General features: G+C 68.8%; 61 protein-coding genes (2 of these 61 cut by a window edge). 38 read left to right on the top strand and 23 right to left on the bottom strand.

What is annotated here, in order from left to right:
- The 4 genes from cobA to ABZ412_RS16200 all read left to right on the top strand — a co-directional run.
- Window positions 1-1187 carry the 3' portion of a uroporphyrinogen-III C-methyltransferase gene (gene cobA / locus ABZ412_RS16215; protein ID WP_357281644.1) on the top strand. Its footprint begins 22 nt before the window's first position, so the window shows 1187 of its 1209 coding nt (coding positions 23-1209); the start codon falls outside the window, past its left edge; it ends in the stop codon at window positions 1185-1187.
- Window positions 1188-1263: 76 nt separating this feature from the next.
- Complete coding sequence (locus ABZ412_RS16210) at window positions 1264-2727, top strand: MFS transporter (RefSeq protein ID WP_357281643.1); 1464 nt, start codon at window positions 1264-1266, stop codon at window positions 2725-2727.
- Between the two features lie 55 nt (window positions 2728-2782).
- Window positions 2783-3352 carry a TetR family transcriptional regulator gene (locus tag ABZ412_RS16205; RefSeq protein WP_357281429.1) on the top strand — a complete coding sequence of 190 codons (570 nt, stop codon included), beginning with the start codon at window positions 2783-2785 and terminating at the stop codon, window positions 3350-3352.
- A 70-nt stretch (window positions 3353-3422) separates the two neighbouring features.
- Window positions 3423-4052: a metal-dependent phosphohydrolase gene (locus tag ABZ412_RS16200; RefSeq protein ID WP_357281427.1), complete on the top strand. Its 630-nt coding sequence runs from the start codon at window positions 3423-3425 to the stop codon at window positions 4050-4052.
- Window positions 4053-4228: 176 nt separating this feature from the next.
- Here the strand turns inward: ABZ412_RS16200 and ABZ412_RS16195 are convergent, their stop codons facing one another.
- Window positions 4229-4705, bottom strand: coding sequence for an Lrp/AsnC family transcriptional regulator (locus ABZ412_RS16195; protein WP_357281424.1), 477 nt, complete (start codon window positions 4703-4705; stop codon window positions 4229-4231).
- 84 nt (window positions 4706-4789) lie between these two features.
- On the opposite strand from ABZ412_RS16195, the gene ABZ412_RS16190 reads away from it, so the two are divergent.
- A complete protein-coding gene (locus ABZ412_RS16190; RefSeq protein ID WP_357281421.1) occupies window positions 4790-5917 on the top strand; it encodes a metallophosphoesterase in 1128 nt (375 codons plus the stop codon).
- A 1-nt stretch (window position 5918) separates the two neighbouring features.
- On the opposite strand, the gene ABZ412_RS16185 is transcribed toward ABZ412_RS16190, so the two are convergent.
- On the bottom strand, window positions 5919-6749 hold the full coding sequence (locus ABZ412_RS16185) for an alpha/beta hydrolase (RefSeq protein WP_357281418.1): 831 nt from the start codon (window positions 6747-6749) through the stop codon (window positions 5919-5921).
- A 69-nt stretch (window positions 6750-6818) separates the two neighbouring features.
- Between ABZ412_RS16185 and ABZ412_RS16180 the strand changes: the two genes are divergently transcribed.
- Window positions 6819-7259, top strand: a complete 441-nt coding sequence (locus ABZ412_RS16180) for a helix-turn-helix domain-containing protein (RefSeq protein ID WP_357281415.1) — start codon at window positions 6819-6821, stop codon at window positions 7257-7259.
- Here the strand turns inward: ABZ412_RS16180 and ABZ412_RS16175 are convergent.
- The 4 genes from ABZ412_RS16175 to ABZ412_RS16160 form a co-directional block, all read right to left on the bottom strand.
- Window positions 7256-8668: an FAD-dependent oxidoreductase gene (locus ABZ412_RS16175; RefSeq protein ID WP_357281413.1), complete on the bottom strand. Its 1413-nt coding sequence runs from the start codon at window positions 8666-8668 to the stop codon at window positions 7256-7258. The genes ABZ412_RS16180 and ABZ412_RS16175 overlap by 4 nt on opposite strands.
- Window positions 8669-8939: 271 nt before the next feature.
- Window positions 8940-10412: a gamma-aminobutyraldehyde dehydrogenase gene (locus ABZ412_RS16170; protein WP_357281641.1), complete on the bottom strand. Its 1473-nt coding sequence runs from the start codon at window positions 10410-10412 to the stop codon at window positions 8940-8942.
- A gap of 49 nt (window positions 10413-10461) precedes the next feature.
- Window positions 10462-11826 carry an aspartate aminotransferase family protein gene (locus ABZ412_RS16165; protein WP_357281410.1) on the bottom strand — a complete coding sequence of 455 codons (1365 nt, stop codon included), beginning with the start codon at window positions 11824-11826 and terminating at the stop codon, window positions 10462-10464.
- Between the two features lie 26 nt (window positions 11827-11852).
- The gene (locus tag ABZ412_RS16160; RefSeq protein ID WP_357281407.1) at window positions 11853-13343 is read right to left on the bottom strand and encodes a CoA-acylating methylmalonate-semialdehyde dehydrogenase; all 1491 of its coding nucleotides are present in this window, start codon (window positions 13341-13343) and stop codon (window positions 11853-11855) included.
- A 125-nt stretch (window positions 13344-13468) separates the two neighbouring features.
- Between ABZ412_RS16160 and ABZ412_RS16155 the strand changes: the two genes are divergently transcribed.
- From ABZ412_RS16155 to ABZ412_RS16140, 4 genes are all read left to right on the top strand, one after another.
- Window positions 13469-15070 carry a PucR family transcriptional regulator gene (locus ABZ412_RS16155; RefSeq protein ID WP_357281404.1) on the top strand — a complete coding sequence of 534 codons (1602 nt, stop codon included), beginning with the start codon at window positions 13469-13471 and terminating at the stop codon, window positions 15068-15070.
- Between the two features lie 539 nt (window positions 15071-15609).
- The gene (locus ABZ412_RS16150; protein WP_357281401.1) at window positions 15610-17124 is read left to right on the top strand and encodes an APC family permease; all 1515 of its coding nucleotides are present in this window, start codon (window positions 15610-15612) and stop codon (window positions 17122-17124) included.
- A 65-nt stretch (window positions 17125-17189) separates the two neighbouring features.
- Complete coding sequence (locus tag ABZ412_RS16145; RefSeq protein WP_357281640.1) at window positions 17190-17621, top strand: nucleoside deaminase; 432 nt, start codon at window positions 17190-17192, stop codon at window positions 17619-17621.
- Window positions 17618-18577, top strand: a complete 960-nt coding sequence (locus ABZ412_RS16140) for a 2-oxoglutarate and iron-dependent oxygenase domain-containing protein (RefSeq protein ID WP_357281399.1) — start codon at window positions 17618-17620, stop codon at window positions 18575-18577. Before ABZ412_RS16145 ends, ABZ412_RS16140 begins: the two co-directional genes overlap by 4 nt.
- A gap of 62 nt (window positions 18578-18639) precedes the next feature.
- Here ABZ412_RS16140 and ABZ412_RS16135 read toward each other — a convergent pair whose 3' ends face one another.
- A complete protein-coding gene (locus tag ABZ412_RS16135; protein WP_357281396.1) occupies window positions 18640-19122 on the bottom strand; it encodes a nuclear transport factor 2 family protein in 483 nt (160 codons plus the stop codon).
- Window positions 19123-19178: 56 nt separating this feature from the next.
- Here ABZ412_RS16135 and ABZ412_RS16130 point away from each other — a divergent pair, with 56 nt between their 5' ends.
- A complete protein-coding gene (locus ABZ412_RS16130) occupies window positions 19179-20252 on the top strand; it encodes a dihydrodipicolinate reductase (RefSeq protein ID WP_357281394.1) in 1074 nt (357 codons plus the stop codon).
- Entirely contained in the window at window positions 20249-20737 is a 489-nt protein-coding gene (locus tag ABZ412_RS16125) for a carboxymuconolactone decarboxylase family protein (RefSeq protein ID WP_357281392.1), read from the top strand. Before ABZ412_RS16130 ends, ABZ412_RS16125 begins: the two co-directional genes overlap by 4 nt.
- Before the next feature lie 268 nt (window positions 20738-21005).
- Here the strand turns inward: ABZ412_RS16125 and ABZ412_RS16120 are convergent, their stop codons facing one another.
- The 4 genes from ABZ412_RS16120 to yaaA form a co-directional block, all read right to left on the bottom strand.
- Complete coding sequence (locus ABZ412_RS16120) at window positions 21006-21644, bottom strand: maleylpyruvate isomerase family mycothiol-dependent enzyme (RefSeq protein ID WP_357281389.1); 639 nt, start codon at window positions 21642-21644, stop codon at window positions 21006-21008.
- A 172-nt stretch (window positions 21645-21816) separates the two neighbouring features.
- Entirely contained in the window at window positions 21817-22053 is a 237-nt protein-coding gene (locus tag ABZ412_RS16115) for a hypothetical protein (RefSeq protein ID WP_357281388.1), read from the bottom strand.
- Window positions 22054-22143: 90 nt separating this feature from the next.
- Entirely contained in the window at window positions 22144-22536 is a 393-nt protein-coding gene (locus tag ABZ412_RS16110) for an ankyrin repeat domain-containing protein (protein ID WP_357281385.1), read from the bottom strand.
- 24 nt (window positions 22537-22560) lie between these two features.
- Complete coding sequence (yaaA, locus tag ABZ412_RS16105; protein WP_357281383.1) at window positions 22561-23307, bottom strand: peroxide stress protein YaaA; 747 nt, start codon at window positions 23305-23307, stop codon at window positions 22561-22563.
- A 58-nt stretch (window positions 23308-23365) separates the two neighbouring features.
- On the opposite strand from yaaA, the gene ABZ412_RS16100 reads away from it, so the two are divergent.
- Window positions 23366-25123, top strand: coding sequence for a proline--tRNA ligase (locus ABZ412_RS16100; protein WP_357281380.1), 1758 nt, complete (start codon window positions 23366-23368; stop codon window positions 25121-25123).
- Between the two features lie 51 nt (window positions 25124-25174).
- Here the strand turns inward: ABZ412_RS16100 and ABZ412_RS16095 are convergent, their stop codons facing one another.
- The 3 genes from ABZ412_RS16095 to ABZ412_RS16085 form a co-directional block, all read right to left on the bottom strand.
- Entirely contained in the window at window positions 25175-25462 is a 288-nt protein-coding gene (locus ABZ412_RS16095) for a hypothetical protein (protein WP_357281377.1), read from the bottom strand.
- A 286-nt stretch (window positions 25463-25748) separates the two neighbouring features.
- Window positions 25749-26405 (bottom strand): Uma2 family endonuclease, encoded by a 657-nt coding sequence (locus ABZ412_RS16090; protein WP_357281374.1) that lies wholly within the window; start codon window positions 26403-26405, stop codon window positions 25749-25751.
- A gap of 131 nt (window positions 26406-26536) precedes the next feature.
- Window positions 26537-27790, bottom strand: coding sequence for an NADH:flavin oxidoreductase/NADH oxidase family protein (locus ABZ412_RS16085; protein WP_357281372.1), 1254 nt, complete (start codon window positions 27788-27790; stop codon window positions 26537-26539).
- Between the two features lie 63 nt (window positions 27791-27853).
- On the opposite strand from ABZ412_RS16085, the gene ABZ412_RS16080 reads away from it, so the two are divergent.
- The 3 genes from ABZ412_RS16080 (at window position 27854) to ABZ412_RS16070 (ending at window position 30091) form a co-directional block, all read left to right on the top strand.
- The gene (locus tag ABZ412_RS16080) at window positions 27854-28456 is read left to right on the top strand and encodes a TetR/AcrR family transcriptional regulator (protein WP_357281369.1); all 603 of its coding nucleotides are present in this window, start codon (window positions 27854-27856) and stop codon (window positions 28454-28456) included.
- Between the two features lie 25 nt (window positions 28457-28481).
- A complete protein-coding gene (locus tag ABZ412_RS16075; RefSeq protein ID WP_357281367.1) occupies window positions 28482-29165 on the top strand; it encodes a type 1 glutamine amidotransferase domain-containing protein in 684 nt (227 codons plus the stop codon).
- A gap of 191 nt (window positions 29166-29356) precedes the next feature.
- Window positions 29357-30091, top strand: a complete 735-nt coding sequence (locus ABZ412_RS16070) for an alpha/beta hydrolase (protein WP_357281364.1) — start codon at window positions 29357-29359, stop codon at window positions 30089-30091.
- A 45-nt stretch (window positions 30092-30136) separates the two neighbouring features.
- Here ABZ412_RS16070 and sigJ read toward each other — a convergent pair whose 3' ends face one another.
- Window positions 30137-31033, bottom strand: coding sequence for an RNA polymerase sigma factor SigJ (gene sigJ, locus ABZ412_RS16065; protein ID WP_357281361.1), 897 nt, complete (start codon window positions 31031-31033; stop codon window positions 30137-30139).
- A gap of 174 nt (window positions 31034-31207) precedes the next feature.
- On the opposite strand from sigJ, the gene ABZ412_RS16060 reads away from it, so the two are divergent.
- The 4 genes from ABZ412_RS16060 (at window position 31208) to ABZ412_RS16045 (ending at window position 33621) form a co-directional block, all read left to right on the top strand.
- The gene (locus tag ABZ412_RS16060) at window positions 31208-31789 is read left to right on the top strand and encodes an NAD(P)H-dependent oxidoreductase (protein WP_357281358.1); all 582 of its coding nucleotides are present in this window, start codon (window positions 31208-31210) and stop codon (window positions 31787-31789) included.
- 9 nt (window positions 31790-31798) lie between these two features.
- Window positions 31799-32263 carry a nuclear transport factor 2 family protein gene (locus tag ABZ412_RS16055; protein WP_357281357.1) on the top strand — a complete coding sequence of 155 codons (465 nt, stop codon included), beginning with the start codon at window positions 31799-31801 and terminating at the stop codon, window positions 32261-32263.
- 102 nt (window positions 32264-32365) lie between these two features.
- Window positions 32366-32920 carry a dihydrofolate reductase family protein gene (locus ABZ412_RS16050; protein WP_357281354.1) on the top strand — a complete coding sequence of 185 codons (555 nt, stop codon included), beginning with the start codon at window positions 32366-32368 and terminating at the stop codon, window positions 32918-32920.
- 8 nt (window positions 32921-32928) lie between these two features.
- Complete coding sequence (locus ABZ412_RS16045; protein WP_357281352.1) at window positions 32929-33621, top strand: IMP cyclohydrolase; 693 nt, start codon at window positions 32929-32931, stop codon at window positions 33619-33621.
- On the opposite strand, the gene ABZ412_RS16040 is transcribed toward ABZ412_RS16045, so the two are convergent.
- On the bottom strand, window positions 33602-33781 hold the full coding sequence (locus tag ABZ412_RS16040) for a hypothetical protein (RefSeq protein ID WP_357281349.1): 180 nt from the start codon (window positions 33779-33781) through the stop codon (window positions 33602-33604). The two genes, ABZ412_RS16045 and ABZ412_RS16040, sit on opposite strands and share 20 nt — an antisense overlap.
- 475 nt (window positions 33782-34256) lie before the next feature.
- Here ABZ412_RS16040 and ABZ412_RS16035 point away from each other — a divergent pair, with 475 nt between their 5' ends.
- The 6 genes from ABZ412_RS16035 (at window position 34257) to ABZ412_RS16010 (ending at window position 38969) form a co-directional block, all read left to right on the top strand.
- Window positions 34257-35708 (top strand): amidase, encoded by a 1452-nt coding sequence (locus ABZ412_RS16035; protein WP_357281346.1) that lies wholly within the window; start codon window positions 34257-34259, stop codon window positions 35706-35708.
- Between the two features lie 81 nt (window positions 35709-35789).
- Window positions 35790-36689: a virginiamycin B lyase gene (locus ABZ412_RS16030; RefSeq protein WP_357281343.1), complete on the top strand. Its 900-nt coding sequence runs from the start codon at window positions 35790-35792 to the stop codon at window positions 36687-36689.
- 239 nt (window positions 36690-36928) lie between these two features.
- Window positions 36929-37324: a nuclear transport factor 2 family protein gene (locus tag ABZ412_RS16025; protein ID WP_357281639.1), complete on the top strand. Its 396-nt coding sequence runs from the start codon at window positions 36929-36931 to the stop codon at window positions 37322-37324.
- An 80-nt stretch (window positions 37325-37404) separates the two neighbouring features.
- Window positions 37405-37683, top strand: coding sequence for a hypothetical protein (locus ABZ412_RS16020; protein WP_357281341.1), 279 nt, complete (start codon window positions 37405-37407; stop codon window positions 37681-37683).
- A 118-nt stretch (window positions 37684-37801) separates the two neighbouring features.
- Complete coding sequence (locus ABZ412_RS16015; RefSeq protein WP_357281338.1) at window positions 37802-38005, top strand: zinc transporter Slc39a7; 204 nt, start codon at window positions 37802-37804, stop codon at window positions 38003-38005.
- 157 nt (window positions 38006-38162) lie between these two features.
- Entirely contained in the window at window positions 38163-38969 is an 807-nt protein-coding gene (locus ABZ412_RS16010; RefSeq protein ID WP_357281336.1) for an LLM class flavin-dependent oxidoreductase, read from the top strand.
- Window positions 38970-39010: 41 nt separating this feature from the next.
- On the opposite strand, the gene ABZ412_RS16005 is transcribed toward ABZ412_RS16010, so the two are convergent.
- Window positions 39011-39667, bottom strand: a complete 657-nt coding sequence (locus ABZ412_RS16005) for an SDR family oxidoreductase (protein WP_357281333.1) — start codon at window positions 39665-39667, stop codon at window positions 39011-39013.
- 79 nt (window positions 39668-39746) lie between these two features.
- Here ABZ412_RS16005 and ABZ412_RS16000 point away from each other — a divergent pair, with 79 nt between their 5' ends.
- Window positions 39747-40649, top strand: coding sequence for a LysR family transcriptional regulator (locus ABZ412_RS16000; RefSeq protein ID WP_357281331.1), 903 nt, complete (start codon window positions 39747-39749; stop codon window positions 40647-40649).
- A 46-nt stretch (window positions 40650-40695) separates the two neighbouring features.
- On the opposite strand, the gene ABZ412_RS15995 is transcribed toward ABZ412_RS16000, so the two are convergent.
- Entirely contained in the window at window positions 40696-41190 is a 495-nt protein-coding gene (locus tag ABZ412_RS15995) for a hypothetical protein (protein WP_357281328.1), read from the bottom strand.
- A gap of 124 nt (window positions 41191-41314) precedes the next feature.
- Here ABZ412_RS15995 and ABZ412_RS15990 point away from each other — a divergent pair, with 124 nt between their 5' ends.
- Window positions 41315-41827 carry a hypothetical protein gene (locus ABZ412_RS15990; RefSeq protein WP_357281326.1) on the top strand — a complete coding sequence of 171 codons (513 nt, stop codon included), beginning with the start codon at window positions 41315-41317 and terminating at the stop codon, window positions 41825-41827.
- Window positions 41828-41854: 27 nt separating this feature from the next.
- Here the strand turns inward: ABZ412_RS15990 and ABZ412_RS15985 are convergent, their stop codons facing one another.
- Both ABZ412_RS15985 and ABZ412_RS15980 read right to left on the bottom strand, forming a co-directional pair.
- Window positions 41855-42289 (bottom strand): VOC family protein, encoded by a 435-nt coding sequence (locus ABZ412_RS15985; RefSeq protein WP_357281323.1) that lies wholly within the window; start codon window positions 42287-42289, stop codon window positions 41855-41857.
- 239 nt (window positions 42290-42528) lie between these two features.
- A complete protein-coding gene (locus ABZ412_RS15980; RefSeq protein WP_357281321.1) occupies window positions 42529-42765 on the bottom strand; it encodes a hypothetical protein in 237 nt (78 codons plus the stop codon).
- Window positions 42766-43083: 318 nt separating this feature from the next.
- Between ABZ412_RS15980 and ABZ412_RS15975 the strand changes: the two genes are divergently transcribed.
- Together ABZ412_RS15975 and ABZ412_RS15970 are read left to right on the top strand one after the other, a co-directional pair.
- Window positions 43084-43989 (top strand): helix-turn-helix transcriptional regulator, encoded by a 906-nt coding sequence (locus ABZ412_RS15975; protein WP_357281319.1) that lies wholly within the window; start codon window positions 43084-43086, stop codon window positions 43987-43989.
- Window positions 43986-44177: a DUF397 domain-containing protein gene (locus tag ABZ412_RS15970; protein ID WP_357281317.1), complete on the top strand. Its 192-nt coding sequence runs from the start codon at window positions 43986-43988 to the stop codon at window positions 44175-44177. Before ABZ412_RS15975 ends, ABZ412_RS15970 begins: the two co-directional genes overlap by 4 nt.
- Before the next feature lie 68 nt (window positions 44178-44245).
- On the opposite strand, the gene ABZ412_RS15965 is transcribed toward ABZ412_RS15970, so the two are convergent.
- The 3 genes from ABZ412_RS15965 to ABZ412_RS15955 form a co-directional block, all read right to left on the bottom strand.
- Window positions 44246-45709 carry a three-helix bundle dimerization domain-containing protein gene (locus tag ABZ412_RS15965; protein WP_357281314.1) on the bottom strand — a complete coding sequence of 488 codons (1464 nt, stop codon included), beginning with the start codon at window positions 45707-45709 and terminating at the stop codon, window positions 44246-44248.
- A gap of 176 nt (window positions 45710-45885) precedes the next feature.
- Complete coding sequence (locus ABZ412_RS15960; protein WP_357281312.1) at window positions 45886-46320, bottom strand: ferritin-like domain-containing protein; 435 nt, start codon at window positions 46318-46320, stop codon at window positions 45886-45888.
- Window positions 46317-46910, bottom strand: coding sequence for a hypothetical protein (locus tag ABZ412_RS15955; RefSeq protein ID WP_357281309.1), 594 nt, complete (start codon window positions 46908-46910; stop codon window positions 46317-46319). The genes ABZ412_RS15960 and ABZ412_RS15955 overlap by 4 nt, the downstream gene beginning before the upstream one ends.
- 256 nt (window positions 46911-47166) lie before the next feature.
- Between ABZ412_RS15955 and rimP the strand changes: the two genes are divergently transcribed.
- The 8 genes from rimP to ABZ412_RS15915 all read left to right on the top strand — a co-directional run.
- A complete protein-coding gene (gene rimP, locus ABZ412_RS15950; RefSeq protein ID WP_357281307.1) occupies window positions 47167-47799 on the top strand; it encodes a ribosome maturation factor RimP in 633 nt (210 codons plus the stop codon).
- Entirely contained in the window at window positions 47796-48845 is a 1050-nt protein-coding gene (nusA, locus tag ABZ412_RS15945) for a transcription termination factor NusA (protein WP_357281304.1), read from the top strand. The genes rimP and nusA overlap by 4 nt, the downstream gene beginning before the upstream one ends.
- A gap of 230 nt (window positions 48846-49075) precedes the next feature.
- Complete coding sequence (locus tag ABZ412_RS15940) at window positions 49076-49369, top strand: YlxR family protein (RefSeq protein WP_357281637.1); 294 nt, start codon at window positions 49076-49078, stop codon at window positions 49367-49369.
- Window positions 49370-49476: 107 nt separating this feature from the next.
- Entirely contained in the window at window positions 49477-52575 is a 3099-nt protein-coding gene (infB, locus tag ABZ412_RS15935) for a translation initiation factor IF-2 (RefSeq protein WP_357281301.1), read from the top strand.
- 113 nt (window positions 52576-52688) lie between these two features.
- The gene (locus ABZ412_RS15930) at window positions 52689-52979 is read left to right on the top strand and encodes a DUF503 domain-containing protein (RefSeq protein ID WP_357281636.1); all 291 of its coding nucleotides are present in this window, start codon (window positions 52689-52691) and stop codon (window positions 52977-52979) included.
- A gap of 19 nt (window positions 52980-52998) precedes the next feature.
- Window positions 52999-53451 (top strand): 30S ribosome-binding factor RbfA, encoded by a 453-nt coding sequence (gene rbfA / locus ABZ412_RS15925; RefSeq protein ID WP_357281298.1) that lies wholly within the window; start codon window positions 52999-53001, stop codon window positions 53449-53451.
- 6 nt (window positions 53452-53457) lie between these two features.
- Complete coding sequence (locus tag ABZ412_RS15920) at window positions 53458-54447, top strand: bifunctional oligoribonuclease/PAP phosphatase NrnA (protein ID WP_357281295.1); 990 nt, start codon at window positions 53458-53460, stop codon at window positions 54445-54447.
- A gap of 284 nt (window positions 54448-54731) precedes the next feature.
- Window positions 54732-54939 carry the beginning of a nitroreductase family deazaflavin-dependent oxidoreductase gene (locus tag ABZ412_RS15915; RefSeq protein ID WP_357281293.1) on the top strand. The gene runs 401 nt beyond the window's last position, so 208 of the gene's 609 nt are visible here — the first part of the coding sequence; it begins with the start codon at window positions 54732-54734; its stop codon lies beyond the right edge, outside the window.

The raw sequence follows: 54939 nt of genomic DNA, 5'->3' as shown, positions 1-54939 counted from the left end.
GCCGTCGCGTGGTCGTGGTCGGCGGCGGCACGGTCGCGCAGCGGCGGCTCGGACTGCTCATCGCCTCCGGCGCGGACGTGCACGTGATCAGCCGCGAGGTCACTCCGGCGGTCGAGGGCATGGGCACCATGGGGCAGCTGACCATCGAGCTGCGCGCCTACGCCGACGGCGATCTGGACGGCGCCTGGTACGCCATGGCCTGCACCGACGAACCGGACACCAATGCCGCCGTCGTCGCGGAGGCGACCCGCCGCCGCATCTTCTGCGTGCGCGCCGACACCGCCCGCCTGGGCACCGCGGTCACCCCGGCGACCGCCCGCTACGACGGCATGACCCTGGGCGTGCTGGCGGGCGGGCAGCACCGCCGTTCCGCCGCGGTCCGCAACGCGCTGCTCGAGGCCCTGCAATCCGGTGTGGTGACCGATGATTCGGCCCCCGTCACCCCGGGCGTGGCCCTGGTCGGCGGCGGCCCCGGCGACCCGGATCTGATCACCGTGCGCGGCCGCCGCCTGCTGGCCCGCGCGAATCTCGTTGTCGCCGACCGGCTCGCGCCGCCGGAGCTGCTGGCCGAGCTGGGCCCCGATGTCGAGGTCATCGACGCCGCCAAGATCCCCTACGGCCGGGCCATGGCGCAGGAGCACATCAATGCCGCGCTCATCGAGGGCGCGAAGGCGGGCAAGTTCGTGGTCCGGCTCAAGGGCGGCGACAACTATGTCTTCGGCCGCGGCTACGAGGAACTCGAGGCGTGCGTCGACGCGGGCATCCCGGTGACGGTGGTTCCCGGCGTCACCTCCGCCATCTCGGTTCCGGCGCTGGCCGGTATCCCGGTCACCCACCGCGGCGTCACCCACGAGTTCGTGGTGGTCAGCGGCCACGTCGCCCCCGACCACCCGGACTCCCTGGTCGACTGGCCCGCCCTGGCCCGGCTGCGCGGCACCATCGTGCTGCTCATGGCGGTCGAGCGGATCGAGAAGTTCGCCGACGCCCTGATCTCCGGCGGCCGCGCGACCGACACCCCGGTCACCGTCATCCAGGAGGGCAGCCTGCGCACCCAGCGCATCCTGCGCGCCGACCTGGCCACGGTCGCCGAACGGGTCCGGACCCAGGGCATTCGTCCGCCGGCCATCATCGTGATCGGCCCCACCGCGGGGTTCACCGCCGGAGCTCCGGACCTGGCCGACTGCTGACGCGCGTGATGAGGACGGTTGCCCCGGTCACTGCATCCTCTAGAGTGGGCCCGTGCTCGATAACCCCGCTGCGACGATGCAGTATCCGGTGACCAAGCGGGCGTTCGGGCTCGCGATTCTCGTCCTCAGCGGGCTGCAGCTGATGGTCGTGCTCGACGGCACGGTCATGATCCTGGCGCTGCCCCGACTACAGGAGCAGCTGGGCCTGTCCAACGCGGGCAGCGCGTGGACGGTGACCGCGTACGGTCTGCCCTTCGCCGGGCTCATGCTGCTGGGCGGGCGGCTCGGTGACTCGTTCGGGCGCAAGCGCATGCTCATCACGGGTGTCGCGCTGTTCACGGTGGCCTCGGCGCTGTGCGGCACCGCGCAGAACGAGGCGTGGCTGATCGCGGCCCGCGCGCTGCAGGGCACGGGTGCGGCCATCGCCGCGCCGACGGCGTTCGCGTTGGTGGCGAGCACCTACGCGCCCGGTCCGGCCCGCAACCAGGCGGTGGCCATCTTCGGTTCCATGGTGGGTGTCGGGTCGGTCGGCGGTCTGGTGATCGGTGGCGCGCTGACTCAGGTGGACTGGCGCTGGATCTTCTGGATCAATGTGCCGATCGGTCTGCTCATCGTGTGGGGCGCGGTCACCCAGCTGCGTGACACCGTGCACCAGCGCATGTCCATGGATGTGCGTGGCGCGGTGCTGGGCACGCTGGCGTGTGTGGCGATCGTGTTCGGCGCGACCGAGGGGCCCGAGCTGGGCTGGACGAGTCCGGTGATCCTGGGTTCGGTGATCGGCGGTCTGGTGCTGCTGGTGGTGTTCGTGCTGGCCGAGCGTGATGTCGAGAATCCGCTGCTGCCGTGGTCGCTGTTCGACAGCCGCGACCGCGTGATCACGTTCATCGCTATCTTCCTGACCTCCGGCGTGCTCGGCGCGACCACCTTCTTCGTGGCGCAGTTCCTGCAGAACGTGCTGCGCTACAGCCCGTTGCAGGCCGGTCTGGCCAGCATCCCGTTCACCCTGGGCGCGGGTATCGGCACCGCGGTGGCGTCGAAGGCGTGCATGTACGTGAAGGCGCGCTGGCTGCTGCTGGCGGCGGCCGTGGTGCTCTCGGGCGCGCTGTATTTCGGTTCCACTCTGGACAGTTCGGCCGACTACTTCCCGACACTGCTGGTCATGATGTCGATCGTCGGCTTCTGCATCGGTATCGGCATCGTGATCCTGCCGCTGTGTGTGCTGGTCGGGGTGGACATGGCCCACATCGGGCCGCTGTCGGCGGTGGGGCAGATGTTCATGAACATGGGCACGCCGTTCGCGGTCGGCATCCTGAGCCCGGTCGCCCTGTCCCGCACGCTGTCGCTGGACAAGGGCGCGACCGGCAAGGTGAGCGCGATGACCCACCATCAGATCGATGCGCTGGGCAGCGGCTACACCCTGGTGCTGCTGGTGTGCGCCATCGGCACCGCGGTCATGGGCCTGCTGGCGTTGACGCTGCGGTACACGCCCGCGCAGCTGGCGCAGGCGCAGCACGCGCAGGACGAGGCGCAGAAGAACTGAGCCGGGCGCCCGGGGTCGCTTGGGTGTCAACGCGTGTTGGCCTACACTTGTGGGCATGACTGTGGAGACGGGTCCCCGGCGCTCGGACGCCACCCGCGCGGCGATTCTCGAGGCGGCGCGCAAACGGTTCGCCGAGGACGGCTTCCGCAAGGCGACCATCCGGGCCATCGCCGCCGACGCGGGCATCGATCCGTCGATGGTGATGCGGTACTACGGCAACAAGGACGGATTGTTCGATGCCGCGCTCGATGTCGACCTGGCCCTGCCGGATCTCGGTGCGGCCGAGCCGGATTCGGTGGGCGGCCTGCTGGCGGCGCGTTTCCTGGAACTGTGGGAGCAGCCGCCGACCAGCGAGATCCTGCTGACCCTGCTGCGGTCCGCGCTCACCGATGAGGCGGTGGCCGAACGCACCCGGCGCATCTTCGCCCAGCAGTTGATGCCCGCGGTGCTGGGCTTCGGCGACCCGGCCGACGCGCCGCACCGCGCGGGCCTGATCGCCGCGCAGATGCTGGGACTCGCGTTGTGCCGCTACATCTTGCGGCTGCCGCCGGTGGTGGCGCTCACCCAGGAGCAGATCGTGGCCGAGATCGGCCCCACCATCCAGCGCTACCTGTCCCCGACCTGACCCGCCGAGTGGTGAAAGCCACCGTTCTCGAGGGGTTTTCACCGGCCCGGGTTTTCGGCACACTGCCCGGATGGGGATGAGCCTGGACACGGAACTGCTGGACCGCTGGACGACATTGGCCGGGCCGCAGGCGCGGGCGGTGGGGGAGGACCTGGTCCGCCGCTATCGCGAGCCGCACCGCCGCTATCACACCGTCGAACACCTGGCCGCCATGCTCGCGGTCATCGACGACCTGGCCGTGGACGCCGACGACCTGGACGCTGTCCGCTACGCCGCGTTCTTCCACGACGCGGTCTACGCCATGGACGGCACCGACAACGAGGAGGCCAGCGCCCGTCTGGCCGAAACCACCCTGCCCGCACTGGGAGTCGCGCCCGGCCGGGTCGCCGAGGTCGCCCGCCTGGTCCGCCTCACCGGCGGCCATTACCCGGCCCCGGCGGACCGCAATGGCGCGGTCCTCTGCGACGCCGACCTGGCCATCCTCGCCGCCGACCCGGCCGGATACGCCGCCTACACCGCGGCCGTCCGCGCCGAATACGCCCACGTCCCCGATGATCTGTTCCGCCAGGGCCGCGCCGCGGTCCTGGCCGCTCTGGCGGAAGGCCCCGCCCTGTTCCGCACCCCGACCGCACTGCGGCGCTACGAGGCCGCGGCCCGCGCCAACCTCGCCGCCGAAATGGCCTCGCTCACAGTCGAATAGCGGCGTTCGCGGATCGGCCGCCCGAGCCGATGGGTGGACGGGCCGCGCCCGCGGGTCGCGGCGAGGCCCACGAGTCGGCCGGCCGGGTGCGTCCATCGGCTGTGCCAGGCGCGCAGATTCGGGTCGGCCGGCCATGCTGACGGCCCGGCTTGCCGCGCGGGGCTCGGCAGTCGGGCTCAGCGGGTGCCCCACCTGTAGGTCTGTTTGCGGAGTTTCAGGTAGACCATGATCTCCGCGTGGCGGACGCCTGCCAGCGCGCGGATGCGGTGGGAGACCAGGTCGAGCAGTGCTTCGTCGTCGGAGCAGACGGCCTCGCAGAGGATGTCGTAGCGTCCGGCGCAGATCACCACGTAGTTGATCTCGTCGATCAGGGCGAGCGCGTCGGCGACCGGCTGTACCGACCCGTCGACGGTGATGGCGAGCATGGCCTGCCGGAACAGTCCGACCTGCAGCGGGTCGGTGACGGCCACGATCTGGATGACGCCGGCGTCGGCGAGCTTGGTCACCCGCTGCCGCACCGCCGCCTCGGACAGCCCGACCACCTTGCCGATGGTGGCGTAGGCCCGCCGCCCGTCCTCCTGCAGTTCGGTGATGATGCGTTTGGAGATGTCGTCGAGGTGCGGGGCGCCGCGTCCGGAGGTCTGGTCGGTCACGTGTGATCATCCTTCCCGAGAAACCCGGTACGTTGGAGAGCACGCCTTCTCCGGCGGCATTCGGTCCGACAAGGATGATCTCCCGTGAAGTACGTTCCCCGCGCGGTTCTGTTCCTCTGCGTACCCGCGCTGTTGTTCCTGCTCCCGTGGTGGCTGCTGGTCTACACCACCCTCTCCGGTGCGGCGTTCTGGCTCGGCACCGCGGTCTTCCTGCTCGGATACCTGGCGCTGCCCGCGGGCATGCTGCTCGGGCACGGGCCCCGGCAGTCGGATGCGGCGGCCCTGGTGGGCGACACCCTGCTGGGTGTGATGTGGGTGGTGTTCAGCTGGTCGGCGATCGGCGCGGTGGTGCGCGGCGGCCTGGCGGTGGCCGGGGTGGACGATCCGGCCCGCTCCCGGATCGTGGCCGCGGGCGTGCTCGCGGTCGCGGTGGTGCTGACCGCGTACGCGATCTACAGCGCCCGCAAGGTGCCGACGGTGCGGACCGTGGAGGTCGAGATTCCGCGCCTGGGAGCCGGATTGGACGGCTTCCGGCTGGCCGTGGTCACCGACACCCATTTCGCCGCGACGGACCGGCTGCGCTGGTCGGAGAAGGTGGTGGCCGAGGTCAACGCCCTGCGCCCCGACATCGCCTGCCACGCGGGCGATCTCGCGGACGGTTCGGTGGCCAAGCGTGGCGCGCAAGTGGATCCGCTGGGCAAGGTCGAGGCCGAGTACGGGCGCTTCTACATCACCGGCAATCACGAGTACTTCGGTGACGCTCCCGGCTGGATCGAGCACATGGCGGGCCTGGGCTGGCGGCCCATGCGCAATGAGCACGAGGTCATCACCCGCGATGGCGACAGCCTGGTGATCGCGGGCATCGACGACCCGACCGGCACCAGCCTGAGCGGCCACGGCCCCGATCTGCCCGCCGCCCTCGCCGGCGCGGACCCGAATCTGCCGGTGATCCTGCTGGCGCATCAGCCCCGCCAGGTCGCCGACGCGGTGGCTTCGGATGTGGCCCTCCAGATCTCGGGCCACACCCACGGCGGTCAGATCTGGCCGTTCCACTACCTGGTCCGCTTGGAGCAGCCGGTGGTGGCGGGCCTGAGCCGCCACGGCGAACGCACCCAGCTCTACACCAGCCGCGGCACCGGCTTCTGGGGTCCGCAGCTGCGCCTGTTCGCCCCGAGCGAGATCACCCTGCTGATCCTGCGCGCTCCGCGCTGAGCTACCGATCCGCCAGTCGCCGAACGGTTTCGGCGTAGGCGGCCGGGTGGGTCAGGTTGCCGTTGTGGCCGCCAGGGAATTCGGTGGCCTCGACGCCCATCAGTTCGGCCAGTTCGAACGCGCACAGGCGGTCGAAGACCTGCGCCGGGGTGCGGCGTCCGATGGCGGGCAGGATGCGGGTGCTGGTCCGCGCCAGCCGGTCGACATCGAGGCGGTCCTCGCGGATGGCCGTGAAGTCCTGCTCGATGAAATAGGTGAAGTTCGCGGCCCTTTCGGGCGTGATGGGCGGCAGCCGCACACCCTCCTCGATCTCCTGATCGGCGGGGTTGATGCCGAGTGTGCGGGCCATCGGGGCCAGCGCGGCCCGCCACCCCTCGGCACGGCACACCTGCTGGCATTCCTCGAGTTCGCGCTGGTGGTGTGCGCGCTGGGTGGCCGCGAGCAGCCATGGCGAGACCGGTTCGTGCGCGATGAGGGTGTGCACCTGCTCGGGATGCGTTGCGGCCAGGTGCAATCCGAGGGACGCGCCCATGCTGCACCCGAGCATCAGTACGGGCTGGTCGGTAATGGCGGTCAGCAGCCGGTGCACGTCGTCGGCGTGGGCGGCGACGCTCGGCCGTGGGCTCGGCTCGTGAATCCGGCTGCGCGACAGCCCCCGTCGGTCGTAGGTGACGACGGTGAACTCGTTCTCCAGGTTCCGCACCAGGCCCTCGCTGCGGCGCGCGTCGCCTTCGCCGCTCTGGGAGATGAGCAGCATCGGCCCGGTGCCGCGGATTTCGTAGTACAGCTCGGCGCCGTCGACGGGGAGGGTGGCGGTCTCGATCGTGGTCATGCCATCACCATAATCCATCCTTTCTGATGTATCAAGAGTGATGTATCTGAATTGATGTATCGTCGCCGTATGAATGGAGTCGAGCTGTTCCTGCTGGGTCGCGCCCTGATGAAGATGGGGGAGCAGGCCCTGCCCGGCGCGGGCGAGCGCACGGGAAGCCGGGCGGTCCTGGTCGTCATCGGTGACGTGCTCGAACACCCGGGCACCACCATCAGCGAGGTGACCGCCCGCACCGGGCTCCCGCAGAGCGCGGTCTCGGGTGCGGTGGCCCGGCTGCGGGAGACGGGTTCACTGGTGGCCCGGACCGATCCGCACGACCGCCGCCGCTCACTGCTCGAGCCCGCCCGCGAGTTGTCCGAGCGGGTGTCGCGGGTCCGGGCGACCAGCGTCGACGACACCGTCGCCGCGGCCCTGGGCGACGCCGATCCGGCCGCCCTCGCCGACGTGCTCGCGGCCCTGGAACTGCTGTCGACTCGCCTGGGCATCCGCCCGGGCGCCACCGCCGGCTAACTGTCGAACCCCAGCCCCGTGTAGTCGAGGGTCTTCAGCCACAGATTGCGCCGCCCCTGCCGCGCGTCCGCGCGGGCCAGGGACCAGCGGGTGAGGTGAATTCCCGCGGAGCGCAACGGTTCCGGCGGCAGCGGCAACGGCCGCGAACGCACCATCCGCAGCCGGGTGCGTTCGGTGTCGAGGCCCCACAACTGATCGAGCATGACCTCCGCGCCGAAGCGGGTCGCGCCGACGCCGAGCCCGGTGTACCCGGCCGCGTACACCAACCGGCCCTTGTGGGCCGAGCCGAAGAAGGCGCAGAACCGGCCGCAGGTGTCGATGACCCCGCCCCAGCGATGGGTGAACCGCACCCGCTCGAGCTGCGGAAAGGTCTGGAAGAAGTGCCGGGCCAGCGTCTCGAAGGTGGCCTCGTTGTACTCCAGTCCGGGCGCGATGCGGTTGCCGAAGTGGTAGATCGCGTCGTAGCCGCCGAACAGGATGCGGTTGTCGCTGGTCAGTCGGTAGTAGTGGAAGCGGTAGGAGGCGTCGCCGACGCCGGTGCGGGTGCCCCAGCCGATGCTGTCGAGCTGGTCGGCGGTGAGCGGCTCGGTCATCAGCGCGTAGTCGTAGACCGGCACCACGTGCCGGGTCACCTTGGGCAGCGGTCCCGCGAATGCGCTGGTGCACAGGGCGACCCGTGGGGCGCGCACCTCGCCGTGCGGTGTGTGCAGGGTCAGTCCGCCGCATGATTTCGACAGGCGTTGCACGGGAGTGCCTTCGAAGATTCGCACCCCCGATTCCAGGCAGGCGCGCCGTAATCCCCACGCCAGCCGCGCGGGATCGAGCATGGCGACGCCGTCGCGGTCCCACCATCCGCCGAGATAGGTGGGGGAGTGCACCATGCCCCGGACCTGTCCGGCGTCGAGGAGCTGGGTGCGGTGGCCGAGCGCCTCGGCGGCGTCGTGGCTCTCGCGCAGCCACGCGAGTTCGTGTGGCGCGGTGGCGACTTCGAGTTCCCCGGTGCGTTCGAAGTCGCAGTCGATGCCGTACTGGACGAGGGCTTTCTCGATGTCGTCGAGGTTGGCGCGTCCCAGTCGTTCCAGCTGCCCGATCTCGTCGGGGAAGCGTTCGAGCCCGTTGGCCAGGCCGTGGGTGAGGCTGGCGGAGCAGAAGCCGCCGTTGCGCCCGGAAGCCGCGTGTCCGCACAGCCCCGACTCCACCAGCACCACATCGGTTTCCGGATCGCGTTCCTTGGCCAGCAGTGCCGTCCACAACCCGCTGTAGCCGCCGCCGATGACGGCCAGCCCCCCGTCGACGGCGGTGGTGAGGGGATCGGTGGGGGTCGGCCGTTCGGGCCGGTCGGTCCAGTACGGCGTCGGCGCCGCATCCGCCAGCGCCGACGCCCACGGTTTGCTCTCCTTGGCCGACATGGCCGATCAACTCCTTCTCTCCTACCGCGCGGCACGCATCGGGGTACGTGAAAGGCCACCGATGGTCCCGGACGGGACCAGTCGGCGGCTTGCGGGAGAGTCAGCTGGTGGCGGCGCGATCCTCGGAGCGGCGGGGCATGCGCAGGGTGGACCGCAACACCTGGGTCGGCATCATCGGCAGGTCCATTTCCGCCTCCTCTTGATGCCTCGAGGATAGCTCAGGAATGCGGAGAAAATCCTGATCGAAGCCTTTCCGCGACCTCGTGGAGAGTTATTCGGCCTGGAAAACCACGTCGTGCCAGGGTTTGCGGGCGGCCCCGGTGATATCGGACATGACGTGCTTGATATTCGTGTACTCCTCGAATGCGTAGGCGGACATGTCCTTTCCGAATCCGGAAGATTTGTACCCGCCGTGCGGCATTTCGCTGACGATCGGAATATGGTCGTTGATCCACACGCAGCCGGCCCGGATTTCCCGGCTCGCCCGCTGGGTGCGGAACACGTCGCGCGACCAGGCCGAGGCCGCCAGGCCGTAGTCGGTGTCATTGGCCAGCGCGATGGCCTCGTCATCGGTGTCGAACGGCAATACCACCAGGACCGGGCCGAAGATCTCCCGTTGCACGATCTCGGAATCCTGGGCCGCGCCGGTGATCAGGGTCGGCTCGTAATACGCGCCCCCGGCGGGCGTCCGCGCTGGGATTCGGCCGCCCCGAACGACTTTCGCGCCGGATTCGCGGGCCCGCTCGACCATGCCGTGCACCTTCTCGCGGTGTGCGCGGGAAATGAGCGGTCCCATATCGGTGCCGGGGTCCTCGACGGGACCGAGGGTGACCCGGTCCATGAGCTCGGCGACCCGGCCCACGAATTCCTCGAACAAGGGCCGCTGCACGTAGGCGCGGGTGGCCGCGGTGCAGTCCTGTCCGGCATTGATGAGCGCGCCCGCCACCGCGCCGCGCGCGGCGGCCTCGGGGTCGGCGTCGTCGAACACGACGAAGGGCGCCTTGCCGCCGAGTTCGAGATGCACCCGTTTGACCGCGCCCGCGGCGGCGGCCGCCACCCGCCGGCCGACGGCGGTGGAGCCGGTGAACGACACCATCGCCACCGCGGGATGCTCCACCAGCGGCTGCCCGGCCGCGCCGCCGGTGCCGGTGAGGACATTGATCACCCCGGGCGGCAGGCCCGCCGCCGTGCCCGCCTCCGCGAACAGCAGAGTCGACAACGGGGTCAGCTCGGACGGCTTGAGCACCACCGTGTTCCCGGCGGCGACGGCGGGCAGGATCTTCCAGGCCGCCATCTGCAGCGGATAGTTCCACGGCGCGATGGACCCGATGACACCCAGCGGTTCGCGCCGGATCGAGGAGGTGTGATCGCCGGAGTACTCCGCGGCCGCCTTGCCCTCCAGCTGCCGGGCGGCCCCGGCGAAGAACGCGGTGTTGTCGATGGTGCCGGGCACGTCGAACTCGCTCGCCAGGCGAATCGGCTTGCCCGCGTTGACGCTTTCGACGGCGGCGAGTTCCCCGGCGCGTTCCCGCAGCACCCGCGCCCACTCGTGCATGAGATCCGATCGCGCGCCGGGCGTGCGAGCGGCCCAGTCCCCGAAGGCGTCCCGGGCCGCCGCCACCGCCGCCGCGGCGTCCGCGACGTTCGCGCCCGCACCCGTCGCGATCACCGCGCCGGTGGCCGGCGCGGTGATCGACAGCGGCGCTCCGGACCCGGATCGCCGTGCGCCGCCGATGAATTGCAGGTCCTGCTGATTCACTGCGCTCCTGAAGAATCGAATCCGCGGATGGGGGTCACACAGTATGGCCGTCGGCGACGGTCAGTGCCTGGTCGAGAATCGCGAGTCCCTCCTTGGCCTCGGGCTCGCCGATGATGCAGGGCGGGACCACGTGCAGCCGGTTGAAGTTCACGAACAGCAGCAGTCCGGCGGCCCGGGCGGCGGCGACGGCCTCGGTCATGGCCGGGCTGGTGCCGCCGTAGGGTGCGAGGGGCTCGCGGGTGGCGCGATCGCGGACGAGTTCGATGGCCCAGAACACGCCCAGGCCGCGGACCTCGCCGACGCTCGGGTGCCGTTCGGCCAGTTCGCGCAGTCCCGGTCCGAGGACTCGCTCACCCATGTCGGCGGCGTTCTCCACGATGCGCTCCTCGGTCATCGCGGTGATGGTCGCGACGGCCGCGGCCGTGGCCAGCGGATGCCCGGAGTAGGTGAGCCCGCCCGGATACGGCCGGTCGTCGAAGGTGGCGGCGATGTGCGGCGCGATGGCGACTCCGCCCAGCGGCACGTACCCGGAGTTGACGCCCTTGGCGAAGGTGATCAGGTCGGGCACCACGTCGAAATGGTCGATGGCGAACCAGCGTCCGGTGCGGCCGAAGCCCGCCATCACCTCGTCGGCGATGAACACGATGCCGTAGCGGTCGCACAGTTCCCGCACGCCCGCCAGGTAACCCGGCGGCGGAACCATGATTCCGGCGGTGCCGGGCACCGATTCGAGAATGACGGCCGCGATGGTGCCCGGCCCCTCGAGTTCGATGGTCTGCTCGAGATGCCGCAGCGCGCGTTCGCACTCCTCGGCCTCGGTGCCGGCGTGGAACTGTGAGCGGTACAGGAACGGCCCGAAGAAGTGCACGACGCCGGCGTTGCCGTGATCGTTGGGCCAGCGGCGCGGGTCCCCGGTGAGGTTGATCGCGGTCTCGGTGCCGCCGTGATAGGAGCGGTAGCGCGCGAGCACCTTGTACCGCCCGGTGTGCAGGCGCGCCATGCGCACCGCGTGTTCGACGGCGTCCGCGCCGCCGTTGGTGAAGAAGATCCGGTTCAGCTCCCCGGGGGTGCGTTCGGCGATGAGCCGCGCCGCCTCCGAGCGCGCGTCGTTGACGTAGGCCGGGCCGATGGTGCACAGCGTGGCCGCCTGTTCCTGGATGGCGGCCACCACCTTCGGATGCTGGTGTCCGATATTGGTGTTCACCATCTGCGAGGAGAAGTCGAGCAGCCGGTTGCCCTCGCCGTCCCACACGTAGCAGCCCTGGGCGGCGGTGATCACCATGGGGTTCAACGACTTCTGCGCGGACCAGGAATGGAAGACGTGCTTGCGATCCAGTTCGTAGGCGCGGGCGGCCCGTTCGCGCGCCGCCTCGGGGGTCAGGCCATGGGGCAGGGTCATCGCAGGTCCTTCGATCGTGTCAGCCGTCAGTGGTTCTGGGGGAAGCCGAGATTCAGGCCGCCGTGGCTGGGGTCGAGCCAGCGGGTGGTGACGGCCTTGGTGCGGGTGAAGAAGTGCACGCCGTCGGCGCCGTGCGCGTGCGAATCGCCGAACAGGGAGTTCTTCCAGCCTCCGAAACTGTAGTAGGCCATGGGGACCGGGATGGGGACATTGATGCCGACCATGCCGACCTCGACCTCGTTGTGGAACCGGCGCGCCGCGCCGCCGTCATTGGTGAACAGGGCGGTGCCGTTGCCGTAGGGGTTGGCGTTGATCAGGGCCAGCGCCTCGTCGTAGCTGTCCACCCGGACCACCGACAGCACCGGTCCGAAGATCTCGTCGGTGTAGACGCTCATCTCGGGGGTGACGTGGTCGAGAATGGTGGGGCCCAGCCAGAATCCGTCGGCGCCGCCCTGCGGGGACACCGTGCGTCCGTCGAGAACCACTGTCGCGCCGGAGGATTCGCCCGCTGCGACGTAGGCCGCCACCTTGTCGCGGTGCGCGGCGGTGACCAGCGGGCCCATGTCGGTGCCGCGGGTGCCGTCGCCGGTGCGAATGGTCTCGGCGCGCTTGGTGATTCGTGCCACCAGGTCGTCGGCGATATCGCCGACCGCGACCAGCGCGCTGATGGCCATGCATCGTTCCCCGGCCGACCCGAAGCCCGCGTTGACCGCCGCGTCGGCCGCCAGGTCCAGGTCGGCGTCGGGCAGCACCACCATGTGGTTCTTGGCGCCGCCGAGCGCCTGCACCCGTTTGCCCGCGGCGGTGCCGTGCTCGTAGACATAGCGGGCGATGGGGGTGGAGCCGACGAACGACACCGCCTTGATCGCGGGGTTGGCCAGCAGTTCGTCGACGGCGACCTTGTCGCCCTGGACCACGTTGAACACCCCGCCGGGCAGCCCGGCCTCCTGCCAGAGTTCGGCCATCCACAACGAGGCCGAGGGATCCTTCTCGCTCGGCTTGAGCACCACGGTGTTCCCGGCCCCGATGGCGACCGGGAAGAACCACATGGGCACCATGGCCGGGAAATTGAACGGCGAGATGATCGCCACCGGGCCCAGCGGCTGGCGCACCGAGAAGATGTCGACCTTGGTGGAGGCGTTCTCGGTGTAGCCGCCCTTGAGCAGATGCGGTATGCCGCAGGCGAATTCGACGATCTCCAGACCACGCGACACCTCGCCGAGGGCGTCGGCGAGCACCTTGCCGTGTTCGGCGGTGATGATCGCGGCCAGCTCCTCCTTGCGCTCGTTGAGCAGTTCGCGGAACCGGAACAGCACCTGGGTGCGTTTGGCCAGGGAGGCGTCGCGCCAGGCGGGGAAGGCGGCGACGGCGGCGTCGATCACCGTGCGTACGTCGGCCGCGGACGCCAGGGCGACCCGTGCGGTCACCGCGCCGGTGGCGGGATTGGTGACGGGCGCGGTCGTCTCGGCGGAACCGGTGAAGGGCTTGCCGTCGAGCCAGTGTGCGATGGTCTGCATATCTCCTCGATTCCGTGATTCCACCGGTCGGGCCGGGGTTCGTCCGTCCCTACTCTGCGTCATTACCGGCTGATTGATTCCCGACATTGTGTATCCATTTTCCGTCTTCGTATTACGATTCGTCGGTGCTCCTCTCTGTTGCTGACGTGCTGGCCATGCCGGTCGTGCGCGCCGGGCTGCCGGAGGTCGCGGGCGGCGGCCCGCTGGATCGGCCGGTGCGGTGGGTGCACGTCAGCGAGCTGGCCGATGTCGCGAAGCTGCTGGTCGGCCGGGAACTCATTCTCACCACCGGGCAGGCGCTGACCGGTAGCGACGCCGAGACCGTGGCCTATCTGGAATCCCTGGCCGCGGCGGGGGTGTCGGGGCTGGTGGTGGAATTGGGCACCTCGGTGCGGGAGTTCACGCCCGTGGTGGCGCGGACCGCGAACCGGCTGGGTCTGCCGGTGGTGGCGCTGCGCCGGGTGGTGCGGTTCGTGGAGATCACCGAGGCGGTGCACCGGGTGATCGTGGCCGACCAGTACGAGGAGCTGGAGTTCGCGCGCACCGTGCACGAGACCTTCACCGCGCTCAGCGTGCGGCGGGCGTCGCTGGCCGAGATCGTGAAGACCGCCGCCGGGATGCTGGACGCCTCGGTCGTGCTCGAGGATCTGGCGCACCGGGTGCTGGCGCTGACCGCGCGCCACACCGGCACCTCGGCGCTGCTCGACCGCTGGGAGGCCACCTCCCGGCTGCTGTCGGACATCGATCCGAATGTGGTTCCGGTGGGCCCGCATACGCAGCGCTGGGGCCGGCTCATCCTGCGTTCGAACCGCGTGACCAGCGCCCGTGCCCGCATGGTGCTCGAACGCGCGGCCCAGACCCTCACCCTGCACCGCATGATCGAGCGCGATCGTTTCGGTCTGCACCGGCAGGCGCAGACCGGGCTCATCGACGACATGGTCAACGGCCGCCTCACCGACGAACGCGACGCGGTCGCGCTGGCCGCCGCGCTGGGGCTGGCCCGCCGGGTCCGCTACGTGCCCCTGGCGTTGGAGGTCGCCGCCGCCGCCGAGTCGGATCCGGTCGCGCAGCAACGGCGTACGGCCGCCTTGCTGGACGCGGCGCTGCACGGGGTGGCGCTGGCCAAGGCGACCGCGCTGGCCGCGCCCGATCACGGCAACCGGGTCACCTTCGTGCTGGGCGTGCCGCGCGGCGGTGACGTCGATTCCGCGCTCACCGCGATCTGCGTGGCCATGCTCGCCGAGGTTCGCCGGGTGCCCGGCGTGGGACGCGCGGTGATCGGCGTCGGCGGTGAATCGGATTCGCTGCTCGACACCGCGCGCGAACTGGCCCAGGCCGCGCATGTCGCGGAAGTGGCGCTCTCCCTGGACGCTTCGACTCCGCGCCCGTTCTATCGCAGCGGCGACGTCCGGCTGCGCGGCCTGCTCTCGCTCATCCGGGACGAGCCCGGGGTCCAGCGGTTCGCCGAGACCGAACTGAGCGCCCTGCTGCGCCACGACATCCGCAATGCCACCGACCTGACCCGCACCCTGCGCCAGTTCCTGGACCTGGCGGGCAACAAGACCGAACTCGCGAAGCGGCTCAATATCAGCCGGCCCACCCTCTATGACCGGCTGTCGCGGATCGAGCGCATCCTCGACGTCGATCTGGACAATGGCGAGACCCGGACCTCCCTGCACGCCGCGCTGCTGATCCGCGACCTGGCCACCGCGGGCGATGCCCGGTGAGCCCGGCTCGGGCCGGGTCGGCGCCCATCGGATTCGGGTAGGGGATCTCGCCGCCGCGGGCCACGGCGCGGGCGGCGGGCGTCAGCACCGCGAGGGTCTCGACGATGCCGGGAACCACGCGGTAGGCGGTCATGGCGAGGGTGTCGGTGCGGGGCCGGCCGTGCCGAACGTGGGCCGAGCGGGCGGCGAAGTAGCCCATCCAGAAGCCGCGCAGGCCAACGGCTTTGTTGGCGGCGATGCAGTCCGCGGCGAAGTAGGTGACGGCGTGCATCGGTTCCAGCACCCGCCACAGGCCGCGGGCGAAGGCGTTGTCCATGGGCCCACTTGTATCGGCTGAATACAGCAAACTGAAGTCAAGTCGGTGTGCGGTATCCGCCTGACGATTTGTAAAGGGCTGGACGGTCTTTCAATCCGACTGTAAGAGTCGTGATCTGAGTCACACCATTGGTCGGTTGTAGTAACTCCGTTTCATATCCGTGCAACATTCCCGTCCGCACAATTCCTCGCAGGTCATCGACCAGAGATAGAGGAGTTGCACCATGGAACCGAGTACACCGGTAGCGATTTCGGGAGAATCCGGCGAACCCGAACCCGCCGTGTCGCGGCTCAAACCCAATGTGGTGGGCCTGCTCGGCGTGGTGTTCATGGCCGTCGCGACCGCCGCGCCCATCACCGCCATGACCGGCAACGTGCCGTTCATGATGTCGTCGGGCAGCGGAATCGGCACGCCCGCGGCCTTTCTGATCGCCATGGCGGTGCTCGCGGTGTTCACCGTGGGATTCACCACCATGGCCAAGCACATCACCGCCACCGGCGCCTTCTACGGATTCATCTCCTTCGGGCTGGGGCGCAGCGCGGGGCTGGCGGCCGGGCTGCTGGCGGCCTTCGCCTACATGGTGTTCGAGCCGTCGCTGATCGGCATCTTCTCCAGCTTCGCCCACAACACGGTGCTCGATCAGCTCGGAAAAGACGTGCCCTGGTGGGTTTTCGCGATCCTCATGCTGGCGATCAACGCGGTGGGCACCTGGTTCGGCGTCGCGTTGGCCGAACGACTGCTGGTGGTCCTGCTGGCCACCGAGGTCACGGTGCTGTTCGTCATGGCCGTGTCGGTGCTGCTGCACGGCGGCGGCCCCGACGGCCTGTCACTGGCGCCCATCAACCCCGCCAACGCCTTCCACGGGCCGTCGGCGGGCCTGGGACTGTTCTTCGCGTTCTGGTCGTGGGTCGGATTCGAGTCGACCGCCATGTACGGCGAGGAATCCAAGGATCCGAAGCGAATCATCCCGCGCGCCACCATGATCGCGGTACTCGGCGTCGGCGTCTTCTACCTGTTCGTGTCCTGGATGGCCATCTCGGGCAGCGGCGGCGACAAGGCTCTGGAACTGGCCTCCTCCGACAATCCGATGAATGTGTTCTTCGGGCCCACCGAACGCTATGTCGGGCACTGGGCGGTCGAGGTCATGCAGTGGCTGATGGTCACCGGTTCGCTGGCCTGCGGCATGGCCTTCCACAACTGCGCCGCCCGCTACCTGTTCGCGCTCGGCCGCGAAGGCGTGGTGCCGGTGCTCCAGCGCACCATCGGCACGGCTCATCCCGGGCACGGTTCGCCGCATATCGCGGGCCTGGTGCAGACCGCCGTGGCGGCGCTGCTGGTGCTGGCGTTCGGCCTCGCGGGCAAGGATCCGTACGCGGGCCTGTACACCCTGCTCGCGGTGCTGGGCACCATGGCGATCCTGATCGTCCAGGCCACCTGCTCGTTCGCGGTGATCGCCTATTTCCGCGCCAACCATCCCGAGAGCCGCCACTGGTTCCGCACGTTGGTGGCCCCGCTGATCGGCGGCGTGGCCATGCTCGGCGTGGTGCTGCTGCTGGTCCTCAATATGGATACCGCCGCCGGAACCGAGGCCGGGTCGATGATTCTGAAGGCGACGCCGTACCTGGTCGCCGCCGTCGCCCTCGCGGGTCTCGGCTACGCCGCCCGTCTGCGCCGCACCGACCCGGCACGGTACGCGCTGCTGGGCCGGACGGTGCTCGAGGAATCGCACGAGCGCTGAGCGCGGATACCCGGCTTCGAGGCATGGGCGGTGGCAGCATGGTCGGCATGATCACTGCGCGGGATCTGCTGGCCACCGCCTACGAAGAGGCGCAACTCGGCCTGCGGGAGGGCGGAATCCCCATCGGGGCCGCCCTTTTCGACAGTACCGGGACGCTGCTCGGCCGCGGCCGCAACCGCCGCGTCCAGCACGACGACCCGAGCGTGCACGCCGAGACCGACGCCTTCCGCCATGCCGGTCGCCGTCGCGACTACCGCGACACCATCATGGTCACCACGCTGTCCCCGTGCTGGTACTGCAGCGGCCTGGTCCGGCAGTTCGGCATCGGCGCGGTCATCGTGGGGGAGTCGCGGACCTTCACCGGCGGCCACGACTGGCTCGCCGAGCACGGGGTGGAGGTCACCGTGCTCGACGACCCGGCCTGCGTCGACATGATGACCCGGTTCATCGCCGAACGCCCCGAACTCTGGAACGAGGACATCGGGGTGCCGCGATGACCCCCATCGCGACCGTCGATCTGGACCGCTGGCGCGCGGGCGGCGAGTCCGCGGCGCGGGTGCTGCGCGAGGTGGACGCGGGCCTGCGTCGCGCCGGATTCCTGCTGGTGCGCGGACACGGTGTGCCGCAAGGACTTCCGGGCGACGTGCGCGCCGCCGCCCGCCGCTTCTTCGCACTGCCGCCGGCCGTGAAGCAGCGCTACGCGGTGTCGGTCGGCGGCCGCGGGTGGATCGGTCCGGGCCTCGAGGCCAATGGGTACTCCGAGGGCACCGCGACACCGCCGGATCTGAAGGAGACCTTCGCCGTCGGCGCGGACACCCGGACCGGCGACCCGCGCGTGGACCGGGTCTGGTTCCTCGACAATGTGTGGCCCGGTGAAGTGGGTGAACTGCGGGAGCCGCTGCTCGCCTACACCGCCGCCGTGCGCGTGCTCTCCGACGAGCTGCTGGCGCTGTTCGCGGCGGCACTCGGTCTGTCGCGCAACCCCTTCGAGAGCCTGGCCGCTCGGCCCACCTGGACCTGCAACATCAATCACTACCCGCCGCTGACCGCGATCGGCCCGCCCGAACCCGGACAGTTCCGCATCGGGCCGCACACCGACTTCGGCACCGTCACCGTCCTGGACCGCGAACCCGGCGCGGGCGGCCTGCAGGTGTACACCGACGACGGCGGCTGGGCCGACGCGCCCTACGACCCCGAGGCCCTCACCGTGAACATCGGTGACCTGCTGGCGTATTGGAGCGGCCACCGCTGGCCCGCGGGGCGTCACCGCGTGCTGCCGCCCCAGGCCGCCGCGCCCGAGGAGGACCTGGTCTCACTGATCTACTTCTACGAACTCGACCACGACGCCCGGGTGACGCCCTTGGATCCGCCCATCGGCCGCGTCGCGGGCCTGGCGCCGGTGGTCTCGGCCGAGTTCCTGCGCACCCGATTGGACGCGATCACGCTGGGTTGACGCCTGCCGTCGACGGCGGAAACCGCCGGTGTGACAGCGGAACTCCGCGTCGGTCGGTGGTGTCAGCGCGACTCTTCGGCCGGAGCCCAGCGGTTGGCGGTGAGCGCGTAGCCCGGCAGCTCGGCGGTCGACATCTTGGACTCGTAGATGCGCTGGTAGCCGGTGCTGGCGATGCGCCACACGCCGTCCTCCCGACGGTAGGTGTCGTGGTAGTAGGCCGCGCCGCGGATCAGCAGGCCGTAGTCGGCGGCGATGACCGTGTCCTCCAGGCACCAGCTGCCCGAGGCGGTGTCGCCGTCCACGGTGATCTCTGGGTGGTTGGCGACGTGCACGGTGATGATGTTGCCGCTGAGCGCGCCCCGCATGTAGTCGACGATCTGGTCGCGGCTGGTGAACTGCGCGGGCAGCCCGCCCGAGGGCGAACCGTAGGAGCCGACGATGTCGGCGCACAGCGTGTCCGCGAACTCGTCCCACTGCTTGAGGTCGAGGGTGCGGAGGTAGCGGTACTTGAGTGCGCGAATCGATTCGAGTGCTGCGATATCCATACCGCAATGTAGCCGAATCGGACACCAACCTACCAAGCGTTTGCTACGTTTCGGACATGATTTCCACCCTGGTCTGGGGCACGGGCAATGTCGGCCGTGCGGCCATCCGGGCCGTCGCGGCGCATCCTGAACTGGAGCTGACCGGCGTTCTGGTCCACAATCCGGACAAGGTCGGCCGCGACGCCGGCGCGCTCGCCGGATTGGACGTCGAACTGGGGGTCGCGGCCGTCGACGACATCGACGCCGCGCTGGCCGCGGGCCCGCGGGCCGTGGTGTACGCCGCCTCCGGTGATATCCGCCCCGACGACGCCGTCGCCGATATCGAACGCGCGCTGCGCGCCGGGGCCGTCGTGGTCACCCCCGCCCTGTACGCGCTCTACGACCACCGCAGCGCCCCCGCCGAACTGCGCGACCGGGTCAGCGCGGCCGCCGCGGAAGGCGGTGGCACGCTGTTCGTCTCGGGCATCGACCCGGGCTGGGGCAACGACATCCTGCCGCTGCTGATGAGCGGCCTGGGCAGCACCGTGGACGTGCTGCGCTGCCAGGAGATCTTCGACTACACCACCTACGACCAGCCCGATTCGGTGCGCTACCTGGTCGGCATGGGGCAGCCCATGGACTATCAGCCGCCGATGCTGGCCCCGACCATCCCGACCATGGTGTGGGGCGGGCAGATTCGGCTCATCGCGCGCGGACTCGGCGTGGCGCTCACCGACATTCGCGAGGTGGTGGAGCGCCGCCCCCTCGTGGACACCGTGGAGACCGAGCTGATGGGCAAGTTCGACGCCGGCACCCAGGGCGCGGTGCGCTTCGAGGTGCAGGGCATCGTCGACGGCAGCCCGCGCATCGTCATCGAGCACGTCACCCGCATCCACGCCAGTTGCGCCCCGGACTGGCCGCAGCCGCCCAGCGGCGCGGGCGCGCACCGCGTCATCATCGAGGGCCGTCCCCGCATCGAGATCACCGTGCAGGCCACCGATGAGGACGGCAATCACTCCGCGGGCGGAAACGCCACCGCGGTGGGCAGATTGGTCAACGCGCTCCCGTGGCTGGCCACCGCGGAACCCGGTTTGTACGACGCACTCGATGTGCCCCTGCCGTTCGGCACTCTCGGAAGGAATCCCGCATGATCATCGACATTCCCGAGGGCAAGGACCCCATCGGCTACGTCTGGGGCGAGATGGTCCCCGGCATCGGTGTGGCGGCCTCCAACTTCTCCCTCGCCGTGTACTCGCACAGCACCCTGGGCCTGCGCGAGTTCGAGGCCGCGCGGCTGCGCATCGCGCAGATCAACGGCTGCCTGTTCTGCCTGGACTGGCGCACCGATCGCGATGGCGAGAAGGTCGAGGAGTCCTTCGCCGACGACGTCACCAACTGGCGCACCACCGAGAACTTCGACGACCGCGTCCGCATGGCCGCCGAATACGCCGAGGTCTACACCCTCGACCACCACTCGCTCGACGACGAGTTCTTCGAGCGCATGAAGAAGCACTACACCGACGCCGAGATCGTGGAACTGTCCATGTGCCTGGGCTCCTGGCTGGCCTTCGGCCGCCTCAACCACGTGCTCGGCCTGGACGCGGTCTGCGTGCTGCCCGGTCACTCCGCGCAGTAGGTCACAGGCTCCACCCCGCCGTCGCGGCCAGTTTGCGCAGGATGTTCCACTGCTCGAAGTCGGCCGCGACGGGTCCGCAGGTGCCGGGCGTCACGGGCGGGACATTCCATTGCGGGGCATCCGGATTCGGTGCCCCGGTGAAGTCGAGCACGAGGGCCCCGCCGGCACGGTCCGCCGTTCGGCGGTCCCCCGAACGATTCCCAGCACGAATTTTGAATCGCCCGGACCGCCCCCAATGCGTAACCGCCGAACCGGCATTGGACTCGATTCAGATCCGACCGCGCAGTACGTCCACCCCGGGCCCGGCGAGATCGTCGCAATAGACCGACCGCCCCGCCATGGCCATGATCAACGCGATCGTCGTCCCACCGACCACCGGACCGTCGCCCACGGCGAACGGCCCGTCACTGGCCTCCAACCGCAGCCCCTCGATCGCGCTGCGCCCCGCGACGGTGAAGTCCCGGCTCGCGAAGAATCGAGCCACCTCGCTCACCGCCTCGATCGACGGTTCCCGCGTCAGCCCCAACGGCCGCCGAATGTCCTGCCCATGGACAACCACCTCCCCGAGCCACGCCGCCGTATGCCCCGACGGCGCGACCGTACTGTCCACGACCGCCCGAAACCGCTCCAGCGTCTCCTCCGGCGTGCTCCCGAGATGCCCGGCCAACTGCCGATCATTGTGCCGACCGAAGTCGAACCGATTCCGCACCACACTGACCATCCACCGCAATCGCCCCGTACTGGCCCCCGCCGTGAGGTGCGCGACAACCTCCTCGACCGTCCATTCCCCACACAGTGACCGCTCACCCCACTGCGCGGAACTCAACCCCGCGAGTTCCTCGGCCAGCGCTCCACGCTCGGCCCGCACCATCGCCCACAACTCGTCACGAGAAGACGTCTTCGACACTCGGAATACCTCCCAGCTCGGCTCACATTCCCCTCTGTGGACGCCATCACCCACCCGAATTCATCGGCGCTCCGCAGAACCCGGACATCCGGCTCGTCGCACACCCCCGTCGGCATCGGGCTCAACCGGCGTCGAGAGATCGGTTGGTGGATCTTGGCCGGGTGGATCCAGCTCAGCCGCTTCGCAGGTCCACGATTGTTTCGGTGATGCCGGCGGCGTTCTCATCACCGAAGGCCTTGCTCATCTCGTAGAAGAACGCGGCGAGCAGGGCCAGGAAGACGAGCAGGCCGATCAGCATGCCGAGTGCTACCGCCAGGACGTCGCCGATCCTCGAGGGTGTATCGGCCGTGTCGTCGGCCTCGGGTGGTTCGGCGGATTGTTCGAAATCAGTTCTGCCGCTTCGTATCACCGGATCGACATTATCGGCAGGGCGTGCCGGGATCACCCCGTCGAAACTGTGGGGATGTGGTGTCGATCCGGTGGGCTCGGGGCGTCGAACTCAGGCGTCGAACAGCTTCAGGTACTTGGTCTGGCCGAACATTTCGGCGGCGTCGCGGGCGGACGGGCTGCCCGCGTCCGGGTCGGCTCCGGCGGCGAGGAGGGCGTTCACGATCTCGTCGGAGCCCTTGAAAACGGCTCCGGAGAGCGGGGTTTGGCCCTTGTCGTTGCCGAAGTTGGGGTCGGCTTCGCGGTCGAGGAGGGCGGTGACCGCGTCGGGGTGGGAATAGTAGGCGGCGAGCATGAGCAGGGTGTCGCCATTGTCGTTGGTGAGGTTCACCGGGACGCCGGCGTCGAGGTAGGCGGCCAGGGTGGCGGCGTCGCCGGTGCGGGCGAGGTCGAAGATCTTGCTCGCGAGTTCGAGGACCTCGGGGGAGAGCTCGTTGGGTTCCACCCGGCCACTCTATCGAGGCCCGGATCAGTTGGTGATGATGAGCAGCTCGGTCGGGGACGCGATCTCGGTGCGCAGCCCGGCCTTCTCGGCGACCTTGGCCAGGGCGTCGATGGTGGACGGCTCGGTGCGGGTCAGCACCAGGGCGCGGGCCAGCAGGCCCTTGTGGTGTTTGTTGAAGTGGCTCACGACGGTTCGGGAGCCGTCGGGGCGTTCGGTGAGGACGGTCGCGGTGACCGCGCCGGGGATGCGGCCCAGGTTCTGGTAGGTGCCCGAGCGCAGGTCCACGACCAGCTGTCCGGCCGCCTCGGCGCGCAACGCCCCCGGCAGCACCGGCTTCCACAGCGATGGCAGCGTCGGCAGTCCCGGCAGTTTGGAGCCGCCCGAGAGCCGGTAGGCGGGGATCGGGTCGCCCGCCCGCACCACGCCGAACAGTGCCGAGCCGATGCCGAGGCGGGCTTCGGCCTTGGCGCGCTGCGCCTTCGTGAAGCCCGCGGCGTCCAGCGCGTCGTAGAGGACGCCGGTGTACCGGTCCAGGGCCGGGCGGGTGGCGGAGGTGCGCAGGGCGGCATTGCGGGCGATCTCCGCGTCAGCCCCCTTGCCGAGCCCGAGCGCGGCCCGGGAGGCGTCGGCGTCGGCGGCCAATCCGATCACCTCGGTGACCAGTTTGTCGCGCACCGCCGTGAGCTGCGGCATCGCGAGGGAATCCAGGTCCAGGGGACCGCCCGAACCACCGTCGGACTTGGTTTCTGAGGGAGGCAGCAGCACCAGCACGAGCCAACACGGTAATGCCTTGGGAACTGTTCGCTAGCAGCGGCTACTGTGTTCATCCGTGATCACCCGCCTCTCCCACCTGTTCCTGCGCACCCTGCGCGACGATCCCGCCGACGCCGAGGTGCCCAGCCACAAGCTGCTGGTGCGTGCCGGATACGTGCGTCGCATCGCGCCCGGCGTCTACTCGTGGCTGCCGCTCGGCCTGCGCACGCTGCGCAAGGTCGAGGACGTGGTCCGGGCGGAGATGAACGCCATCGGCGCGCAGGAGATCTCGCTGCCGGCTCTGCTGCCGCGCGAGCCGTACGAGACCACCAACCGCTGGACCGAGTACGGCGACGGCCTGTTCCGGCTCAAGGACCGCAAGGGTCAGGACTACCTGCTCGGCCCCACCCACGAGGAGCTGTTCGCGCTCACCGTGAAGGGTGAGTACAACTCGTACAAGGATCTGCCGGTCACGCTGTACCAGATCCAGACCAAGTACCGCGACGAAGGCCGTCCGCGCGCGGGCATCCTGCGTGGCCGCGAGTTCGTCATGAAGGACTCGTACTCCTTCGACCTCGACGAGGACGGGCTGAAGAACAGCTATAGCGCCCACCGCGAGGCCTACCAGAAGATCTTCGACCGCCTCGGCGTGAAGTACGTGATCGTGGCCGCCACCTCCGGCGCCATGGGCGGTTCGGCGTCGGAGGAGTTCCTGGCCGACAGCCCGGTCGGTGAGGACACCTACGTCATCTGCCGCGAGTCCGGGTACGCCGCGAACGTGGAGGCCGTGGTCACCGCCGCGCCGCCCGCGATCGCCATCGAGGGCCAGGCCGGCGCGGTCGTCCACGACACCCCCGACACCCCGACCATCGCCACCCTGGTGGACTGGGCCAACGGCGCGGGCATCGACAAGGTGCTGGGCCGCGAGGTCACCGCCGCCGACACCCTCAAGAACGTCATGGTCAAGCTGGTCTACCCCGACGGCAAGACCGAGCTGCTCGGCATCGGCGTCCCCGGTGACCGTGAGGTCGACGAGAAGCGTCTCGAGGCGTCGGTCGAGCCCGCCGCCGTCGAACTGCTCGACGAGGCCGACTTCAAGGCCAACCCGTTCCTGGTGAAGGGCTACATCGGCCCGAAGGCCCTGCTCGACAACGGCATCCGCTACCTGGTCGACCCCCGCGTGGTGTCCGGAACCAGCTGGATCACCGGCGCCGACGAGCCCGGCAAGCATTATGTCGGCCTGGTCGCCGGTCGTGACTTCACCACCGACGGCACCATCGAGGCCGCCGAGGTTCGTGACGGCGACCCGTCGCCCGACGGCCGCGGCGTGCTCGAGGCCGCCCGCGGCATCGAGATCGGCCACATCTTCCAGCTGGGCCAGAAGTACACCGACGCCTTCCAGGTGGACGTCCTGGGCGAGAACGGCAAGCCGGTCCGCCTCACCATGGGCTCCTACGGTGTCGGCGTCTCCCGCATGGTCGCGGTGCTCGCCGAGCAGAAGCACGATGACAAGGGCCTGCGCTGGCCCCGCGAGGTCGCCCCGTTCGACGTCCACGTCGTCATCGCCAACAAGGACGACGCCGCCCGCGCGGGCGCCGAACAGGTTGCCGCCGAACTGGATTCCCTCGGCTTCGAGGTCCTCCTCGACGACCGCACCGCGTCTCCCGGCGTGAAGTTCAAGGACGCCGAACTCCTCGGCATGCCCTACATCGTCGTGGTCGGCCGAGGCTGGGCCGAAGGCAAGATCGAACTCCGCGACCGCTTCGCCGGCACCGCCGAGGAACTCCCCGCCGACTCCGCCGTCGCGACGGTGGCGGCGAAGATCCGCGGCTGACCCAACCAACTCGAGTGGCGCATCACCTCCCGGTGATGCGCCACTTTTGTGTCACCCCTGCCCGCGCGTCGTGTCCCCGCGCAGTGCCGACACCGAGATGACCACCAGCATGGCGGGCAGCAGGAACAATTGGAGAATCACCAGGTAGGTCCCGGAGTGGTAGAAGAATGCGAGATACACTCCATATCCGGCGCACAGGCTGCCGCAGGCCGCGTTGGCCAGCCGCCACCACCAGTCCAGCCGCGGCGGGATCACCAGGATCCACAGGACGATCCCGCTCACCAGTAGTAGTACGACGTACCACGAAAACAGCGGGTGCACACCGAAATCCAGATTCACGAACGTCCTCCCCCGGTCGACAGTGGGCCCCATTGTCGACGCAAACCCCAAGGCGGGCAACGGAATAAGATCGCCACGAACGCCCGCCCCGCTCTATGCACTCCCGATAGCGTCAGGTTCGATCCCGAATCCCTGAAGGGGGCCCGATGCGGCGCAAACTCGGAGACGCGGCCTGGGTACTGCTGGGCGCGATCCTCGGCCTCCTGATCGCCCTGGTCGCCGCCATCCTGGTCCTGCGCGTCATGGCCGAGGGCTCAGCCGACATGAACGGCATGGCCCCACCGGATCAGAATTCGATGTCGTCCCAAGCGATGTGGATGGGGAATGGGTGGTCGAAGGCGATGACAGCCGACGCGCCGGAATTCCACTCGCCCGCGACGATGTAGTTGGCGGGCCGCGGCGAATAAACCCCTTCCGGCAGGCTCGCGTGCCCGGTCTCGAGGCCGTACACGCGAATGGTGGAGATCCGCCGCGGGTCTCGGCCGAGGATCACTTCCCAGTACCAGGGGATGCCCGCTCCCGCGTATCGCGCTTTCTTCGCCTCGATGTCGCGGTCTGTGTTCGACGACGGTGACAGCACCTCACCGGCAATGAGCACGGCGGTCGCGCGGATGTCCTGGTAGTCCTGCTCGGGGCACCGATAGACGAGGAAATCCGGCGTGACGAAATCGGACTTCCCGGTCGCGCCGAAGAAGATGTTCGTCTCGGTCGAGGCCCGCCAGCAGTGCTGAGGCTGTGCCGCCATGGATTCCCGGGCGCATCGTCGCAGCGCATTGCGCAGTTCCACCGAATAGTCCTGATGCTCGGCCGGGCCCCTGCGGACCCACACCACGCGGCCCTCCCACAACTCGATCTGCCCGGCGATCTCATCGGGCAGCTTCTCGAGTTCCTCCCACGTCATGAACTGTGGAAGGTCGGGTCGCTCGACGGGCGGGGTCGGCATATCGGCCATGCTACCGAGGCCCGGCCCCGATCCAACGCGTCGCTCGCCGCTCGTCATGAACCCCCCCGATGGCCACTGTCATACGAGGATTCGGTGCCGTGCGGGTCGCCGGATGGCCGCGTTGGCGCGGGTCAGTGCGCCGAATTCGCCAGGGCGGCACGGGTGGTGAGCCAGGTGCGGTAGCGGCGGAGGGCTCGGCGTTGGAGGGCGGTTTCCTGGAGGAGGGCGAGGGTGGGGTTGAGGGTGGGGCGGGTGGGGCGGCCTGCGCCGAGGCGGCGGAGTTGCTGGCGGACACGGGCCATGGAGGCGGCGGAGGCTATGGCTTTGTTCTTCATGCGGACGGGGGTGAGTTCGACGGCGGCTTCGGGTTCGTGGCGCCAGGTGGTGGGGAGGTCGGGGTCGACGGCGAGGGCGGTGCCCATGCCGACCAGGTCGACGCCGCCCGCCAGGACTTCCTCGGCCACTCGTCGCCGGACGATGCCGCCGGTCAGCATGAGGGGGAGTGGGCTGGTGGTGGCGAGTTCGGCGGCGAGGGTGAGGAAGTAGGCCTCGCGGGCTCGGGTGCGGTCGTCGCCGGCCTGGCCGGTCATGGCGGGCGCCTCGTAGCTGCCGCCGGAGAGTTCGACGACGTCGACGCCGAGGGGAGCGAGCATGGCGATCACTGCGGCCGCGTCGTCGGCGTCGAATCCGCCGCGCTGGAAGTCGGCGGAGTTGAGTTTGACGGCGACGGCGAACTCGGGAGCGTCCGTGGCCCGGACCGCGCGCACGATGTCGAGGAGCAGCCGGGCCCGGTTCTGCAGGCTGCCGCCCCACTGATCGGTGCGCCGGTTGGCCAACGGCGAGAGGAACTGCGACAGCAGGTAGCCGTGCGCGGCATGGATTTCGACGCCGTCGAACCCGGCTTCGGCTGCGCGGCGGGCGGTTTCGGCGAATCGCCGCACCGTTTCCGTGATCTGCGCCGCGCTCATCGCGACCGGCTCGGCGAACATCTTGCTGGTCTTGCCGGTATCGACCCGGACCGCGGAAGGGGCCCACGCGACGCCGGGCATATCCGCCCGCACCTGCCGCCCCGGGTGATTGATCTGCATCCACACCCGCGCCCCGCCGCTCTTGGCCGCGGTGGCCCACTGCCGGAACGGTTCCAGCGGCGAATCCTGGTCGAGGACCACGCCGCCCGGCCCGGTGAGGGCGTCCGCGTGCACCATGACGTTGCCGGTGATGATCAGCCCGACGCCGCCGCGGCTCCAGCGCCGGTACAGCTCGAACAGGGCGTGGTCGGGCAGTTGCCCGGCGGCGGCCATGTTCTCTTCCATCGCGGCCTTGACCAGCCGGTTCGGCAGCGTGACGCCGTTGGGTAGCGTGAACGGATCGAAGACCGGTGTCATCAGCTTTCTCCTGAACGCGGTATGTTTACATTGCTAACATGAGGCTAGGAGGGAGTGTAAGCAGTGTCAACATCAGTGAAGAGTGGCTACCATCACGGCGACCTGCGTGCCTCGCTGCTGGCGGCGGCGATGCGCGGCCTCGAGGCCGGTGAACCGTTCTCGCTGCGGGCCCTGGCCCGCGAGCTGGGCGTCTCGCCGACCGCCCCCTACCGGCACTTCGCCGACCGCGAAACCCTGGAATCCGCGTTGGCCGCCCACGGTCTGCGCGACCTGAAGGCCGACCTGACCCAGGGCCGCCAGCTCCCGGAATCACGCGCCGACCTCGCCGAACTCGCGGTCGTCTACGTCGAGTTCGCCCTGCGCCGCCCCGCCCTGTTCCGCCTGATGTTCAGCACCGCCTGCGACGCGGGCAGTGAGGAGCGGGTCGCGGCGGCGGAGGAGATCCACGATCTCCTGCGTCTCGCGATGGCCTGCGTCTTCCCGGACGGCGGCTCGGACGCGCTGTCCTCGGCGGGCTGGGCGCTGGCCCACGGGCTGGCGTTCCTGCACCTGGACGGCAAGCTCCCGGCGGAGTCGAGCCGAGAGGTGGCCGATCACGTGCGGGCCGCGTTCGCCGCCGTCCTCTCCCTGCCCGCCGCCGGGAGCCCCTCCCGCGTAACCGAATAGTCTACGACCAGAAGGAGTTTCGAGCATGTCCAAGCGCATCTTGAATGTCGTGACCAATGTCGGCCATTACGACGATCCGTCCCATCCGACCGGCCTGTGGTTGTCCGAACTCACTCACGCCTGGCACGTCTTCGAGCAGCACGGCTTCGATCAGACCCTGGTCAGCCCCGCGGGCGGGCCGTCCCCACTGGAACCGCGGTCGCTGAAGTTCCCCAACTACGACCGCACCGCGAAGGCGTGGCGCGCCGACCCGGCCCGGATGACCCTGCTGGAGAACACCGCCGCCCCCGGCGAGATCGATTCGGCCGACTACGACGCCATCTACTTCGCCGGCGGCCACGCGGTCATGTACGACTTCCCCGACAGCGAAGGCCTGCAACGCATCACCCGCGAGATCTTCGAACGCGGCGGCATCGTCGCCTCGGTCTGCCACGGCTACTGCGGCCTGCTCAACACCCGGCTCTCCGACGGCTCCTACCTGGTGGCGGGTCGCAAACTCACCGGATTCGCCTGGCAGGAGGAGGTTCTCGCGCGCGTCGACGAGCTGGTGCCCTACAACGCGGAGGAGGAGATGAAGAAGCGGGGCGCCCGCTATGAGAAGGCCATGCTGCCGTTCGTCTCCTACGCCGTTGTCGACGGCAATCTGGTGACCGGCCAGAATCCCGGGTCGGCGAAGGCGACGGCGAAGAAGGTCGCCGCCCTGCTCTGACCGCCTCGGAGTCCTCGGGAAAACCCTTTGCACGACCCGGGCGACCATTGCTACGTTTCCGGGGACCGTGCCGGAGGACGAGGAGGTGATACCCGTGAACGCAGTATCGACATGGGTGCTCCCCTCCGGAGTCATGGTCGGGCGATAGGTCGTCCGGGAGCGCCGTTCTGTGCACTCCGAAAGGCACGACCATGCAGTTCATTTCCGAAAAGCGTCTCGACGACACCATCCTCGAGCGTGAATTCACTCTCGGCGATATCCCCGGCATCCTGTGGACGCCCACGACCGTCGCCGCCCCGACTCCGCTGATCCTGGTCGGCCATTCCGCCGCCGGGCTGCCGACGATGTACCCGCGATTGCTGGGCAGGGCCCGATGCGCCGTGGCGGCGGGCTACGCGGCGGCCGCCCTCGAACTCCCCGGCAGTGGTGTGCGGCCCCGTTCCGCCGGCGTCGATCAGGCTCGCGCCGATCTGCAGCGGGCGCTGCGGTCCGGTGAGCCCGTCACCGACGACATCGTCGACCGGCTGATCCTCCCGCTGGTCGATCAGGCGGTCCCGGAATGGCAGGCCGCCCTGGACGCCCTGCTGGACCTGCCCGAGATCGGCGGCCCGGTCGGGTATTCGGGCGGGGTGATCTCCATCGGCACCCGCCTGGCGGTGGTCGAGCCGCGCATCGCGGCCGCGGTCCTGTTCGCCGGGAGTTTCGTGCCCCGGGCCATCCTGGAGGAGGCTCGGCAGGTCACCATTCCGCTGCACGTCCTGCTGCAGTGGGACGACGAGGGGAACGACCGGCAGATGGCCTTGAACCTGTTCGACGCCTTCGGTTCGAAGGAGAAGACGTTGAACGCGAATATGGGCGGTCACACCGGTGTCCCGCAGCATGCGGGCGAAGCGGCGAACCGCTTCTTCGACCGGCATCTGAAGTAGAGGATGGTCGCCGGGCCGACACCAGCGGTCCGGCCCGGCGACGTCTCAGGCGTGCCCGGATGTCCAGGGCCGCAGCTTCTCCGGATTCCGGATCACCCAGATGCGGGTGATCCGCCCGTCGGCGATGTCGAAGGCGTAGACCGAGACGACGGCGCCGTCGAGCTCGGCGACCAGACCGGGCTGTCCGTTGACGGTCCGTTCGATCAACGTCATCGGGAGCCCGCGTGCGGCGATCTCCATCCAGGCCTGGGCGATCCGTTCGCGCCCGATGATCGGCTCGAGGAACGCGAGCACGCGGCCGCCGCCGTCCGCCGTGGCGGTCGCGCGCGGGTCGAGCAGCCCGATGAGCGCTTCGATATCCTGTGTCTCCCAAGCCCGTTTGAAGTCCCGGACCACGTCGGCGCGTTCGCTGCTGGACGGCGCGCGGGAGGTGTCGATGCGGCGTCGGGCACTGGAGGCGAGCTGGCGGCAGGCGGCGGGGGAGCGGCCGACGATATCGGCGACCTCGGCGAACGAGTACCGGAACACGTCGTGCAGTACGAAGGCGACCCGTTCGGCGGGCGTCATGGAGTCCAGGACGACGAGAAACGCCATGCTGATCGACTCGTCGAGCGTGACCCGGTCGGCGGGATCGGCGGGCGAGAGCCCGTCCAGCCAGTCGGTCCGGCCGGGCAGCGGCTCCGGAATCCATTCGCCAACATACCGTTCCCGCCGGGCGCGCGCCGACCCGAGCAGGTCGAGGCAGATCCGGCTGGCGACGGTGGTCATCCACGCCCCGGGCGTCTCGATCTGCTGCCGCTGGGGTTCGGTCAGCGCGTACCAGCGCGCGTAGGTCTCCTGCACCACGTCCTCCGCCTCGGCCAGCGACCCGAGCAGCCGGTAGGCGAGGTTGATCAGCTGACGGCGTTCGTTCATCACCGCGGGCAGCTGCGGGTCGGTCATGGTCGGCTCCTTCGGTCTGCGTGCCATTACCGATATCGACGATGCGGCGACAAAGAATGTGAGCGACGCGAAGCGTCTCGGTCAGGGGGCGACGGGCGGGCGGCGGGGCCTGACATTCCGCACGGCTGCTTCGTCGGTAGGGCAAGCAACGTTCAGTAGAGCAGGAGTTCGGTCATGACCAGAATCGGCATCATCCTCGGCAGTACCCGGCCCAACCGCAAAGGCTCGCAGATCGCCCGCTGGGTCCGGGACCAGGCCGCGACGCGCGGCGACGCCGACTACGACCTCATCGACCTGCGTGAGCACCCCCTCCCGCACTTCGACGAGCCCGTCCCGCCGATGTTCGGCCCTTCCGCGAACGAGCCCACCCGCGCATGGGCCGAACGCATCGCCGCCTGCGACGGGTTCGTGATCGTGACCCCCGAGTACAACGGCGGATACCCCGGGGTCGTGAAGAACGCCCTGGACCACCTGTTCGCGGAATGGAACAACAAGGCGGTCGGATTCGTCTCGTACGGCGTCAACGGCGGCGCCCGCGCCGTGGTGCAGCTGCGCGCCGTGTGCAGCACCCTCGGTATGGCGGATGTCGGCTACCAGGTGGGGATCTCGGTCCTCACCGACTTCGAGAACCACACCACCTTCGTCCCGGCCGCCGCTCATACCGCCGCCCTCGGCAAAACCCTCGACCAGCTCATCGCCTGGACCGGCGCTCTCGCATCCTTGCGGTCAACCGACCCCACCCTCGTCAACTCCTAGGAGCGAATCATGAACGCACCCACCAACGTTCAGTCCGACCACACCGCCTCCGAAGCAGCCGCGATCCGCGCGCAGATCGACGGCGTGATGAAGGCCCTGCACGCCAGGGACCTCGAATCCATCCGCCACGCCTACACCCCCGACGTCATCTCCTTCGACGTCGAACCCCCACTCCAGCACGTCGGCATCGAAGCCAAACTCGCGAACTGGTCAAAGGTCTTCCAGTTCTTCGACACCGTGAACTACGAACTCCGCGACCTGACCCTCACCATCGGCGCCGACGTCGCCTACGGCCACGCCTTCGCCCGCCTCTCCGGCACAACGAATTCCGGCGACCGAATCCCCGGTATGTGGGTCCGCGTCACCTACGGCCTCCGCAAACTCGGCAACACCTGGCTCATCGCCCACGACCAGGTCTCCGTCCCCTACGACGTCACCACCGGCGCCAGCGCCATCGACCTCCAACCCGAGTGATTCCACCTGCTGTGTATCCCGGGCCATGGCCTCCGGGTGCGATGATGGCCGGGATACGCAGCGCACCGATGAGTTTCGAGTGTCGAGGAGGTCTACTCAGCTATGAGGAAACTGAGCTATGGCATCAGCGTGTCCCTGGACGGGTACATCAATGATCGCGACGGCAATATCGACTGGACCGATCCGGATGAGGAACTCCATCAGTTCCACAACGATCGGTACCGCGAGATCGACATTTCCCTGCACGGTCGTCGCCTCTATGAATTGATGGCGGACTTCTGGCCCCACGTTCCCGCGGACGAAGGGCCGATCATGCGCGAGTTCGGGGAGCTCTGGACCGCCAAGCCCAAGTACGTGTTCTCCCGCACCCTCTCCGAGGTCGAGTGGAACAGCACTGTGGTCAGTGAGAACGCGGTCGACGTGGTCCGCAGGCTCAAGTCCGAGGGCGACGGCGTCATGGAGGTCGGCGGCGCGAACCTGGCCGCCTCCCTCATCCCCCACGACCTCATCGACGAGTACCAACTCTTCGTAGCGCCCATCATCCTCGGCGGCGGCACCCCCATGTTCCCCGAGCTGGACAAACGCATCCCTCTCCGCCTGGTCGAGACCCGACCCTTCAACACCGTCCTGATGCAGCGCTACGTCGTCGACCGATAGGGAGTGCGATGCCGATCGATATCCGGGAGTTCATGCGCCGAAACCCGTACCCGGGGAGGGTGATCGGCTTCCGATCCGACGGGCGGGGGCGTCTGGAGGGGCTCGTCGTGCTGACCGGCCGCAGCCGGGCGTCCAAGGCTCGGGTGCTCGATCCCACCCGGGACGGCGATGTCGCGCTGCGGGCACGCTCCACCGAGGACGGCCCGCACGACGAGTTGCGGCATTACCCGGCGGTGATCGCCGACCACCACGGGATCGTCATCGCGAACGGCGACCATTCGGTCCCGCTGCACGGCGCGCTGTCAGCCGCCGAGCTCGACTCCCGAATCGCCGCAATCCGATACGAGCCCGACCCGCCGATCAACACACCCCGGATATCGGTCGCCCTCGAACTCCACACCCAGCGGATCGTCGCGTCGATCAACGCGGCGGCCACCACCGACCGTGATGCGCCGACGCTGAACGTTCGCCTCGATGTTCAGGCGGGGGACGTGAACGACTGGATCATGTTCTCCACCTACCGGTCCGACGGCGTCACCATCGAGCCGAACCACCACTTCACCCCGGTCGCGTTCACCACGCCCGATCCCCCCGTCGAGGCATGGGAAGCCGTCGACCCGCGCTATCGGGTCGCCGCGGCGGGGATCACCTTCGACAACGGCGTCGCGGTCGCGAGGGAGGTCAGCGGCCGCGTCGGCTGAGGACGCCGGAGAGCCAGCCGACGCCGAAGGTCACCAGGAGGACCAGCCACATGGGGGAGCGAATGGTGAGCAGCAGGAATTCGATGTCGACGCGGTGCCGGTTCTCGGCGATGAACACCAGGGCCAGGATGGCCAGCGCGATGGCGAACCATTGCTTCATCGAAATACGGGAAAGCATTGATGGCTTGGTGTTTTCGGCCATGACCGGCCTCCTGATGGGGTTGTCGCGCGTCCGGGCTCGCCCTCGCGTGAGTGGCCAATAGGTGACTTCGGTGCAACGCGGTGTGCAGCGGCGATCCTGCCGGGGCAGGGTCCAGGAAACTCTCGGCTATCTATTTGTCGGTTCAGCGTAGCCGCTCGCGGACTTTTTACGCATGTATTTCCCGGATCGATCCGGCGACTGACGGCCCGCACCCGCGGATGGAGGGGCCGCCGGGTCCGGCTGTGACATCTATCCCGTTGTGCCGAAAGGCACTTCATGGCTCGGCCCCATGTATTCGGCCCGGCCGACGCCGTGACCTGGGATATGGCAGAACGAATCCGACAGTTCGCGCCGAAGGACAGCCGTTCGGCATTTCTCGTTTGCGAGAACCGGCATTTTATGGCTGTTGTGGCAGGCCAATAGCGTCGTATTCATGCAATGGAATCTTCGATCGGCGGAAGAACTCGCGGCCGCTTTGCGGGTCGGCGCGGTGACCTCGGTGGAACTGACCGACGAAGCGATCGCCGCCATCGAGCGTGACGACGAGGCGATCAACGCGATCTGTGTACCCGACTTCGATCGTGCGCGGGCCGCCGCACGCCACGCCGACGAGGCGCGCGCCCGCGGCGAGGATCGGCCGCTGCTCGGCATCCCGATGACGGTCAAGGAGTCCTACGACATGGCGGGGCTGCCCACGACCTGGGGCATCCCGCAGCACGCGAACCATGTTCCGACCGAGGACGCGGTCCAGGTGTCGCGGTTGAAGGCCGCCGGCGCGGTCCTGCTCGGTAAGACGAATGTGCCGCTGATGCTGCGAGATATCCAGACTTTCAACGACATCTACGGCACCACCAACAATCCGTGGGATCACAGCCGCACGTCGGGTGGGTCGTCCGGCGGTTCGGCGGCGGCCCTGGCGTCCGGATTCGGCGCGCTGTCCATCGGCTCCGACCTCGCCGGTTCGCTGCGCACCCCCGCGCATTTCTGTGGCATCTACGCGCACAAGCCGTCGCTGGGACTGGCGCCGACCCGCGGCATGGTCGCGCCGCCCGCGCCGGCCCTGCCGATCGACCTCGACCTCGCTGTCGTCGGTCCGATGGCCCGTACCGCCCGCGACCTCACGCTCCTGCTCGACGTGATGGCCGGACCGGACCCGCTGACCCACGGCATCGCCTACGACCTCGCCCTGCCGCCGGCGCGTCACGAGCGGATGGCCGACTTCCGGGTCCTGATCCTCGAGGACCACCCGCTCATTCCCACCGGATCGGCGGTGCGGGCGGGCGTGAACCGGGTCGCCGAGGCGCTCGCCGACGCGGGCGCCCGCGTCGAACGGCACAGTCCGCTGCTGCCCGACCCGACCGAGGCGGCGACGGTCTACCTGCAGCTCATGTTGTCGAACGCCGCCGCGAATCTGCCCGTCGACGTGTACGAACAGCTGCGGACCCGTGCCGCCACCCTGGGCGCGGACGACCGGAGTCTCGATGCCGCGCGGGTGCGCGGCATGGTGCTCAGCCACCGCGAGTGGGTCGAGACGAACAACCGGCGCGAACTCCACCGCCACGCCTGGCGTCGATTCTTCACCGAATTCGATGCCGTGGTCTGCCCCGTCACGCCCACTCCCGCCTTCCCGCACAACCACACCGGCGGGCTGGAGAACCGGCACATCGACATCGACGGCGTCGAGTACCCGTACTTCGACCAGCTCGTCTGGGCCGGTATGGCCACGATGCCCGGCCTGCCCGCCACCGCCATCCCGACGGGCCGGTCCCCCGAGGGCCTGCCGGTGGGAGTGCAGCTCATCGGCCCGATGTTCGAGGACCGCACCCCGCTGCGACTGGCCGAACTGCTCGAGGAGAAGATCGGCGGCTTCCAGGCGCCGTACTGAGCGCACCGGATCAGCCTGCGGCCGGACCACCTGCTGCCATCGAACACGCTGTCGCCCAGCACGATTTGTGAGGAGCCTCCTTTGACCCGGGTAACCATCGAAGAGCACACGGTGGCCGACCGCGCGGCCGGACCGTACGCCATCACGACCGGACCGGACGGCGCATTATGGTTCACCCTGGTCCACGACGGCCGGATCGGCCGACTCGTCCCCGGTGAGCAGCCGACGACCCACCCGCTGGACCCCGGCTGTGGGCCGACCATCATCACGCCCGGACCCGACGGCGCATTGTGGTTCACCGAATACAAGGCAGACCGGATCGGGCGAATCACCACCGACGGCATCATCGATGAATTCGGTCTGCCCACACTAGATTCCGGTCCCTTCGGCATAGCGGCGGGACCCGATGGCGCGCTGTGGTTCACCGAGACCGCCGCCGGCCGCATCGGCCGCATCACCGTCGACGGCCGAATCACCGAGTTCCAACTCCCTGTCACGGGAGCCTTCCCGTCCGCGATCACCGCCGGCGGCGACGGCGGAATGTGGTTCACTCTCAACCAGGCCGACGCCATCGGCCGGATCGGCATGGACGGGTCGATCACCCTGCACCGGTTGCCGACCGAGGCGGCCGCGCCGGTGGGGATCGCAGCGGGCCGCGACGGTGCGCTGTGGTTCGTCGAGATCGCCGCCGGTCAGATCGGACGGCTCACCCCCGACGGGCAGATCACCGAGTTCCCGCTGCCCGACCGCACCGCCCGGCCGCACGCGATCACCGTCGACGGAGATGGCAGCGTCTGGTTCACCGAATGCGGTGGCAATCGCGTCGGCACGATCACCCCCGACGGGTCCGTCACCGTCCACGACTTGCCCACCCCTCACTCCGAGCCGCACGGCATCTCCGTCGGTCCTGACGGCGCCGTATGGACCGCATTGGAGATCGGCGCCCTGGCCCGAATCGACCCGGCGCGCAATGCTTTCTGACCAGGTCGTTTGCGTCCTACCAACCGCGAGGAGGCCCGCGAACTCCACATGCGCATGCCGGTGGATGGGCGCGCCGCGCTGACCCTGGCTGGTGCTGACACCGGCCAGGGTCGAAAGGTCCCTCAGCCGTCCCGTCGCCCGGTGCTAACGTGGCCGCAGAGGGGCGCGTGCTTCACCTGCAGTCATCGTGTGAAACAAGACAGGCGAGGAGTGCTGTTGTGACTGGCTCGAACGATCCCATGGCGACAGTGCGCCGCTACGTCGACGCGTTCAACAGCGGCGATGAGAAGGCGATGGTTGCGGCGTGTGCCGACCCGATGCAGATTCTGGACGGGATGTCGCCGCACGTGTGGCAGGGCCCCACGGCCGCGGCGGACTGGTGGCGGGATGCGCTCGCGGAGGGCGAGCACCTCGGCGTTTCCGACTACCGCATCGAACTCGGTGAACCCGATCATGTCGAGGTCACCGACACCACCGGATATGTCGTTGTCCCGGTGACATTCAGCTACAACGTTCGTGGCGAGCCGGTCACACAAACCGGCGCGGTCTTCACTCTGGCATTGCGCAAGGTCGGCACCGACTGGCTCCTGACGGCCTGGGCGTGGGCGAAAGGCCAAGTGCAGCAACCACACTGAATCGCTGCTCGCGTCAAGGGCCGCAAGATCTCAGGTCGGCGGGTTCCCGATTGTCGGTGCCCGTCCCTATCGTTGGGCGTATGACCGACATCGGGCCCCTGGCCGCCTCCACCCGGGCCACCTTCGGCGCGCCGGGTGTGCACGCGGTCGTCCGGCGGGGGCGCACCGTGCACGCCGTCAGTCTCGGCCAATGGGTCGCCGGCGAGGAAGTCCCAGAACTGTTGTGCCACACCGGTATCGCCGGATGGGACCCGACCGCGCTGGAACCGACCCGCGCGGACGTCACCTGCGCGAGGTGTCTGCGCCGACTCGGCGGCGCCGCGCCCTCGCGGCAGATCCCGCTGTTCGGCGAGGGCTGAGTTCTCTTCCGGTCGCCGGTGCACCCGCCGACCACACGGGCATCCCGGATATCACGGCGGCGTACTGGTAAGCATGCATTGCCGTAGAGCCCACTCGATACAGAAAAGGACCCGGGATATGTCCGACGAACACGCTCACGTCGAGCCCCATACCCACTCGCACAGTCACGGCGCCCTCACCCATACCCACGCCCACAGCACGCACGACCATGACCACGACGAACACGAACACACCCATACCCATGAGGATGGGACCGTGCATTCGCATCCCCATGTGCATCAGAGCGATCTCCTCGACGACCACTCGCACACCCACGACTGAGCCGAAGCGCAAGAAGCCGGAATTCCAAGAAGCCGGAATTCATAGCGTCACCGCTTCGGGCGCGAAGCCTTCTCGCCCGCAGCTGAATCCTGGGCGATGAATTTCGGTGGGATGCGACGTCGAATCCTGTGGGCATACCTACTGACAGGAGTTCGAGATGACGAGGCCGTTTCGATTCGGGGTTGTGGCGCCGCTCAGGAGTGATGTGGCGCGGTGGCGGGAGCAGGCGCGGCGGGTGGCGGGACACGGGTACTCGACGTTGCTGATGCCGGACTTTCCGCAGCTGCAGCCGGCGCCCGCGCCGATGCTGGCCACGGTCGCCGCGGAGACCGACTTGCGGGTCGGGACTTGGGTTTACGCGTCGCCGCTGCGGCCCGCGTGGTTGACGGCGTGGGAGGCGCATTCGCTGTCGATGGTGACCGAGGGGCGCTTCGAGATGGGGATCGGCGTGGGCAGGCCGGGCATCGTGGAGGAGTTGGCGGGGAAGGGCGTCGATGGGGTGCCGCCGCCCGGGCAGCGGCTGGGGGAGATGCGCGAGGCCGTGCGGATGCTGCGGGAATGGGATGGGCCCGAGCGGCATACGCCCGTGGCGATGGCTGTGTTCGGTCCGAAGGCTCGGGCATTGGCGGCGGAGATGGCGGATACCGTCACCTTGGCGCTGGGCGATCAGCCTCGGGCGGAGGTCGAGAAGCTGGCGCAGGAGTTTCGCACCAGCGACGGACCCGAGCTCGCGCTGGCCGTGCCGGTGGTCGGCGATACGGTCGCGCCGCATATGGCCCCGCCCACCACCGACATCGCCGCGCTGCGTGCGGCCGACGCGATGACCGTGCTACCGGACGACCCGGCGGCCGCGATCGACGAGATCCAGCGGCGACGAGAGGAGATCGGATTCTCCTACTTCGTCTTCGGCGCGCACGTAGCGGACCGGTTCGCACCGGTCGTCGCCGCGCTCGCGGGTCGTTGACCGATACGCCGCCATCCTCGGCCCGCATGCCGCGCTGAGCCTCACACCAGTCGGCCGCCGCCGTCCACGTGCAGGGTGGTGCCGGTGAGGAACGGGTTGGTGAGGGCGAGGAGCGCGGCGGAGGCGATGTCGGCGGGGGTGCCGACGCGGCGGGCCGGGTTGCGGTCGGCGATGGTTCGGAAGAAGGCTTCCTTGCCGGGCCCGTCCCATGCGCCCGAATCGATGATGCCGGGGGAGATCGCGTTGACGCGCAGCGGCGCCAGTTCGACGGCGAGTGCCTCGGCGAGGGTGGCGGCGGCCGCGTTCGTGGTGGCCATGACGGTGCGGCCGGGTGCCGGTCGCCAGGCGGCGACGCCGGAGAACAGCAGCATCGCGCCGCCTTTGCGGAAGCGGGGCGCGAAGTGCTTGGCCAGCAGGATCGGGCCGATCACCTTGGCGTCGAAGGCGCGGTGCACGGCGTCGCGGTCCAGGTCGGTGACCGGGCCGTTGGCGTGGTCGGCGGCCAAGGACACCAGGTAGTCCAGTTCGCCGACGCGCTCGGCCAGGGCGCGGATGGTGTCCTCGTCGGTCAGGTCCAGCTCCGGTCGACCGACCGAAATCACCTGGGCTCCTTGGTGTGTCGCATCCTCGGCGATCCGGCGGGCGATGCCCGAGCCCGCGCCGACGATGACCATCTTCGTGTTCTGCAGTGTTGTCATGCCCGGTTCAGCAGCGCGCCGGACCCGAATCATCCCTTCGCGATCTGAATCTTTTCGATTCCTGCCATAGAATTCTCGAATGCCTACGCTGCGCTCGCTGGAATGTCTGATCGCGGTCCTGGATGCCGGGTCGATCACCGATGCCGCAGCGGCACTGCACATGTCCCAGCCGGCGCTGTCGCATCAACTCGCGGCGCTCGAACGGGAGATCGGCGCCCCGGTCGTCGAGCGGCTGCCGCGTGGGGTGCGGGCCACGGCGATCGGGCGGGCCATCGAATCCGATGCTCGCGCGGCCTTGACGGCCGCCGCCCGGGTCGTCGACAGCGGTCGATCGGCGGCCAGGGGAGAGGCCGGCCGATTGCGGCTGGCCTGCGCCGAAAGTCTCACCGCGAGCCTGCTCGCCCCGGTCCTGCGCACCTGGATCCGCCGCCACCCCGCGGTGCGCATCCACCTCACCGAGGCCGCCAGCGCCGACGACCTCGTCCACCACCTCGAATCCGGCGCCGCCGACCTGGCGTTCGGCCCGCGGCCCACCCGCTGGAACGGCGCGGAGGAACTCATCGGCTCCGAGGAGGTCATCGCGGTCCTGCCCGCCGACCACCCCCTGTGCGAGCGTGATCGCCTCACCTTCAACGACTTACGCGATCAACCCCTGGTCCACTATCACCCCGACAACGGCCTGTCCGCCTGGCTGGACGCCGAGGCCGCCCGCCACGGCGTCGCGCTCGCCCCCGTCGTCCGCGTCCGCCAAGCCGCCACCGCCGCCCACCTGGCCGCCTCCGGCCTCGGCATCGCCCTGGTCCCCACCACCGCTGTCGCCACGTCCGCGCCCGGCACCCTCAAACACCTGGACCCGACGCTGTCCCGCGACCTCCTCTGCCTCATCGCCACCCCCGCCGACCCGCTGCTCCGCCGCTTCACCGCCGACATCCTCGAGCGCGGAATCCCCATCACCGCTTCGGTCAGAACGAAACTCGCCTGAGGGCGGCGAGGCGGTGCCGAGATCGTCGGCCCGGCCCGGGTGGCGATCAGGCGGATTCGTCCAGCAGGTGAGCGTTCCACACGGCCGCGGCTTGCTCGTGCGAGTCCACGCCCGCGTAGAACGCCGCGCCCAAGGTCTCGTAGTCCGGGTCGGTAAAACCGCTGGTCTCCAGGAATTTCGGTCGGTACACCGCAAAGCCTTGCGCTGTGTTGCGCGGCCGGTACGGGACCGCGATCCGGATCGACCGGCGCCGCGGGGCATATTCGACAGCGTCGATGATCAGCGCATCGGTCCGCCCTCTCGGCAGGTGCAGGAAGGCATCGACGACGAACGCGGCGCGCACCCAGCCCGGCCGCCCCTCCCGCAACCTCTCGCCCCCGACCCGGACGGCATCGGCGACATCGTCGAAAGCGAACCGCTCCAGACCTTCGGTTCCGTCGTCCTCGACACAGCCGAGCAACGGCGTCAACCCCTCGGAATCGGACACGCTCCAGATCGCGTGCACCCCATAGAAACCCGCCGTCTCGGCAATCTCGTACACGACGGCAGAGCGTATCGTCGCGTGCCGACACTTCTCTGTCGGTGCGGATGGGATCGTGATGGGCGAGTACAGTCTCGTCCTGCTCGGCCGCGGTGGCTGTGTATGAAGGTATGACGGGGGAAGTGTGCGGACGAAGTTGATCGGCGTGATCGTCGCTGGTCTCGCGGTCGGGGTGGTCGGTGGTTGTTCGAAATCGGAGAGTGCGCCGGCGGGGATGTTCGATCCGTGCAAGGAGATCCGGAAGAGCGCGATTCGCAGCGCCGGATACGACCCGGAATCCAAGAAGGACGTTCCGACCATCGGCGACTATTCGGTGAAGTGCAGGTTCACCTCGTACAGCGGCCATGAGAGCTTGTATCTCGAGCATCCCAGTGCCGCGGCTCCCATCCGGTCCTACGAGGGATACCTGGCCTCGGCCCAGTCCGCGGTCAACAGTCCGGGCGGGCAGGCGCCGACCGTCACCAAGATCAATGGTCGCGATGCGTATGTCGGGCCGCAGACCATCTTGGGGTGCACGGTCATCCTCCGCACCGCCACGGCCGTCATGAGCGTCGAGGTCTCCTACGCCGATGGGAACACCTGCGTCAGCGCGCAAAACGCCGCTACCGTCTTCGAACCGGCCATCGGCACCCGCTGACTTTGTCGCCGACGGCTGCCTACGCGGTCAGAGGAGTTCCTCGACCAGGCCGAGGATGATGTCGGCGGGGCCGCGGATGTAGCAGTAGCGGTAGATGTCTTCGTAGTGGGAGATCGTGCCGACCAGTTCGGCGCCGTGGGGGCGGAGGCGGGCGAGGACGTCGGCGACGCTGTCGACGACGAAGGTCAGGCGGGGGATGCCGGCGGTATTGACCGGGGCGTTCGGTGCCGGGCCGGTGGGTGGGGAGTGGAAGGTCGAGAGTTCGATGCGGCTGTGGCCGTCGGGGGTTCGGACGACGGCGATGTCGGCTTCGACGCCGGTCAAGCCGAGCAGCTCGTCGGCCCATCGGCCGCCGACACTGGCTTCGCCCTCCAATTCCAGGCCCAGCTCGACGAAGAACGCGATGGCGGCCTCGAGATCCTCGACCACGATGCCGACGTGATCCATGCGGTGAATCGTCATGATGTCCCCTCGGTTTCGTTGCGGCCCATTCTGGCCCGGGCCGGTCGGTTCACGCGCGCCCTGACGCACGGCGCGCTACCCAGATATTCCAGCCCGGGGATCGACCGCGAACCATGTCGCGGACGGCGGCCGCGTAGTGCTGTCGCGCGGCGCAGTCCTCGGCGCAGGGGCGGTGGCGGTCGAGACCGGCCTTCGCTTCGGTGAGAGTGGCGGGCGGTCGGTGCGGTGCGCGGTGGCGGTCAGTGGTCGCGCGGGGCATGGGGGTGGTCCGTTCGGTGGGTGGGGAACCGGATGACTTTCGCGGTGGAGTGCCGGCCGGGGGAGATACGGACGGTCTGGGTCGCCGCCAGCTTCCGTTCGCAGAGCGCGGTGAGGCAGTCGCGGTGGAGGACAAGGGATTCCATCGCCTCGGTAGGCGTCATCGGCGGTTCGGTGTCTGGGACGTCGCAGCTTTCCAGGCGGTCGTAGTCGTCCATGACGAATTCACCTCCCGGCGGATGAGGGGCGCGTTTCGCGGGCGGCGGTGGCGGCCGCGCGGCTTCTTTTCGTACCGACCGGAATTTCTCAAATCCTCGATGAGGCAGATGATGAAGACTATCGCGCCGGTCGCCGTCAAGAACATCAAAGCCCAAGAATCCCAAGGCATTACGCCTCCAAGTCTCTGAATGTCAACTCGCTGTGCGCATCTAGTCTTGCGCGTTTGGAACGCGCAGAATAGGCGCATCGCGAACACCGTTGGAAGCTCAATTTGTGCAGGCCCAAAAAGTGCCAACCCGAATAGCGAGGCTAACGAAATGAACGGAGCTACGGTCTCCCGCAGGGCGTTCGGTAGATTTCTTCGCCAGATTCGTGAACAAGCAGGAAAGACCGCTCTGGCGGCGGGTTTGGAGATCGAGGTGTCGCGGCAGACGCTGCTACGGATGGAGGACGGCCTCGCAACCAAGATCGCGACATCCCAGCTCAGGGACCTACTGGCGTACTACGATGCGCCGGAAGAGATTAGAGTGCAGGCGCTCTCGCTCTGGGACGAGGTTCGGGAGCAGGCGAAGTCGGCACAGCAACAGGGCAATTCGAAAGGCTTCTGGCGACCTTATTCCGACCAGTATGAAGCCCACTTTCCGCACTATCTTCGACTCGAGACATCCGCCCGGCGGATCACGGTCCACCAAATGATCCTCGTGCCGGGTCTGCTGCAGACCGCCGACTACCGCAGAGGGGTGATCCGGATCGATGAACCGGACCTGTCGGCTGTCGATCTGGAACGCCGAATCGAGCTCACCGCCCGGCGGCAAGCCAGAATTGACGAAGATCGATTCCAGCTCGATGTCATTCTGTCGGAAGCGGTTCTGTGCTATCGGCCTGCGGGCCCGTCGGCCATGTCGGCACAACTGAGCTGGCTGGCGGAGGTGGGGAACCGCTCCAACGTCAGTATTCGGGTCGTCACCTTCGAGGTCGGCGCGCATCGAGGGTTGACCGCGCAGTCGTTCACGATGCTCGAATTTCCGAAGCTGCAGAACGGTTTTGTGGATCCACCGGTCGTGTACGTCGAGGGTGCTCACGGCTTGGGCGGCGTTTATCACGAGCGGGAGGACGTGGTTCGCAAATATGGGCGGACCATCGTGGCCCTCCGCGAGGTAGCGTTGACTGAGCAGAAGACCAGGGACCTGGTAATGCGGTACGCGAAGGAGTATGCGGCGTGACGGGACCGGCAGTCGGCGCGTGGTACAAGTCGAGCAGATCCGAGCACGGGTCGGCGTGTGTAGAGGTCCGTCACGATCCGGACGCCACTCTCGTCCGCGATACGAAGGACAATGGTCGGGGACCGGTTCTGTCCTTCCCTGCCCCGATGTGGTCGAGCTTTATCGACAGCGGGATCTGGCGGCACTGACTACGAACTTCGAAAACGTCGAAGCCCCCGTCCGGAACTCTCCGGGCGGGGGCTTCGTGGTGTCGAAATCAGTTGTAGGACTTGGCGACCCCGTCGAGGAGGTGTTCGAGGGTGTCGTAGTCGGGAGGGCTGACCTGGTTCACCAGATTCGGGTCGACCGGGACCTGATGGGCGGCGGTGGCTTTCGTGAACAGGTTCACGTCGGTCGGGCGGAAGCCGTGATCGGCGGCCAGGCGCTGCAGGTCGGGGTCGGTGGTGAGGAGTTTGCCGAGGCGGTCGCCCTTGTCGTTGAACGGGACGACGGTGTGCTGGGACATCACCGTGGGCTTGGGGTACATCAGCACCATGTCGGGCTTGAGCTGGTCGTGCACCGCGGCGTCGACGTACTGGGCCTCGTAGATCCAGGCCATCGGGACGGTGCCCATGCCATTGGCCAGGTAGTCCTTGAAGGGGCCGTCACTGGAGGACTCGGTGTATCCCTGGCGGGTGAACAGGCGCGAAACCCGTGACACCGCATAGTCTTCGGCCTTCGCGCCGCGCACGATGGTGTTGTCATTGGCCACGTAGGCGGTCACCGCCAGATACATGGCGGCCGAGTTGGAGGTGCGCGGGTCGGTGGTGGAGACCAGCACGTTCTTGGGCACCGAGTAGGTGGTGTTGCCGTCCAGCTGCGCCCACTGCACCCCCTTCTCGGCCAGTGACAGGTACTTTTCGACGTCGAAAGTCGTTGTCGCGCCAGGCTGTACGATCCCGGCCTGGTTCAGCAGGTCCGCGATCGGCTTGAAGGTGGCGATGGCCATGGGGGAGGAGAACGGCACGTACTTGCCGCTCACCCCGCGCTGCCGCTGGATCCGCTCGGCCGCTGCCGAGCTCGACGGGAACGCGAAGTCGTATTTCGCCAGATCCACCGACGTCGCGATCTGCCGCGACCCCGCGGGCTCGACGTCCACCGCGAGCCCGTGCCTGCGCAAGACGTCGACCACCTTCGGATCGTCGAAGAACGCCGACTTCTCCGACCCGACGATCCCGCGCACCGTGGTCGGCGCGGGCGCGGCGGTGCCGCCGTCGGACGGCGAATCCGATTGCTGCACAGCCAGAATCACGCCCAGCGCGGTGACCGCCGCCACGCCCGCCGCCGCGACCCCCAGCACCCGCTTGTTCTCGACCAGCCGGGCTGGAACGAACCGGCCGGCGACGGCCGCGAACACACTCGTGGTGTCCGCCGCATGGCCGTCGGGCGAAGTGCTCTCGCCATTCTCCGCGACCGGCTCGGACTTGCTCAGCTCGACCTGGCCCGCGCTGTTCTTGGAACGTTTGGGATCCAGCTCCCGACGCGCAATCCGTTCGACGAGAATCGGAACGAAATCCCGCACCGCATGCCCCTCGAACCGCTTGCGCACCGCACCCACCACGGCCTCGACCCGCTCCGGCGGATGCGCCTCGCCATAGTCGTCGACCAGGCGATTCGTCATCTCGCGTAGCGCCTTCTCCTCCCGCGCAGCCTTCTCTTCCCGCGCAGTGCCGACCGCCACGGTATCTCCCTCCAACCTCGCACCGAATGTCGTTGCACGGCAGGAAAAATGCGAAAAGAGCCGCGCCGCACAGACCCTATCGATCCAGGGTTGTGCCCGGTGATCGAGAACGGAAACGGAAGGTGCGGACGCGGCGAATTCCCGGTAACCCCGTGGACCGGTTTCCCGGTATCCGATCAGGCCTTACCGGGGAAGGGCACGGTCACCGGGCTCGCACCCAGGATGGACTGCCAAGTGGCAAGGCGCACAGCGCATTCGGTGAGCGCCTCGATCCCGGTGCGGCGCACGCCGGGATCGGTGGCGCGTTCGACCACCGCCCGCCAGGAGGCCGCGGCGTCGGATTCCACGGTCATCGCCAGCTTCGCCGCCGGGATCGGATCGTTCACCGGGAACGGCGCGGTATAGGCGGCCGCCGGTTCGGGAACCGTCGCGCCGTCGGCGTTCAGCGCGTCGATGGTGGCGTCACGCCGGGCCCGGTGCGCCGCGGTGTACTCCGCCACCAGCTTGTCCCGGTCGTGGTTGGCGTAGGCGGCGATCACGCCGTAGGCGTAGACCGCCGCGTACTCGGCGCTCAGGGCATCGATGAGCGCCTGCTGATCGAGGGTGGTCATGCGAGAAGGACTCCTGCGTGGGTGCCGCAGCAGGCGCTGATCGAGGCCAGCAGCCCGGCGCGGTATCCGGAGAGGGAGGTGGACAGGTCGGCGGCCGAACGCTGCGAGGCGCTCAGCTGGGTGCGCAGCGCCGCCACCGAGGACGGGGTGTTGACGGCGATCGCGGTGGGCGGCGGGGTGCGGCGGCTGGGGGTGGTGCCGTCGCCGTAAACGCCGATGGCGCGGTCGATCTCGGTGCGCAGCGCCTGCGCGTGCGCGGTGCGCTGATCGGTGATGGTCTGGAGCGCGCCCGCGCGATCGGGGGTGGTCGCGATGGCCGCCTTGGCGGCGGCGGCATCGGTGAGCGCCGCGGTCTCCTGCGCCAGCAGCGGATCCGGCGCGGCGGGCGGCTCGTTCTTCGTACACGCGGCCGACGCGCCCGCGGCGGCCGCCACCAGCAGGCCGCCCCCGGCCAGCCGCAGCGCGGAGCGCCGATTCACCGCGGCATCGGACCGGGGCGACGAGATCGGGGTGGGGGTGGAGCCGGTTCGGTCCGGCGGGACCGTGAGACCGACGACATCGGCCACGAGGCCGCTCTGACTGCTGGGCACGGATACATGGTGCCAGCCGTCGCGGACAGCTTGCTGCGCGAGGGCGGTCGGATAGGCTGTGATCAGCGACGACGGGCAACCGTCTTGGGCGCGTCGCTCTCGACGCGCCATCGGTACCGCACGGCCGACCATGCCGAACTCGGGCGGGTCGGCTGGTCCTTTACACTCTTTCCGCGCGTTACGCTAGACCTTCGGCCCGGTATTTCGCCGAAACAGACAACTCAACCCGTGACAACTGAACCAGGAGCCGCCCCATATGCCGATGCCGACCGAGGAAAGGGTGAGCCAGCTAGTTGCTGAGCTCGTCGAACGCCGAGGATTCGACCTCGAAGGCGTCGCGATCTCGGCTGCCGGTCCAGCGAGCAAGGTCAAGGTGACCGTCGACAGCGACGGATCCCCGGACCTGGACGCGGTCGCGGAACTGAGCTCGGAGATCTCGCAGACCCTCGACGACGCCGGTGACTTCGGCGAGACCCCGTATCTGCTGGAGATCACCACCCCCGGCATCGACCGGCCCCTCACCACCCCGCGGCACTGGCAGCGCGCGCAGGGGCGCAAGGTCAAGATCACCCTGGCTCCCGGCGCCGAATCGCCGGAGGAGAAGGGCAAATCCACGTTCGAGGCCAGGGTCGGCGTCCTCTCCGGCGCCGACATCGCCCTGGTCCTCGGCGGCAAGCGGAAGCCACACCGGGTGACGGTGCCGCTCGCCGACATCCGATCGGCCGTCGTGCAGGTGGAGTTCAATCCGCCCGGCGTGGCCGAGTTGGAGCTCGCGGGGGGAGTATCGCCGGGCCGTCCTCAACCGGGCGCCCGGGAGGACAACGAAACCGAAACAAACGAAACCGAAACAACAGAATCCGATTCACTGACCGAAGGGATCGTGGAATGAACATCGAAATCGAAGCCCTGCGCGCGATTGTCGCCGACAAGGGGATCTCGATGGAGACGGTGATCTCCGCGATCGAGTCCGCGCTGCTCACCGCCTACCGGCATACCGAGGGCCACCAGCCCAACGCCCGCATCGACATCAACCAGAAGACCGGTGTCGTGCGCGTGATGGCCCGCGAGATCGACGCCGACGGCAACGTCATCTCCGAATGGGACGACACCCCCGAGGGCTTCGGCCGCATCGCCGCCACCACCGCCCGCCAGGTGGTGTTGCAGCGGCTGCGCGACGCCGAGAACGAGAAATCCTTCGGTGAGTTCTCCACCCACGAGGGCGACATCGTCGGCGGCGTGGTGCAGCGCGACGCGCGCATGAACGCCCGCGGCACCGTCGTGGTCCGCATCGGCTCGGAAGCCCACGGGGCCGAGGGCGTCATCCCGCCCGCGGAGCAGGTGCCGGGCGAGACCTACGAGCACGGCGACCGCATCAAGTGCTACGTGGTCGGCGTCTCCCGCGGTCCGCGCGGCCCCCAGATCACCCTCTCGCGCACCCACCCGAACCTGGTGCGTCGCCTGTTCGCCCTCGAGGTCCCCGAGATCGCCGACGGCTCGGTCGAGATCGTGGCCGTGGCCCGCGAGGCCGGGCACCGCTCCAAGATCGCGGTCCGCTCGACCGTCCCGGGCGTCAACGCCAAGGGCGCGTGCATCGGCCCGATGGGTCAGCGTGTGCGCAACGTCATGAGCGAGCTGGCGGGCGAGAAGATCGACATCATCGACTACGCCGAGGACCCGGCCGCCTTCGTCGGGAATGCGCTGTCCCCGTCCAAGGTTGTGTCGGTGACGATCGTGGACCCCGACGCCCGCGCCGCGCGCGTGGTGGTCCCGGACTTCCAGCTCTCCCTCGCCATCGGCAAGGAGGGCCAGAACGCCCGCCTGGCGGCCCGGCTCACCGGCTGGCGGATCGACATCCGCTCGGACGCGGCGGCCGACCCGCAGGGCGGCGCGCGTCCCGCGGCGGCGACCGGCGGCTCCGACACGCACCGGAACTGAGGGTCGTGCGGCCGGGATCGAGGCGCCACGGTAGCTCGGTCGCGGCCGCCCGGCACCGCGCTGATCTTGCTCGATGAGTCCGGCCCGGTCGGAAATGGATTTGTGAAACAGACCCCTGGGATGACAGCTTGGTAACTTCCAAGGGGTACGGATGCGGAGATCGGGACGTGAGAGCGGTAGAGTGGACGCAGGCTCAGCGCGAGTCTTCGACTTCTCCGCGCGCCGAGCGGGTGCCGGCAAGATCAGCACCCGTCCGGACCTGCATCGGATGTCGCAGACGCGAGCTGGCTGCCGATCTGATGCGGGTCGTGGCGCAAGGGTCTGCCGAGAGTGGGCAAACCCTTGTGGTCGTTCCGGATCCGCGGCGCAGACTTCCCGGAAGGGGTGCTTGGTTGCACCCCTCTTCGGTTTGTCTGAGTCAAGCAGTTCGGCGCCGAGCAATCGGCAGAGCACTACGAGTGTCCGGACATCTGGATATCTCAGCCCTGGAGCATTACGTAGAGAACAGGCACGAGCACTCATGAGCACACCGTGAAGTCCCAGAAATGATCGGCCTTCGAAATTAGTCGAGGTCGTGCGGACGCCCCGTTGTAAGCGGGCTGTCACGCTCGGCCTCTGAGTGAGGAGAGCAGTGGCAGGCAAGGCCCGCGTGCACGAGTTGGCAAAAGAACTCGGTGTCACGAGCAAAGAACTACTCGCGCGGCTCAAGGAGCAGGGCGAGTTCGTGAAGTCGGCGAGCTCGACGGTGGAAGCACCTGTCGCGCGCCGGCTGCGGGAGTCGCTCGCACCCAAGAGCGCCCCCTCCGGTGCCGCCAAGCCGGCGGCGCCCAAGCCCAGTGGTGACAGCACCCCGCGTCCGGCCGCCAAGCCGGCCACCCCGGGTGCCGGTCCCCGTCCCGGCCCGCGTCCGACCCCGGCGGCTCCGGCCCCCGCGGCTCCGGCTCCGGCCCCCGCCGCACCGGTGGCTCCGGCCGCCCGTGCCGAATCGCCCGCGACCCCGGCAGCTCCCGCAGCGCGTCCGGCTCCGGGCAGGCCCGGAGAGGCGCCGGCCGTGAAGCCCGCGGCTCGCGAAAACGCTGCTCCGGCAGCCGCTTCCGCGTCTCCGGCGCCGTCCGCTCCGGCTCCGCAGGCCCCGCGTGCCGACGCTCCGCGTCCGGGCGCTCCGGCCCCGCGTCCGGCGCAGCAGGGCGGCGCCCCCGCCCCGCAGTCCGGTCCGCGTCCGGGTGGCCCGAAGCCGGGTCCGAAGCCGCCGCGTGTCGGTAACAACCCCTTCTCTTCCGCGCCCGAGCGTCCCGCGCCGCGACCGGCCCCTCGTCCGGGCCAGCAGCAGGGTGGTCCGCGTCCGGGTCAGGGTCAGGGCGGCCCGCGTCCGGGTCAGCCGCAGGGCGGCCCGCGTCCGGGTCCGGGTCAGGGCGGTCCCCGCCCGGGTCCCGGTCAGGGCGGTCCGCGCCCCGGCCCCGGCCAGGGTGGTCCCCGTCCGGCTGCTGCCGGTCAGGGCGGTCCCCGTCCCGGCGGTCCGCGTCCCAGCCCCGGTTCGATGCCCCCGCGGCCGAACCCGGGTGCCATGCCCGCTCGCGCTCAGCGTCCGGCCGGTCCGGGTGGCGCAGGCCGTCCGGCGCGTCCGGGTGGTCCGGGTGCCGGCGGCGGCCGTCCCGGTGGCGGTGGCGGCGGTTACCGCGGTGGCGGAGCTCCCGGTGCGGGTGGCGCTGGTGCCGGTGCCGGTGCCGGTGGTGGCACGGGTGCTCCCGGTGGTTTCCGGGGTCGTCCCGGTGGTGGCGGCGGTGGCCGTCCGGGTTCCGGTGGCGGTCGCGGCGGTGCCGCGGGTGCGTTCGGACGTCCGGGTGGAGCTCCGCGTCGCGGCCGTAAGTCGAAGCGGGCGAAGCGCGCCGAGTACGAGAACCAGCAGGCGCCCATCGCCGGTGGCGTGCGGCTGCCGCGCGGCAACGGTGAGATCGTGCGTCTCGCCCGTGGCGCGTCGCTGTCGGACTTCGCCGAGAAGATCGGCGCCAACCCGGCCTCGCTGGTCCAGGCGCTGTTCAACCTCGGTGAGATGGTGACCGCGACCCAGTCGGTGAACGAGGAGACCCTCGAGCTGCTGGGTTCGGAGATGAACTACGTCGTGCACGTGGTCTCCCCGGAGGACGAGGACCGCGAGCTGCTCGCCAACTTCGACCTCACCTACGGCGAGGACGACGGCGACGAGGATGACCTGCAGGTCCGCCCGCCGGTCGTGACCGTCATGGGTCACGTCGACCACGGTAAGACCCGACTGCTGGACACCATCCGTAAGGCCAACGTCCGTGAGGGCGAGGCCGGCGGTATCACCCAGCACATCGGCGCCTACCAGGTCGAGGCCGAGGTCAACGGCGAAGAGCGCACCATCACCTTCATCGACACCCCCGGTCACGAGGCGTTCACCGCCATGCGTGCCCGTGGTGCGAAAGCCACCGACATCGCGATCCTCGTGGTCGCGGCCGACGACGGCGTCATGCCGCAGACGGTGGAGGCCATCAACCACGCGCAGGCCGCGGACGTGCCGATCGTGGTGGCGGTCAACAAGATCGACAAGGAAGGCGCGAACCCGCAGAAGATTCGCCAGCAGCTGACCGAATACGGTCTGGTCGCCGAGGAATACGGTGGCGAGACCATGTTCGTGGACATCTCGGCGAAGCAGGGCACCAACATCGAGTCGCTGCTCGAGGCCGTGGTCCTGACCGCGGACGCCGCCCTGGATCTGCGCGCCAACCCGAACATGGACGCGCAGGGTGTGGCCATCGAAGCCCACCTCGACCGCGGCCGTGGCCCGGTGGCGACCGTGCTCATCCAGCGCGGCACCCTGCGGGTCGGCGACTCGATCGTGGCGGGCGACGCCTACGGTCGCGTGCGCCGCATGGTCGACGAGCACGGCGACGACGTCGAGGCGGCCCTGCCGTCGCGGCCCGTCCAGGTCATCGGTTTCACCTCGGTGCCGGGCGCGGGTGACAACCTGCTCGTGGTCGAGGAAGACCGCATCGCGCGTCAGATCGCCGATCGCCGCAACGCTCGCAAGCGCAACGCCCTGGCCGCGCGCAGCCGCAAGCGGATCTCCCTGGAAGATCTGGATGCCGCTCTGAAGGAGACCTCGGAGCTGAACCTGATCCTCAAGGGCGACAACTCCGGTACCGTCGAGGCCCTCGAAGAGGCGCTGCTCGGTATCGATGTCGGCGACGAGGTGCGTCTGCGCGTCATCGACCGCGGTGTCGGTGGCGTCACCGAGACCAACGTCAACCTGGCGTCGGCGTCGAACGCGATCATCATCGGGTTCAACGTCCGTGCCGAGGGCAAGGCGACCGAGCTGGCGAACCGCGAAGGCGTGGACATCCGCTACTACTCGGTCATCTACCAGGCGATCGACGAGATCGAGAAGGCCCTCAAGGGTCTGCTCAAGCCGATCTACGAGGAGCACGAGCTGGGCCGGGCGGAGATCCGCCAGATCTTCCGCTCCTCCAAGTTCGGCAACATCGCGGGTTGCTGGGTGCTCTCGGGTTCGGTCAAGCGCAACGCCAAGGCGCGCCTGATCCGCGACAATGTCGTGGTCGCCGAGACCACCATCCAGTCGCTGCGCCGTGAGAAGGATGACGTGACCGAGGTCCGCGAAGGCTACGAATGTGGTCTGACCGTCGGGTACAACGACATCAAGGAAGGCGACATCGTCGAGGCCTACGAGCTGCGGGAGAAGCCGCGCGACTAGGCGAAGCAGTACACGCGATCCCGCCGGGCCCCAGGGTCCGGCGGGGTTGTGCCCCTTACCTTTCCGGGTAACTGTGCGCGCATTCCCCGGGGCGCGTTCATATGACTGAAAAGATGTTCTTCGGAGCGCTCGAGTTCGATATCTTGCTCGGTGATGTGCATTCACTGAAAGAGAAGCGCTCTGTCATCCGCCCCATCCTCGCGGACCTGAAACGGTTCGATGTGAGTGTCACCGAGGGCGGAGATCATGACCGTTATCGACGGTCATTGCTCGGTGTGGCAATGGTCAGCTACGGCATGAATCACCTGATCGAGGTGCTGGACAAGTGTGAACGGCACGTCGCCAATCGTCCGGAGTTAGAGTTGCTGTCGGTACGCCGTCGCATCTTCGGACCCGAAGACTGAAGAAGTGAGGAGCGCTCTCATGGCTGACCAAGCCCGAGCACGCCGACTCGCGAAGCGCATCTCGTCCATCGTCGCCACGGCGATCGAGTACGAGATCAAGGATCCGCGACTGCGGTTCGTCACCGTCACCGATTCCAAGGTGACGGGGGATCTACGCGAGGCGACCATTTTCTACACCGTCATGGGTGAAACCATCGACGCCGAACCCGATTACGCGGAAGCCGCCGCCGGTCTGAAGGCCGCCGCCGGCATTCTGCGGTCCAAGGTGGGTGCCGGCACCGGTGTGAAGTTCACACCCACCCTCGCGTTCAAGCTCGACACCGTGCCCGACGCGGCGCGCGAGATGGAAGAGCTGCTGGCCAAGGCCCGTGCCAGCGACGCGCGGGTCGCGCAGGTCGCCGTCGGCGCGACCTACGCCGGTGACGAGGACCCGTACAAGAGCGAAGAGGACGAAGAAGACGACGAAGCCTGACCACCGGTGACCCCCGTCGACGTCACCCCGGCGGTCGAGATTCTCGACGCCGCGAAGTCGGTGACCATCCTGTGCCATATCCAGCCCGATGCCGATACCGTCGGCAGCGGGCTGGCGTTGGCGCAGGTCCTGCGTCGGCGCGGGGTCCCGGTCGTCGTCTGCTTCGCCGAACCGGACCGGTTGCCGGTGTCCATGCGGTCGCTGCCCGGCACCGACCTGCTGGTCGGACCCGATCAGGTCCCCGTCGAGACGGATGTTCTGGTCACGGTGGACTGCGGCAGCGCGGATCGTCTCGGTGTGCTGCGGGACCGATTGGCCGGTGCCGCAACCACTCTGGTGATCGATCATCACCGCTCCAACACCCGCTTCGGCGCCGTGAACATCGTCGACGAGGCCGCCGAGTCGACCGCGGGTGTCATCGCCCGCATCCTGGACGCCTGGTCCGAGCCGCTGGACGCGAATATCGCGCACTGCCTCTACGCCGGACTGGTCACCGACACCGGATCGTTCAAATGGGTGCGGCCGGGCTCGCACGCCCTGGCCGAACGGCTGCTGGCCACCGGCATCGACGGCGCGGCCATCACTCGCACCCTCATGGACACCCATCCTTTCGCGTGGCTGCCGATGCTGTCGCGGGTGCTGGGGTCGGCGCGGTTGCTGCCCGACGTGGCCGGGGGAGCGGGCCTGGTCTACGCGGTGGTCCGCCGTGAGGACACCGAGACGGTTCGGTCCGAGGAGGTGGAGAGCGTCATCGACCTCATTCGCACCGCGGCCGAGGCGCAGGTCGCGGCCGTGTTCAAGGAATCGCGGACCGAGCCGGACCGGTGGACGGTGTCGCTGCGCTCGCATGCCAATGCCGACGGCACTCCCGGCGTCGATGTGGCGCGGGTGGCGGTGTCGCTGGGTGGCGGCGGGCATCGCTATGCCGCCGGGTACAGCGCGACCGGATCGCACGACGACCTGGTCGAGACGCTGAAAATCCGTTTGAGTGACTGAGGCCGTCGTTCGGTCGGGTCGTGAATCGTCGCGCCGGGCGGTCGTTCCGATTTCGACGGCCTCGGTGCCGCCGATCTCATCTGATTTCCGGCTCGCCACACGCGATTAAACCTGTGTGATTACAGTGGATGCGACAACCATCCTCCGCCGACGGCTTGCCGGGGGAACAGTCCGGGGCTTCCGCGCGAATACGCTTGATGACAAGGACGTTTCAGCATTCTCGAAGTGGGCGAAGGCATGCGCGGCCGCGTTCGCGGAACTCCCGATACCGGTGAGGAATTCCCATGGCGTCCACAGTTCTGCCCCGCGTCGCCCGCCGTCTCGGCACCCAGCGCTGGGTCATGCACGCATCCGGCTCGATTCTCGCGTCCGACCGCGCGGTCCGGCGAATCACGCGGGGCCGCAACGGCGTCCTCGACATCGCGGGCCTGCCCTCCCTCGAACTGACCGTGATCGGCCGCAAGACGGGTGTCCCGCGCACCACCTCACTGC

Source organism: Nocardia sp. NPDC005746 (assembly GCF_040630785.1).
In the GTDB taxonomy this organism is placed as follows: Bacteria; Actinomycetota; Actinomycetes; order Mycobacteriales; family Mycobacteriaceae; genus Nocardia.
Note: the sequence above shows the minus strand (reverse complement) of the source record. Positions and strands in the feature narration are given on the sequence as shown.

Excerpts from the sequence above, each read along its gene's own strand:
- ABZ412_RS16210 (WP_357281643.1), top strand. The coding sequence starts at position 1,264 with ATGCAGTATCCGGTGACCAAGCGGGCGTTCGGGCTCGCGATTCTCGTC.
- ABZ412_RS16205 (WP_357281429.1), top strand. The coding sequence starts at position 2,783 with ATGACTGTGGAGACGGGTCCCCGGCGCTCGGACGCCACCCGCGCGGCG.
- ABZ412_RS16200 (WP_357281427.1), top strand. The coding sequence starts at position 3,423 with ATGGGGATGAGCCTGGACACGGAACTGCTGGACCGCTGGACGACATTG.
- ABZ412_RS16185 (WP_357281418.1), bottom strand. The coding sequence starts at position 6,749 with ATGACCACGATCGAGACCGCCACCCTCCCCGTCGACGGCGCCGAGCTG.
- ABZ412_RS16180 (WP_357281415.1), top strand. The coding sequence starts at position 6,819 with ATGAATGGAGTCGAGCTGTTCCTGCTGGGTCGCGCCCTGATGAAGATG.
- ABZ412_RS16175 (WP_357281413.1), bottom strand. The coding sequence starts at position 8,668 with ATGTCGGCCAAGGAGAGCAAACCGTGGGCGTCGGCGCTGGCGGATGCG.
- ABZ412_RS16165 (WP_357281410.1), bottom strand. The coding sequence starts at position 11,826 with ATGACCCTGCCCCATGGCCTGACCCCCGAGGCGGCGCGCGAACGGGCC.
- ABZ412_RS16160 (WP_357281407.1), bottom strand. The coding sequence starts at position 13,343 with ATGCAGACCATCGCACACTGGCTCGACGGCAAGCCCTTCACCGGTTCC.
- ABZ412_RS16150 (WP_357281401.1), top strand. The coding sequence starts at position 15,610 with ATGGAACCGAGTACACCGGTAGCGATTTCGGGAGAATCCGGCGAACCC.
- ABZ412_RS16140 (WP_357281399.1), top strand. The coding sequence starts at position 17,618 with ATGACCCCCATCGCGACCGTCGATCTGGACCGCTGGCGCGCGGGCGGC.
- ABZ412_RS16135 (WP_357281396.1), bottom strand. The coding sequence starts at position 19,122 with ATGGATATCGCAGCACTCGAATCGATTCGCGCACTCAAGTACCGCTAC.
- ABZ412_RS16130 (WP_357281394.1), top strand. The coding sequence starts at position 19,179 with ATGATTTCCACCCTGGTCTGGGGCACGGGCAATGTCGGCCGTGCGGCC.
- ABZ412_RS16125 (WP_357281392.1), top strand. The coding sequence starts at position 20,249 with ATGATCATCGACATTCCCGAGGGCAAGGACCCCATCGGCTACGTCTGG.
- ABZ412_RS16090 (WP_357281374.1), bottom strand. The coding sequence starts at position 26,405 with ATGCCGACCCCGCCCGTCGAGCGACCCGACCTTCCACAGTTCATGACG.
- ABZ412_RS16085 (WP_357281372.1), bottom strand. The coding sequence starts at position 27,790 with ATGACACCGGTCTTCGATCCGTTCACGCTACCCAACGGCGTCACGCTG.
- ABZ412_RS16075 (WP_357281367.1), top strand. The coding sequence starts at position 28,482 with ATGTCCAAGCGCATCTTGAATGTCGTGACCAATGTCGGCCATTACGAC.
- ABZ412_RS16070 (WP_357281364.1), top strand. The coding sequence starts at position 29,357 with ATGCAGTTCATTTCCGAAAAGCGTCTCGACGACACCATCCTCGAGCGT.
- sigJ (WP_357281361.1), bottom strand. The coding sequence starts at position 31,033 with ATGACCGACCCGCAGCTGCCCGCGGTGATGAACGAACGCCGTCAGCTG.
- ABZ412_RS16060 (WP_357281358.1), top strand. The coding sequence starts at position 31,208 with ATGACCAGAATCGGCATCATCCTCGGCAGTACCCGGCCCAACCGCAAA.
- ABZ412_RS16055 (WP_357281357.1), top strand. The coding sequence starts at position 31,799 with ATGAACGCACCCACCAACGTTCAGTCCGACCACACCGCCTCCGAAGCA.
- ABZ412_RS16050 (WP_357281354.1), top strand. The coding sequence starts at position 32,366 with ATGAGGAAACTGAGCTATGGCATCAGCGTGTCCCTGGACGGGTACATC.
- ABZ412_RS16045 (WP_357281352.1), top strand. The coding sequence starts at position 32,929 with ATGCCGATCGATATCCGGGAGTTCATGCGCCGAAACCCGTACCCGGGG.
- ABZ412_RS16040 (WP_357281349.1), bottom strand. The coding sequence starts at position 33,781 with ATGAAGCAATGGTTCGCCATCGCGCTGGCCATCCTGGCCCTGGTGTTC.
- ABZ412_RS16035 (WP_357281346.1), top strand. The coding sequence starts at position 34,257 with ATGCAATGGAATCTTCGATCGGCGGAAGAACTCGCGGCCGCTTTGCGG.
- ABZ412_RS16025 (WP_357281639.1), top strand. The coding sequence starts at position 36,929 with ATGGCGACAGTGCGCCGCTACGTCGACGCGTTCAACAGCGGCGATGAG.
- ABZ412_RS16020 (WP_357281341.1), top strand. The coding sequence starts at position 37,405 with ATGACCGACATCGGGCCCCTGGCCGCCTCCACCCGGGCCACCTTCGGC.
- ABZ412_RS16015 (WP_357281338.1), top strand. The coding sequence starts at position 37,802 with ATGTCCGACGAACACGCTCACGTCGAGCCCCATACCCACTCGCACAGT.
- ABZ412_RS16010 (WP_357281336.1), top strand. The coding sequence starts at position 38,163 with ATGACGAGGCCGTTTCGATTCGGGGTTGTGGCGCCGCTCAGGAGTGAT.
- ABZ412_RS16005 (WP_357281333.1), bottom strand. The coding sequence starts at position 39,667 with ATGACAACACTGCAGAACACGAAGATGGTCATCGTCGGCGCGGGCTCG.
- ABZ412_RS16000 (WP_357281331.1), top strand. The coding sequence starts at position 39,747 with ATGCCTACGCTGCGCTCGCTGGAATGTCTGATCGCGGTCCTGGATGCC.
- ABZ412_RS15985 (WP_357281323.1), bottom strand. The coding sequence starts at position 42,289 with ATGACGATTCACCGCATGGATCACGTCGGCATCGTGGTCGAGGATCTC.
- ABZ412_RS15980 (WP_357281321.1), bottom strand. The coding sequence starts at position 42,765 with ATGGACGACTACGACCGCCTGGAAAGCTGCGACGTCCCAGACACCGAA.
- ABZ412_RS15975 (WP_357281319.1), top strand. The coding sequence starts at position 43,084 with ATGAACGGAGCTACGGTCTCCCGCAGGGCGTTCGGTAGATTTCTTCGC.
- ABZ412_RS15960 (WP_357281312.1), bottom strand. The coding sequence starts at position 46,320 with ATGACCACCCTCGATCAGCAGGCGCTCATCGATGCCCTGAGCGCCGAG.
- rimP (WP_357281307.1), top strand. The coding sequence starts at position 47,167 with ATGCCGATGCCGACCGAGGAAAGGGTGAGCCAGCTAGTTGCTGAGCTC.
- nusA (WP_357281304.1), top strand. The coding sequence starts at position 47,796 with ATGAACATCGAAATCGAAGCCCTGCGCGCGATTGTCGCCGACAAGGGG.
- ABZ412_RS15930 (WP_357281636.1), top strand. The coding sequence starts at position 52,689 with ATGTTCTTCGGAGCGCTCGAGTTCGATATCTTGCTCGGTGATGTGCAT.
- rbfA (WP_357281298.1), top strand. The coding sequence starts at position 52,999 with ATGGCTGACCAAGCCCGAGCACGCCGACTCGCGAAGCGCATCTCGTCC.